The organism is Pedobacter sp. KACC 23697, assembly GCF_045348445.1.
Classification (GTDB): Bacteria; Bacteroidota; Bacteroidia; order Sphingobacteriales; family Sphingobacteriaceae; genus Pedobacter.
In genome coordinates, this window is the sequence record NZ_CP157485.1 from 4,152,347 (window position 1) to 4,210,017 (window position 57,671).

Below are 57,671 nucleotides of genomic sequence, written 5' to 3' on the forward strand. Positions count from 1 at the left end.
TCTCGCCCGCCTTATCGTTACTTATGCCTACATTTGCTTTTCTATAAGCTCCAGCACCCATTACCAGGTACCTTCACTGCCGATAGAATGCTCCCCTACCGATATATTTCAATCCCATAGCTTCGGTGTACAGTTTAATGCCCGTTTATTATCCATGCCCGATCGCTCGACTAGTGAGCTGTTACGCACTCTTTAAATGAATGGCTGCTTCCAAGCCAACATCCTAGCTGTCTGTGCAATCGGACCTCGTTAGTTCAACTTAACTGTAACTTGGGGACCTTAGCTGATGGTCTGGGTTCTTTCCCTCTCGGCGCGTGACCTTAGCACCCCGCGCCTCACTGCCGGTTATATTATATAGCATTCGGAGTTTGTCTGGATTTGGTAGGATTTGACTCCCCCGCACCCAATCAGTAGCTCTACCTCTATATAACTCTACACCGACGCTGTTCCTAAAAACATTTCGGGGAGTACGAGCTATTTCCCAGTTTGATTAGCCTTTCACCCCTACCCACAGATCATCCGGAAACTTTTCAACGTTTATCGGTTCGGTCCTCCAGTACGTGTTACCGCACCTTCAACCTGTCCATGGGTAGATCACAAGGTTTCGCGTCTACCTCCTCTGACTATACGCCCTATTCAGACTCGCTTTCGCTTCGGATCCGTGCCTGAAGCACTTAACCTTGCCAGAGAAGAGTAACTCGTAGGCTCATTATGCAAAAGGCACGCCGTCACTGGACCTGCCAGCTCCGACCGCTTGTAAGTACACGGTTTCAGGTTCTATTTCACTCCCCTGTTCGGGGTTCTTTTCACCTTTCCCTCACGGTACTGGTTCACTATCGGTCTCTCAGGAGTATTTAGCCTTACCGGATGGTGCCGGCTGATTCCCACAAGGCGTCTCCGACCTCGCGGTACTCAGGATACTGCTAGGCTAGCATTCTATACGTGTACCGGGCTATCACCGTGTATCGCTGGGCTTCCCATCCCATTCCACTTCTGGTTGCTAATGCCATGTTGCAGTCCTACAACCCCCACTTTGCCGTAACAAGGTAGGTTTGGGCTCTTTCCCTTTCGCTCGCCACTACTCAGGAAATCATTGTTATTTTCTCTTCCTCTGCTTACTTAGATGTTTCAGTTCGGCAGGTTTGCTCATTATATGTGACATGTCTTCAACATGCCGGGTTGCCCCATTCGGAAATCTTCGGATCAATTCCTATTTGCAAATACCCGAAGCTTATCGCAGCTTATCACGTCCTTCATCGCCTCTGAGAGCCAAGGCATCCCCCGTGTACTCTTTATTACTTTCTTCTACTCATATGCCTTTTGCGCCATATGGTATGCTTTTTTGCTCTTGTTATGATGTCTCATTCCCAACTTTACGTCGGGAGAGCACAAACACAACAGTCGCCTATTGTTGTTTGCTCTTCTTTTTTAACTTCTTCCAATATGTCAAAGAACTTTATTAAGGTTGAAGGGGGAGGGTGTAAAGGTGGAGGGTTTCATTGTCCTGCGCCTAAGCCTCTGCTTAACCTTATTAGTAAAAAACTGCGGTCTCGAACCGTTTCATATTTCGATATCATTATATCTGTATATGTGCCCCATGGCGTTTTCTTCTTTTATTTTTTCTTTATGTCAATGTATATTACCGATCCCGATAATAAGGTGTTTATGCTGTTGTGGTTTGTTTCAGCTATAGGTTTTACCCTACACCTTCTACCTTTTAACCCTCAACCTTAATGGTGGAGAATAACGGAGTCGAACCGTTGACCTCCTGCGTGCAAGGCAGGCGCTCTAGCCAGCTGAGCTAATCCCCCAGAGTATCAGTTTCCATTGTTCAGTTATCAGTTTCCAGTTATGATAACTGTTAACTGCAAACCGCCAATTGTAAACTTCAATGGTAGTCCCGTCCAGATTTGAACTGGAGACCCCTACATTATCAGTGTAGTGCTCTAACCAGGCTGAGCTACGGGACTTCTTGTTTTAAGGTAAAGCATCTGTTCGCAGTATATAGTATCTTACCGCTACTGCTTCCTTTGGCTTCCCCTTCTTGTCTCCGTTAAGCTTACCTTGATAGCAGCCCACCGTTTTCTTCTGGGTGTTTCTTTTTTTCTCTTGTGTTTTTAAAGTAGTCAGTATCAAGTATCAACAACCGCCTTTCAGCTTTAGTCTTTATGCTTTAACATTCTACCTTAATTCGAAATATCATGTTGCGTGGCGAGTAGGCGGTGCTACTCCAGAAAGGAGGTATTCCAGCCGCACCTTCCGGTACGGCTACCTTGTTACGACTTAGCCCCAGTTATCGGTTTTACCCTAGGACGCTCCTTGCGGTTACATACTTTAGGTACCCCCAACTTCCATGGCTTGACGGGCGGTGTGTACAAGGCCCGGGAACGTATTCACCGCGTCATTGCTGATACGCGATTACTAGCGAATCCAACTTCATGGGGTCGAGTTGCAGACCCCAATCCGAACTGTGAACGGCTTTGTGAGATTCGCATCATATTGCTATGTAGCTGCCCTCTGTACCGTCCATTGTAGCACGTGTGTAGCCCCGGACGTAAGGGCCATGATGACTTGACGTCGTCCCCTCCTTCCTCTCTGTTTGCACAGGCAGTCTGTTTAGAGTCCCCACCTTTACATGCTGGCAACTAAACATAGGGGTTGCGCTCGTTGCGGGACTTAACCCAACACCTCACGGCACGAGCTGACGACAGCCATGCAGCACCTAGTTTCGTGTGATTGCTCACTGATCTATCTCTAGATCATTCACTAACTTTCAAGCCCGGGTAAGGTTCCTCGCGTATCATCGAATTAAACCACATGCTCCTCCGCTTGTGCGGGCCCCCGTCAATTCCTTTGAGTTTCACCCTTGCGGGCGTACTCCCCAGGTGGAACACTTAACGCTTTCGCTTAGCCGCTGACTGTGTATCGCCAACAGCGAGTGTTCATCGTTTAGGGCGTGGACTACCAGGGTATCTAATCCTGTTTGATCCCCACGCTTTCGTGCCTCAGCGTCAATAAGACCATAGTAAGCTGCCTTCGCAATCGGTGTTCTGAGACATATCTATGCATTTCACCGCTACTTGTCTCATTCCGCCTACCTCTAGTCCATTCAAGCCCATCAGTATCAAGGGCACTGCGATAGTTGAGCTACCGTCTTTCACCCCTGACTTAACAGGCCGCCTACGCACCCTTTAAACCCAATAAATCCGGATAACGCTTGGATCCTCCGTATTACCGCGGCTGCTGGCACGGAGTTAGCCGATCCTTATTCTTCCGGTACATTCAGCTCTGCTCACGAGCAGAGGTTTATTCCCGGATAAAAGCAGTTTACAACCCATAGGGCAGTCTTCCTGCACGCGGCATGGCTGGTTCAGAGTTGCCTCCATTGACCAATATTCCTTACTGCTGCCTCCCGTAGGAGTCTGGTCCGTGTCTCAGTACCAGTGTGGGGGGTCATCCTCTCAGATCCCCTAGTCATCGTCGCCTTGGTGGGCCGTTACCCCGCCAACTAGCTAATGACACGCATGCCCATCTTTATCCCATAAATGTTTGATCATTAAATAATGCTATTCTGTGATTTTATGCGGTATTAATCCGGATTTCTCCGGGCTATCCCCCTGATAAAGGTAGGTTGCATACGCGTTACGCACCCGTGCGCCACTTTCTCTTCCAGCAAGCTGGAAAATATCGTTCGACTTGCATGTATTAGGCCTGCCGCTAGCGTTCATCCTGAGCCAGGATCAAACTCTCCATTGTAAAATGTGTTGTAAGATGCTGACCAGTTTTAACTATTGTTAAAAATAGTCTTCTTTTTTTTTATGTTGTCTGTTAGACACCACCTTTAAAATAAAGCTACGTAATCATGTACTTTGATCGGTACTCCATTACCTCGCTACGCTACATTGACATCTCTTTTAAGAACTTATTGACTGTTGTTGCCTCACGGCCCGTCTTTATATATCTTCAAACTTCTGTTCGTTCAAGTCTTATTCGTCTTCAACGTGTTTCCGTTTGTTTCAATCTTTTTTGTTGTTTGTGCAACATCCGCTGCTCCAACTTTTTTGCCCTTCGTTTCAGTTGGGAGTGCAAAGGTAAGGAACTTTTCCGAACTTCCAAATAAAATAAATTTTATTTTTTAAGCCTTCTTTTTTTTCCTTGTTTGCTTTTCAATATGCCAGGTTTAACTGGCTTTCCGTTCTTCCGAACCGGGCTGCAAAGGTAGCAATCTTTTACGCTTCCGCAATATTTATTTTAAAATAAATCTCGCTCCCTGTATCTCTATGCCTGCCTTTCAAACTAAAACCCTTCCTCCGAAGCGGGATGCAAAAGTAGGAAAAATATCACAGCATCCAAACGTTTTCTCCGGGAGAATACTGCCTTTTATGTAAGTTCATGATTTTCAGTAAGAAAAAGTTTTGATGCGCTTAAAACTTTTTAAGGAATTGAGTGTTTGCACCTGCCGATAAACGCCGCAGGTTTTGAAAGCCCGTGAGGGTTGATCTAAAAAACTTCCGAAACTTCCCCCTGCACCCAGCCCCTTAAAACTTCCGGATCACCTGCCCACCTAAACCCGATAGCAGCGGAAAACACGAAGGTGAGGAACGAACCGAGGCTTTGAAGCGAATAGCGGGAACATCCTTATATAGTAGCACGAAACCTGCTTTGCTGAAAAAACGAGTAAAGTTTAGTATTTACCGGAACTCAATTATATAATAACCTACCTTAGAATCTACTACGAATTCACCGAGAACACAGATAGTAATGACCGGCCCGCATACTTTGGAAACACACCGCAGAAACAGCACTAATATTGGTTACCTATTTAACTATATATTACCGCAGTCTTAAAACCATAGTATTTCCTCATATATTTTTTATAAATTAGTTTATGCTACAGGTTAAACAATGGTGCAATGATTTAATTGGTTTGCTATTTCCAAACCTCTGCAATGCCTGTGGTGTAGCGTTATACCATAGCGAGCATTTAATTTGTACAAAATGCCTGTACGACCTCCCTTTTACCGATTATCATCAATATGCGGAAAACAGGGTTGCCAAACAATTGTGGGGCCGCTTACCAATTCATGCCGCAATGGCCATGTTATACTTTAGAAAAGGTGCAAAGGTTCAAAACTTAATCCACAACTTAAAATATAATGGTAGAACGGATCTTGGCGTACTATTGGGCAATATGCTGGGAGAAAGGCTGAAAACCGCAACTCTTTACCAAGATATTGACCTGGTTATTCCGGTCCCTTTACACCGTAAGAAATACAAAATCAGGGGATATAACCAAAGTACGTTTATTGCAGAAGGCATTGCTGCGAAGATGGAAACCGGTATTAGTGAGGATTTCCTGATCCGAAATACTTCTACCGAGAGCCAGACCAAAAAAAGCAGGTATAACCGTTATGAAAATATGAAAGATGTGTTTCAGGTGAATTCTCCGGAAGATATAATTGGCAAACATATTTTACTGGTTGATGATGTAATTACTACTGGCGCGACACTTGAAGGCTGTGCCAATGCCATCCTGACCGTTGGAGCAGCAAAAGTGAGCATAGCAGCACTCGCTTTCGCAGAATAATTATTACAATACACTGCAAGTACTATGGTATCAGCCAAACATTTTTTAAGTTTGATTTATGCGTTTAAATATTGGTTCAGTGCTATTCATCTTGTTCATCGCTTCGGCTTGCCGCAAGGGCGAAAACATTACCATTGATCAAAATGCCAGACTAAGCATTTCCAGTAAAGAGATACTATTTGATACTATTTTTACTTCGATAGGCTCAACAACCAGAAGAATAAAGATCGTTAACAAAAATAATGATGCAGTTAAAGTATCCGAAATCAGATTATCAGGCGGAAGCACTTCAGCCTTTAGTATCAATATTAACGGAGAACAAACGCTGCACAAAAATGATCTTATTATAAATGGTCAGGATTCAATAAATATTTTTGTCAAGGTTTCGATCAATCCGAATGCAAACAACCTACCCTTCCTGGTGCAAGATTCAATCATCTTAAATACAAACGGGAATAAACAAGTGATTCGGCTTTTGGCTTACGGGCAAAACGCTGTATTTGTTAATGAATCTTCAATTCATACAAATACCATCTGGACAAAAACTTTGCCCTATGTTATTAATGGATCATTAACCGTAAAAAGTAGCGCTGCATTAACCATCCAACCTGGAACTAAAATCTATTTCCATAAGGATGCCAGTTTAAACATTGAAGGAAACCTGATCGTTACTGGCAGCCTTACCGAGCCGGTACTATTTTGTAGCGATAGGCTTGAAACGATATATAGTGATGAGCCCGGGCAATGGAAAGGAATCTTCTTAAAACAAACCGGATACGGACGGATTAAAAATGCGATCATAAAAAATGCATCTGTTGGCATTACCTCCGATTCATTATCTGTTAACAGCAGTGCCAAATTAATTTTAAGCAATAGCATTCTCAAAAATATGCAGGTGGCTGCCTATATTGGTTATCACTCGGAGCTTTTGGCCTTTAATAATTTAATGTATAACTGTGGCAATTATTTAATATATGCAGTTGGGGGAGGAAATTATAACCTGAAACAGAACACCTTTGCAGGCTACAACTCAAACTTTCCGCGTAAAACTGCCTCATTAAGCTTTTCAGATTATTCATCCGTAAATGCTTACAATAAACTTGAGATCGATTTAACAAATAATATTATTTGGGGGAGCTTAACTAATGAATTGGATATCCAAAAGAAAACTTCTGCAACAGTACAACTCAATTTATGGCATAATTTAATCCGGTCTACCAACAATGCTTATCATGGTAATGGCAATATTTTGAACACTGACCCATCCTTTACCAATAAGGAAATGGAAAATTTTGAGCTCCAGGCGAATAGTTCAGCCAGAAAAAAAGGTGCCGATTTAAGTGCCGATCCTTATTTCACCGGTTATCTTGATCAGGACATAAAGGGTAACAAAAGAATTTCTCCCTCAACCTTAGGTAGTTACGAGAAATAGTTTGTTTTTTTATACTTTCTCAAAACCAAACCGTATAAAGTTGCGTTTATATATTCGAGAGCGTTAATTTAGATGGTAAGGGTCGATATTTCTTCTAAAGAATATCGGCCCTTTACTTTTTAGCTCTTTTTACCATTTAATTATACTTTTTATTTTTTTTTGCAAGTGATCATCGTACAAGTGGCGGCCATCTGCCCTGCTTTTTTTCCTGCCATCTTAATTTGTCGATATGAGAAACCTTTGGTTAAAAACGGCATCCGTGCATCCGATAGTTATAGGATCGGGCTTATTTAACAAATTCAGTATTTAAATACCCTCGTAACCAAAAAAGCAGCTACAAATTAATGCAGCTGCTTGATCTATTGTTGTACCATAAATTATTCTACCGTTACCGATTTGGCCAGATTTCTTGGCTGATCTACATTACAGCCACGCATTACCGCAATATGATAAGATAATAACTGAAGTGGTATGGTTGCTAAAAGCGGTAAGAAAGCCTCATTCGCATCTGGAATTTCGATGCAGTAATCGGCCATTTTTTTCACCTCGGTATCCCCCTCGGTTACAATGGCAATTACTTTTCCTTTTCTGGCTTTTACCTCCTGAATGTTACTGATTACTTTTTCGTAAGATGAGTTTTGTGTGGCAATAAAAACCACCGGCATCTCTTCGTCAATTAAGGCAATAGGCCCGTGTTTCATCTCTGCAGCCGGGTAGCCTTCTGCATGGATGTAGGAGATTTCTTTCAGTTTTAAAGCACCCTCTAACGCTACAGGGAAACCACTTCCTCTTCCTAGAAATAAACAATTGGTCGAATCTTTGATTTTTTCTGCTACTTCTTTAATCAGGTCGTTAGATTCTAGCGCCACCTGAATCTTTTCAGGAATATGATCAAGCTCCGTTAATAATTCGATCAGCTTAGAAGTAGTAATGGTTCCTTTTTGCTGCGCCATGTAAAAGGCCATCAGCGTTAAAACAGTTACCTGTGCGGTGAATGCTTTTGTAGAAGCCACACCGATCTCTGGTCCGGCGTGGGTATAAACACCCGCATGTGTTAAACGTGGAATGGATGCACCCGCAACGTTACAAATACCAAAGATAGTTGCGCCACGTTCTTTAGCCATTTCAATGGCCGCCATGGTATCAGCCGTTTCTCCCGATTGCGAAATGGCAATCACCACATCTTTTTCGGTAATAATTGGATTTCTATACCTGAATTCTGAGGCGTATTCAACTTCAACAGGAATGCGCGCATATTCTTCAATCAGATATTCGCCAACCAAACCCGCATGCCACGATGTTCCGCAGGCCACAATGATGATACGATCTATATTTTTTAATTTCTCTGCAAATTCCTTAATCCCACCAAGCTGTACCTTACCCTCTTCCGGATAGATGCGACCACGCATACAATCTTTAATCGAACGCGGTTGCTCATAAATTTCTTTCAGCATAAAGTGATCGAAACCACCTTTCTCCAGCATTTCTAACTTTAATTGCAGCTCCTGGATTAAGGGCGTTTGCACTACATTATCCAGTCTTTTAACCAAAAGATCATCTTTGGTAATTAATGCAATTTCATTATCATTGAGATAGATTACATTTTTAGTGTATTCAATGATCGGCGTGGCATCAGAAGCAACAAAGTACTCTCCCTGACCCACACCAATTACCATCGGACTACCCTTTCTGGCCGCAATCAACCGATCAGGATGATCCTGATCCATGATCACGATGGCATAGGCACCAATCACTTCCTTCAAAGCCAGACGAACGGCCTCTAAAAGATCTATATTTTCAATTTTCTGGATTTCTTCAACCAGATGAATTAATACCTCTGTATCGGTATCGCTTTTAAATTCGTGACCACGGTTAATCAACTCTTCTTTTAAAGTAGCATAGTTTTCTATAATGCCATTATGTATAATAGATAATTTACCATTGTTTGAGGTATGCGGATGGGAGTTGCGATCGGAAGGAACACCATGGGTTGCCCAACGGGTATGTCCCATAGCAATCGTACCAGACTTATCCTGATCTTGAGCAAACTCCTCTAAAACGGCTACTTTACCCGCCTTTTTATAAATATGCTCCCCGCTTTCATTCATTACTGCGATACCAGCACTATCATAACCACGGTATTCTAATCTTTTAAGTCCTTTAAGTACAATTGGCCAGGCTTCTCTATAGCCAATATAGCCCACTATTCCACACATAATTTATATTTATTAATTTGGGTTAAATATATAAAACAAACGTTTGTTTTGCTGTATTAAGGAATGAAGAACTTTGTTAAATGAAAAAGCAGTTACAAATTCATGTAACTGCTTTTACTATATTGATTACTAAATCGAATTAGCAAAATGCTATTTATAAAGCGGGAATGCACTTACCAGTTTAATCACTTCAGCTTTAACCGTATTCAGGTTAGTTTCATCTTCAGGGTTGGTTAAAACCCTATCAATTAATTCAACAATCTGTTCCATTTCGGCTTCTTTTAAACCGCGGGTAGTAACCGCAGCTGTACCCACACGGATACCCGAGGTTACAAATGGTGATTTATCATCAAAAGGAACCATGTTTTTGTTTACCGTGATTTCTGCTTTTTCCAACGCATTTTCTGCTACTTTACCGGTGATGTTTTTATTGCGCAGATCGATCAACATCAAGTGGTTATCCGTACCGCCAGAAATAATACCATATCCTTTTGCTACAAATGCTTTAGCCATGGCCTGTGCGTTAGCAGCTACCTGTTTAATGTATGCTCCGTACTCCTCGCTTAACGCTTCGCCAAAAGCAATTGCTTTAGCCGCAATAATATGCTCTAACGGACCGCCCTGCGTACCTGGAAAAACTGCCATATCAAGCAAGTTGCTCATTAAACGGGTTTCGCCCTTTGGTGTTTTCAATCCCCACGGATTTTCGAAATCCTGGCCCATCATAATCATGCCGCCACGTGGTCCACGTAAAGTTTTGTGGGTTGTAGTGGTTACGATATGGCAATGTGGAAGTGGGTTGGCCAACAATCCTTTTGCAATTAAACCTGCAGGGTGAGAAATATCAGCTAAAACCAAGGCACCAATTTTATCGGCTACTGAACGGATAAAAGCATAATCCCACTCACGTGAATAGGCAGATGCACCGCAGATAATCAATTTTGGTTTTTCTGCTAAAGCAACTTCTTCTAATTTTTTGTAATCAATTAGCCCGGTTTCTTTTTCTACACCATAAAATAACGGCTGATATAATTTACCCGAGAAGTTTACAGGCGAACCATGTGTTAAATGTCCACCGTGAGAAAGATCAAATCCCAATATTTTATCGCCAGGTTGCAAAACAGCGAGCATTACCGCTGCATTGGCCTGTGCGCCAGAATGTGGCTGAACATTTACCCAGGCCGCACCAAATAATTCTTTTGCCCTATCGATAGCAATCTGCTCTACCACATCAACCACCTGGCAACCGCCATAGTAACGTTTTCCCGGTAAACCTTCTGCATATTTGTTGGTCAATACCGATCCGGCAGCTTCCATCACTTGTTTGCTTACAAAGTTTTCTGATGCAATAAGCTCTAAACCATGCTCCTGGCGGTTTAATTCTTTATCGATAAGTTCAAAAATTTGGTTGTCGCGTGTCATTGTATATTTAGGTTTGTATTTTTTTGGCAAAAGTAAGGATTTCAAATTTAATTCACGCCAGTTTAAGACAATGCTTTCACATTAAAGTTGTTAAAGCCGCTTCCAATGGTTATCTCTACGATTTGTTGCTGCAACATTTCCAGAATAGCCAGGAAATTATAAACAAAATGTACTTTATTCTCCGAATTTTTAAGCACCAGGGCAAAATCAATCTGTTTATTAATATCCAGTAAGTTGGCAATAAAGTGTTTTTGCTGTTCGATGGTATAGGGATATTGGACAACAGTATGTTTAACCTCTTCACTGCGCAGTTCATACTTCTGCATCGTGCGATGATAAACGGTTAAAAGTTTATACAGATCCAGGGATAAAAGTTCATCCTGATGTGTTGAAGAGGCGGCAGCTAGTGTAAGATCGAATGCAATGTTACCCCTGTGATTTTGCTTTAACCGCTCCTCTTCATAAACCTTCATTTCTTCGGCTGCAGATTTAAACTGTTTATAGGCAATTAGCCTGGCAATAAGGTCCTGCTCAGCGTTGATTTCGTTACCGGTTTCATCTATCCCGATCCTTGGCAACAACATTTTAGATTTAATCCGCATCAGGGTGGCCGCAACCAGGATAAATTCACTTGCCACTTCTACATTTAAAGCCAGGAGCTGGTGGATATAGGCTAAAAAGTCGTTGGTAATTTTAGCAATCTCTACATCCTGGATATTCAGTTCATCACGCTCAATAAAGAACAGCAACAAATCGAAGGGACCTTCAAATACCGGAAGCTTTATTTCAAAATTCTCTGCCTGCATGTGTAGCAACAAACATAATGAAAATTTTCAGTCTACCATTAACCGCTCAACGCTAACGGCTAAACTTTAGCACCCATTATTACGCTAAACGCCAGCTACTTAGCTTGCTGTAATAAACCGTCATTTTTCTTTTCTATATTAAAACAAATTTCCCTTACTTTGTATCTTGTTTTTTACCACAAATTTCGAATGCAAGTAAAAGCTGGCCCCCTATTATCTAAAATCAACTATCCTGCTGATTTAAAGCAATATAGCGAATCCGACTTAGAACAAATAAGCCAGGAATTACGACAGTATATTATTGATGTAGTAAGTGTAAATGGCGGCCATTTTGGTGCCAGTTTAGGTGTTGTTGAATTAACAGTAGCCTTACACTATGCCTTAAATACGCCCTATGATAAATTGGTATGGGACGTAGGTCATCAGGCATACGGTCATAAAATATTAACCGGCCGCAGGGATTTATTCCACACCAACCGGGTATATGGTGGCATTAGCGGTTTCCCGAAGATTTCGGAAAGTGAATACGATACCTTCGGTGTAGGCCATTCCTCTACTTCCATTTCGGCCGCTTTGGGTATGGCAGTGGCTTCGCAGTTAAAAGGCGAAACCAACAGGCAGCATGTTGCCGTTATCGGCGATGGTGCCATGACAGCCGGTTTAGCTTTTGAAGGATTAAATCATGCCGGGATCGAAAACAGCAATGTATTGGTGATCCTGAATGATAACTGCATGTCTATTGATCCGAATGTAGGTGCACTGAAAGAATATCTAACCAGCATCACCATTTCAAAATCGTACAACCGTTTCCGAGATGATATCTCTCATGTACTTACCGGGCTATCTAAACTCGGCCCTAATGCACATAAATACGTAAAGAAAATTGAGAAAAGCATTAAAGGCACTTTACTGAAACAAAGTAATTTATTCGAAGCGCTAAACTTTAGATACTTCGGTCCGGTTGACGGTCACGATGTAAAACGTTTAGCGCAAACCATAAAAGATTTATCGGCTATTCCTGGTCCTAAGCTTTTACATTGCATTACCGTAAAAGGGAAAGGCTTTGCATTGGCAGAAAAAGATCAAACCAAATGGCATGCACCTGGTCTCTTTGATAAGATTACAGGCGAAATTAAAAAAAGCATTCCAGACAAGCCACAACCTCCGAAATACCAGGATGTTTTCGGTCATACCATGGTAGAACTGGCAGAGGCTAACGATAAAATTGTCGGTATTACACCAGCCATGCCATCGGGATCATCATTAAACATCATGATGAAAGCGATGCCAAAACGTGCATTTGATGTGGGCATTGCAGAACAACATGCGGTAACTTTCTCTGCTGGCCTGGCCACACAAGGATTGGTTCCTTTTTGTAATATCTATTCGAGCTTTATGCAAAGGGCTTACGATCAGGTGATCCACGATGTGGCTATTCAAAAACTCAATGTAGTATTTTGTTTGGATAGGGCAGGACTTGCAGGTGCTGATGGTGCGACACATCATGGGGCTTATGATATTGCCTACATGCGTTGTATACCCAATCTGGTAGTTTCTTCTCCGATGAATGAAGAAGAGCTTCGTAATCTGATGTTTACAGGTCAACAAGAAAACGCAGGGCCATTTGTAATCCGTTATCCGCGCGGTAATGGTGTAATGCCCGATTGGAAAAGACCTTTCAAAGCACTGGAAATTGGTAAAGGACGTAAAATTTGCGATGGGGAAGATGTAGCCTTATTAACCATTGGCCACGTAGGTAATTTTGCGGTTGAAGCGTGCATAGAATTAAATAGCGAAGGATTTTACCCGGCACATTACGATTTACGCTTTGTGAAACCATTAGATGAAGCTTTATTACATGAGGTATTTACCAAATACAAGCATATCATCACGGTTGAAGATGGTTCTTTACCAGGTGGAGTAGGATCAGCCGTGTTAGAATTTATGGCCGATCATGGGTATAATGCCAATGTGACACGTTTAGGCATACCAGATCAGTTTATAGAACATGGCGAACAGGCTGAGCTTTGGGCAGAATGTGGCTATGATAAAAATGCGATTATTGAAGCGGTAAGGAAGGTTGGCGTAAAAAGAACGACTGATAGTTTGGCGGGGTAAAAGTATTGTCATTCTGAGCGCAGCGAAGAATCTTATTAATGAAAAGCCCGTTCTGTTGCCGGGAAAGATAAATCAATTAAAAAAGCCTCAGTTAAATAAAAAAACTGAGGCTTTACAATTTAATAAGGTTTTCGTTAAAAATCTGTATACAAATTTCTAAACGAGCTACGTAAACCGAAAGTGATTAAACCCGTATTGTTTTTACCAAGACTATTGCTTTCACGTCTTAATATACCACCTAACTCCAAGCGTAAGTTATATTTCGGATTAATCACATAAGCAACCCTTCCTTCAGCATAAAAAAGATCTGTACGGATACCTTGAGTAGTATAATTTCCGGTTGGTTGTACGGCATCAGTATAAGGTTCGAAAATATTCTTGCCGTAATTTTGTCCGGCAATGTCCAATCCGTATTTAGCATACATCAATTCTCCGCTAAAATCGAAACGCTTGTAAGAATAGTTTAATAAACCTACAACTTCTCTAAAATTTGCACCCATGGGATGCGCTAATGGCTCGTTATAATTTGCGTAATTGCCAATACGTGTTCTTGATGAAAATGTGTAGGGCTTTGCTGTGTTGTATTCTAACAGGTAATTTAAACCTTCAACTTTAAAAACATCAGCTCCTCTTACACCTAACTGCCAGCCATATTTATTTCTGGAGCTACCAGAGCGGGAAAAGAAATTTTTAGCTTCGAATTCATCCAGCGAGAACTGCCCATAAGCAACCAGTTCTTTCGCAAATTTATACTTACTGGTAAAACCGATTAAAGCATTATCAGGAGAGCCACTTGATGCCTCAACTGGCCTTAAGAAAATAATTGGGTTAGCATAACCCCAGTCAAATCCCCGCCTGTTTCCAGCCTCATCGGTTTGTGCCCATATAATTGAATCAAAAAAGCCTATGGATAATCTGTTATTTACATTCCAATCTAAATAGTGAAAAACACCACCTTTTTTACGGTTACCGGCATCATACGACAATTTAGTTGCCCCCGGATCCTGCATGGACGTCCACATGGCCATATATTGCACGTTACCTAAATTTCCTGTAAGTTTTAAAAAGGGGGCTGGAGAAGAAAAATCAGATAATAATAATGACCGGTATCCATCACCGATAAAGGTTTTATCATAACCAGCGGTAATATTTAAATATTTTATAGGGGTATAAGATACCGTTGCTGTTACATAAGACCAATCTTTGGTAAGCTTACCAAAACTTCTGTCATAAGATTGACCGGGTACCACTTTATTCTGGTTTATATAATCATCATAATATTTAGCAAATCGACCTTGGTTTTCAAATCCACTCGTATAAAAAGAAAATTTCTTGCCTATAGTACCGCCAACCTGATAACCACGGGTATTTAGATAGGTAGTTTTTTTACCTGAAGCATCACGACCAATCTGGAAATCAGGTAAAAAATCGGCATATATTGTATAGTCTTCCTTTTGTATGTCCAATAAGTGCTCTTGAAACAATTTTCGGGACACCCACGATTTTCTAGTCGAATCTGCTCCCATACTTAAGAGTAAAGCACTTTTTTCACGCAGCAAGCTGTCGTCAATAAAAAAAGGTTTTAAAGAACTATGGATTCTGGTATTGGGGTTATAGACCTCACCACTTAATTTCTGATAGAATTGATAAGAGTAGGGTTGATACACAGCTTGAGCTTTAAGCTCATGAATAGATACGACTAAAAATAAAAGGAATAAGATTTTCTTCATCTGTTAAATTTTAATTCAAAGGGCAAAGAACGCAATTAATTATGAATTAAACGATCCCGTTATAAAAGCTAAAAAGAGCAAAGCCCTTTCGGGCTCCAAAATATTAGAATAACTTTAGTGAAGTTTAACATCCCAAAGATCTGCAGGGTAAGTTTGCTCGTTTGAAAGTTTTAAAAGTTCTTCCTTCACTAAAGCAGCATCTTCCTTAAAGGTGACTCCAAACCATTTGGCATCTGTAGCAATAACTTTTATCCTAGCTGCACCAGCATTAATTAACTGATCAGCAACTTCTGGTATTAAAAACTCTGCTTTAAGTTCATCCTTGTTTTCTGTTAAGAATTGATAATACTTATCTTCCATCCAGTCAATAAAGGCAGGTGTAAAACAGAAAAAGTTCATACTCACTTTTGTGTCAGGTGCCAAAATCTCCTGTTTGCCTTTTTCCAAACTGATAACTTCTCCTCCTTTTAAAATTATTTCTCTCCGCTCATTGATAGAGATAATTTCATCGGCTGCATTTGTTTTAATTTCCCCCCTTGTAACGGCGCCGAATTCACTTACTGTATTTTTCAATTCATACCCCAGGCAGGCAAATAAATCATCCTGAATCTCCTGTGTTAAAAATGTGCATGCTTTATTAAAAGCGTCAGAACCGTAAAAGTCATCGGCATTAATTACGGCAAAAGGCTCATTCACCTTACATTTACAACAAAGCAACGCATGTGCGGTACCAAAAGGTTTTGTTCTTTCTTTAGAAAATTGTATATCATTGCTAAAACTTTTCAGCGATTGATAAGCATAGTCAATTTTAATCTTATCACTTAATTTAGGTTCAATTTGTGCAGCAAAGGCTTCAGCAAACTCTTTACGGATAATAAAAATCACCTTACCAAAGCCCGCCTTGATGGCGTCATAAATGGAATATTCCATAATGGTTTCACCATTAGGGCCAAAAGATTCTGTCTGTTTGTTTCCGCCATACCGGCTGGCCATTCCGGCAGCCAAGATAATTAATGTTGGTTTTTTATTCATCAAATAATACGCTTAAAAAGCATTTTCCTCACCTTTAACCATATTAATCACAGTCATAAAAATAATCTTGACATCAAGCATAGCACTCCAGTTTTCCAGATACCAGATATCATGTTCTACCCGCTTTACCATTTTGTAATCTTCCTTGGTTTCCCCACGAAAGCCATTTACTTGTGCCCAACCCGTAATACCCGGCTTTAAAAAATGACGCACCATAAACTGATCAACAATCCCTTTATATTGCTCCGTATGGCTTAACATATGCGGACGAGGGCCCACTACGCTCATATGCCCCATAAATACATTAAAAAACTGCGGCAATTCGTCTAAACTCGATTTTCTCAAAAATTTACCAATGGGCGTAATACGGTCATCATTTTTACTCGCCTGGCGCTTATCACTATCCGCATTCATGCGCATGCTCCTGAATTTAAAACACCAGAAAGGTTCATCATCACGCCCGCTTCTCAATTGTTTGAATAATACCGGACCTTTGCTCTGGATTTTGATCAACAAGGCAATGATCGGATACAACCAACTCAACACAAACAAAATGACCAGGCCACTAAATACCACGTCAATTACACGTTTCTTGAATCTGTTATGAATTTTTTCCAAAGGTTCAGAGCGTAAAGAAATCACTGGAAATTCATTACCCAGGTAGCTTACTGTGTAAGGAGATAATAACGCACCGCTAATATCTGGTATAAATTTTAAGCGCACACATTGACGTTCTGCTTCCTCAGTTAATAAAGTCATATCCGCCATACGCTCTGGCGCAATGGTAACATAAATATCTTTAATTCCTTTATCAACAGCCATTTTGAATTGACGACCGACCATATCTGAAATCTGACCGTTCCGGTCCAGATAATCATCCGGCACGTCATTAATAAAGCCATGAAACTCAATATAACGTTGTTTTTCAAAATAACTGGCTAATTGTAAACCGGTTGCATTATTACCCATAATCGCAACTGATTTAACACCTCTTAAGTGGTTAAATAATAAAAACTGAAAAGAAGTACCGATGAAACGGTTCACCAGAAACAAAATAGCCAGCATGCCATAAAAAATCACCAGAAAAGATCTGGAGAAATCATTTTGTTTTGAGAAAAATAAGTATATCGAAAAAAGTACTGCATGTAAAACTACACTTTTCCAGGTACCACGATAAATCCGCTCTATCCGTCGTGATCCATACTCGCTGTACAGACCGAAGCTGGTCGTGCTCACAATCCAGATTAGGTTACACACTACAATATAATGCCATTGCAATTCAGAACTTACCGCCTTGCCCATATAAGCTGTAAACTGGTAGGCAAAAAAGTACACAATATTGACCATAATCAGGTCAGTTATTGGCAAAATATATTTAAGGATGAATAAGTAACGTGTTTGCATAGGCTTAAAGGGAAAACGTAAACATTTATTTATTGTTTTTGTTTTAAATGAATCATAATGAACAAAATTAATGCCTAAATTCAGATTCAAAGTTAAAAAATCGTTATCAATGTAAAAACCGATAATAATTATGCAATATACAGGTAATATATGTGCGCATTAAACAGAGTATCTATATACCGATGAATAGTCGAGCAACAGACAAATTCAGTAGAAACAAAAAAAGCTTACAGTAACTGTAAACTTTTTTATTTTGATAGTAGTTTAGGCATATTTGCTTCCATGCTCGGTAACTACATCTTTAGCTACTTGCTTAATTTCCTGTTCGTCCGATTTAGGATAGATTAAAAGCACTTCACCATCATCCACTACGATATAATTATCTAGTCCTCTAATAACTGCAGCTTTATCTTTAGGCAGATGAATAATGCAATTTGAGGTTTCTTTTAAATGAATCTTATCCACATTAACCATATTGCTGGCCCCGTCCTTTTCTCCAACTGCGTGTAATGAGGCCCAGGTTCCCAAATCAGACCAACCAATATCAGCAGGGATGGTATACACATTATCTGCTTTTTCTAAAATTGCGTAGTCGATTGAAATGTTCGGACTAGTTGGATATTTTGTATTGATGAAGTCAGTTTCCTGATTTGTATTATAGTAAGATAAACCACTTTCAAATAAGGTTGCTATTGCTGGCGAATATTTTTCAAAGGCTTTTTTTAATGATTCGGCCGACCAGATAAAGATTCCGGCATTCCATACATAATCCCCGCTTTTAATATATTCCTCTGCCTTAGCCAAAACAGGCTTCTCCATAAAAGCATTTACCTTTTTAATTTCAACGGGCAAATTTTGTTCTTTGATATCTGATTCCTGATACTGTATATATCCATATCCTGTATCAGGTCTTGTCGGACTAATACCCAAAGTAAGCAATGCATCATTTTTTGCACTAAAATCTAGCGCACGCTGTATTTTCTCGAGAAAAACATCCTCTTTTAAAATTAAATGATCAGATGGTGCTACAACAATATTTGCATCAGGGTTAGTTTTACCAATTTTATAAGCTGCATAGGCAATGCAGGGCGCCGTATTGTTACGACTTGGCTCCAATAAAATATTATTTTTCCATATACCTGGTAATTGTTCGGCAACTAAATCGGCGTAAGCTTCATTGGTCAGCACATAAATTTGATCATTCGGACAAATCTTTAGAAAGCGTTCGTAAGTAAGTTGCAATAATGATTTTCCAATCCCTAAAATATCTATAAATTGTTTAGGAAAGTTGTTTCTGCTCTTAGGCCAAAAACGAGAGCCAACACCGCCAGCCATAATTAGCACAAAGTTATTTTTGTTCATTATTTAATTGTTTTAAAAGAATAGAATTAATTCTTGTACGCTCTTTATCTACAAGCCACCCCCATTTTTTAAAATAGTAAAAAGCACTTTGGATATGATATTGCAGAAGTTTTTTCGATTTATAAGAACCTTGCTCAAGAGCATGTACGACTGTTATATGTGGATAAAAGATGGTCTTAAATCTAGAATGTATCCTCCTAGTTAAATCAACGTCTTCTAAATACATAAAAAACTTTTCGTCAAATCCTCCCACCTCAGAAATAGCACTATTTCTTAAAAACATAAAACTCCCGGGCAAATTAGGAATGTTATGTTTTTTTGTATAGTCTAATTTTTTTAAAATATAGTTATTAAGTAATTTGTTAAATAGCGGCTTAATAAGCGATGGTAAAAACCTTCTGACAATTAGATCAAAAGGGGTTGGTAAAAGCCTACACATATATTGTGGCGTTCCATCAGGATAAACAATTTTTGGGCTCAGCATTCCAACGTCATTATTTGAAACCATATAATTATGCGCCTCAATTAAGATCCGTGACTCAAACGAAATGTCAGGGTTTAAAACAACGTGATAGTCTGCTTCGAACTTTGATTTAAAAATGGCCACATTATGTGCGGCACCATAACCAATATTATTATTTAAGAAGATATACTCTACACCTTTTATATTACCTAGAGTTTTCAATTCATCATTTAAAGAATTGTCAATCAGATATATCTTTCCACTTAAGGTAGACGACAAAAAGCATTCTATTACGTGTTTTATCTCCTCTTCATCACTATGGAATAAAACGATAGAGGCTGTTAAATCATACTCTTTTTTTCCGACCCTGTTCATCATATTAATTCTTTCCTAATAAAAACGATACCAGACCATCCCAATTAATAAAGAAAGGGGCTTTTGGTGTATCAATACTATTTCCTTCGAACTCTAATTTCCCATCTATCAATTTATCCATAAGCACAGATAGCGAATCGGCATCATCAGGGTTAAAAAAGCTTACTTTTTCATATCTCCCAACAGTTTCGTGTGCATAAGGGAGATCTGCTAATAATATAGGTTTGTTGTACGGCTTGAATTCAGATATTGGAAGTCCCCATGTTTCTAATTTAGAAGGGAAAATCAAACAATCTGCATTATCATAATTTACAAAAACTTCATTTCGATCAAGCTTCCCAATAAAATCAATAGATTCATATTTAGAGTATTTTGCATAGAGCATCTTACTATACTTATTCTCTTTACCATCCAAAGTTATGATAACTTTAAAGTCTTGTCGATTTTTTTGCAAAAGAGCTGCAGCCTCGAGAATAACCTCAAAATTTTTAAATACTCGCGGAAAAGAGGGAAAAAAGAAAACAAAGGTGCCGTTTTTTACGATTTCTTTCTTGTAACTAAACTCACCTACTTCTTGAAGATTCGGATAAGCAACAATTGTTTTTACATTATAAATTTTCTCGAACCGAGCCCTCAACCACTCTTGCTGAACAATTATAAATTTATTTTGCTTTATATTAATACCGTATAAATATTTATAAAATTGATTGAATAAGAAAAACTTAAAGTCAAGTGAGATTTCTTTAGCAGTTACAGAATAAAATGGTGCTGGATTATGACAATAAACATATTGCACTTCCGCAGTAACATTGGGGGTCATATCATGTAGAGATATCCATATCTTCGGATTTATTTCTTCGGAAAGAACTTTCGATTTGCGATATTCAAAATTCAAGCGCTTTAACCATGAACTTTTGACTTCTGGGTACTCAACAATATGAAAATGTTTTATAAATTGAGAAACGAGTTCTTTCCTGTGTACCAAAACAGTGACCTCAAACTGATCAAGATGATCATATTTTAGTAGCGCCGTTAAACAATCAATTAAGACGCTTAAAGGACCTCCTGATGTAAAATTTACTGCCGAAATGACAACTTTTGTTCTTAAACTCTCTCCCATTTTTCACTTGTAAAATTATATTTTTTGACCACTTTTGCTGGTGATCCAACTGCAATGCTATACGGAGGTATATCCTTGTTAACTACGGACATAGCACCAATAATACTCCCCTTGCCTACTTTCACTCCTGGGAGTATCGCTACAAACTCACCAATCCAAACATCTTCACCAATAACTACAGGCCGCGCTACAATTTCTCTTTCATTTGGATGGCTCAAAGGTGATGAGCCATTTTCAGAATAAGAACCGTGATTATGATCTGAAATAAAAACTTTACTGGCAATAAGAACGTTATCACCTATGACTACAGAATTGCTTGCGGCAATATGAACCATATCATTTAAAGTAACATTATTACCAAAAACCAGTTTGTTGCCCATTGAATTGTCATTCACAATTGCTTCTAACCTACAATATTTTCCTGTCGTTAGATTTGATCCAAAGTTAATAGTAGATTTACCGCGTAAGTCAATAGGTAACCGAATTAATCTTGCATTTTTAATAAATAAGATGGTGTATGCCTTATTAATCAACATTGAAAACATGCCTAAAAGGCCATATGTCTTAAATAATCTTTTCATATTCAACTGATGATTTTGAAGATTCCTTGTAGTTAAAATAGTACATCATGACGAAGAAGTACATTTCTGGCGAGAAATAGTGTCCCTCTCTCAAAAGTTTGTAGAAAAAATATATCAATATTGCTCTTGATATAATATAGTAATTATCGTCATTAGAATAGTGCTTAACGATTAAAAATATTACAGTCAAGGCACCTACTAAACCAAGATCTGATAAAATCCTAAGCATTAAAGAATTAGCATCTTTTGAGTTTAAATCAGGAATCAGACTAAATTCATCCACCCCTACTAAAGAATCAATGTATCGGCCATGACTTAATTGATGTGAGCCAATACCATTGCCCAGTAGGATATTTTTTTCAAGCACTCGAGATGTAACATACAAATTAGATATTAAAGCATAAGTACTCCAGTTGGCACCAGATACATCAAAATTTGAGGAAGATTTCAATGTGTCATCAACTCTCATTTTAACATTATCGACAGTTAAATACAGAAAAGTCCCGATTGAAATAGCGCCCGCATATATAATGACATTCTTGAATTGAAAAACTTTTTTGTTATATATAAAGAATGCGATCAAAATGCCTAAAAAACCAATAGAGGAGCCCGCTAAGAATAAGGACAAAGTAACAATTATAGTTTCTTTTTTAAAATCAACATAATTTTTGATGTAGTAATAAAAAGCGGGCAATATAGCTCCTGCATAATGAGCTGGTTCTAATAATATGCTATACAACCTAAATTCATGATCTCCCTTTAGAAAAAAAGTATAAATAAAAATTATTAGACCAATGATAGCGAGATAATAGCATGCCTTGGCATAAGATTCAAAAACAAACTTCACGCTTTCTTTAAAGTAAAGAAAAAAGTTATAGAAGTAAAGTAATAAAACATTTATTCCAATAATCTGCTCAGTTGCATGAGGTATATCATTGGTTCCGTTCAGTATACTAAAAGTCCCAGAAAAAAGTAAAAAAATGAAAAGATATATTTGAAATCTCGGAATTAAAATTGACTGCTTCTTAGCCAGAATAACGAAATTAATAAATACTATTAAATACAATAGCTTAAGGTCTACACCAAAATTGATAATCGCAGCTTCTCCAAAGACACCAACTAATGTACTATACAGTAAAAATTTTCTCATTTCAAAAATTTTAATGAAAATTTCACCCATGCAATTATGAGATCGTATACACACAGAATATAACTTCTACTCTTCTGTAAACGTTTGGCCTTAAATGTTTCGATAAAAACTTTCTTGGGATTATTACTAACCCCACCATCTCTCATTAAGGCTAACTCAGAATCAACAAATGCTGCTTGCAAGTTACCACCTGCTCTTAACAATAATTCGTAATCACCGACAATCTTGAAAGATTCATTAAAATAGCCATACTTTTCAAAAAATTTTGATGAATGAAGTGAGGCTACGTGGGCTACATTCATATACTTTCGAAAAATATCCCAGCGCCAAAGTTTGCCGATAGTACGTCTTTTCTTTCCTAAAACGCTTTCAAAAATTACTTTTCCACTAACATAGTCTAATATGCTTTCGTCTTTATGAATTAGAAAATTATGATATTTCGAAAGTGTATTTGGCAACAATTCATCGTCAGCTCCAAGAAACATAATCCATTCTCCTCGAGCTAACTTCAAACCTTTATTCCATGCATTATAAATTCCATTATCAGGTTCTGAAACATATTTATTTATTACATCAAGATTATGCTCTATAATACTTAAAGTTCTGTCTTTAGATCCCCCATCAATCAATATATATTCAAAATTAGTATAACCTTGCATCTTCACTGAATTAATACAATTTTGAAGATAGTTTTCTGCATTGAAAGTGCAAGTTATTATCGAGAATTTTATATTCATAATTGAATCACACTATTGTAGACATTAAGATAAGAATCTGCAACATACTGAGAACTGCATTCTCGTACCTTATCAAAAGAAGGAATATTTGCTTCACCTTTAAAGTAAGTTATCAATTTTAAACCATTTAAAATAGAATTGTAATCACTTGGATTGACCAACATACTATTATGATAATAAATTTGCCTTCCAAAAGCTAGATCGCTCGTTAGTATTGGCTTACCTAGTACGGAGGCCTCTAAAATTGAGATAGGTTGCTGTTCCGCATGACTAGGTAATGCAAACATTTTACAATTTAAAAAATAGTCAACTAGCTCATCAGAATTTTCCTTCAATCCATTAATCCAGTTAATAAGCCCACCAGAATTAGTAACCATCTTCTCTAATTCTTCTCCATATTTTTCTTCCCCACTCATCATTTTACCAATAATTACTAATGGTAGGTTCAGAGCTTGGCAAGCTTTTGCCAATAATATCTGATTTTTTCTTGCGCAAACATTTCCCACAGTTAAGACATATCCATTATCGCTAGACTGAAGTCGCTTTTCAAAAAAAATCTCACCGACAATGTTTGGGATTATAAATATTTTAGAATCTGGTAAATTGTAATTTTTTTTTAACACCTCTGCCTGAAGATCATTTAAGACTACAATTGCATCAATATTTTCCAACATTTCGATTATAATTCGTTGCTTATACATAATTGATGATATCAAAAATCTAGCTTTTTCTTTAAGCGTCTCATAATACCCCAATAAAGCTGTTACAACAACTTTCTTTCCACTTTTTTTTGCCCACTTAATGTTCTCATAGTTACCAATGTCCAATCCCCAACAATGTAATATTTCAAAATCCTGATCGCGCGACCATACATCCATCTTCGATACAGATGCGCCTAAAGCATCTAAAGCGTCAAAGGTAGCGAGCATTTGAATTTCAAAGCCCCCAAATGCGAAACAATGAGATTGAAATGGTAAAAATTTAATTTTCATTATTTAAAAGATAAAATCTTAAACTTTGTTTTAACAAGAATAATAACTCTATGAATTATAGACATCATACTACCGTATACACTATTTTTATAAATTTTTCCACTAGAAAATATTTGATACCGTTCAGAAGAATATATATTACGATTGAGAGGAATAATTTCAGGTACACGGTTTTTAAATATTTGTAAATTTTTAATTTCAACTTTACTGATATCTAGCACTTGCTTTTTTTTACGTGTTGTACCCCATTCGACATCAGACTGAAAATCAATGGAATATACACCATTATAGAAACCCGCGCAAAGAACACTGTAGCAATAGGCTAAATCATCCCAGGGTTCATAAATCTCATCGGGAATCCCAACCTTGTTTACCACTTCAGAAGATATACAAATTGGGCTTTTGATTGCCACCTCCTTGTATGTAAAAAAACCTGTTTTGAGTTTATAAAGTGGATCAGGATTATGACCTGATTCGTTTTCCACGTATGCTATTAATGGTTTGACAGAGGTTTTCTTTACTATTAATTCCCTTGAAATATTAGCTCCGTGTCTGAAAGAGACAACGCCAAGATTATGGAATTTGTTATACAAGAGTAAGCAATGTTTTTCAAAGTCAGCGTCTGTTAGTAATACATCGTCTTGTAAAATGATATTAAATCCGAACCCGTTTTGGTTAGCTGCCTTAAGACCGACATTAATCGATTTTAACTCATGAACATCATTTGCATAAAGTTTAACAATTTTATTATCTGGATATCGAAAAACTAATTCATCTATTATACTTTCGGATCGATCTGTACAACCATCCAATACTGGATATATTATGCTATTATCTCCCATTATAGTTATAATCGAGAGAATAACATTTTCAATTAATGATTCTTTATTATGTACAGTTATAATATAATTAAAGAAGGTATTTTCACTAGAATATTTACTCATCGCTTATTCAGTAGGTATTTAATAATATGTACTATATTCCTAGGAAACCAATAGATCCATTGATCATTAAAAGCTTTATTCTCGGTTCCTGATGACCCTCTAAATCTAGGAGTATGTTTCATTAGGTCTAATTTGAAGCCTAATTGTAAACCTTTATAAACAGATTTTGCAAGGGCGTCTTCGAAATTATAACCTTTTGAATCATCAACCTCTTCCCAAAAGTTGATAAAAACATTTGAGATAAAATCTTTAGAAGCGCCCCAGCATCGAGAATCTGCGTAAGCGAACATATTCCACATATCCACAATCATATCAACAGTTAAATCTGAATTAGCTTGATTTAAAATTGAGGCAAAATTCAGTACTTTATGCCTCCCGGTAATTTTAAAAATAAACTCTGCGTTTCTATAAAATACAGAATTTTTTATCGCATGGTCAATAATTGCCATTTCACCGTAGCCTTTACCACGCGATTTACTGAATGAGTTACCATCGAAGGTCAAAATCTCTAACCTGCGTACATCTATATTTTTAGGCAAATATTGTCTGATATCCGTATTTGAATTCTCTACAAACAATACTGGGAGATCATAGTTTTCCAAATAAAATATAATTGAACTAAGATACTGATTTCTCCTGATTACTGGATTTTGAAGCTTAGTGAGAGACATCCCATCAGGATTAATACAGCCGGTCAAAAAAATTATTTTTTCAGTCCCAGTAGAATGTAATTTACCTATCCCAGATTCCAGATGCATGATTATTTATTAATTTTTTATACTGAATTATTTCAATGATACCACAAATAGTACATAATATCGCAGTGGATAAAATTACCCCAGATGCACCCAATAAATGACCCAACCAAAAACCTAATGGAATATTTAAAAATCCAGAGCCTACTACTATCAATACTTGAATTGATAATTTATTTGTCGCATTCAGATAATAAACAAAAATTGTTCTGAAAGTATTAAACGCAACATAGTAGCTTAATATCGCGGAAAGCATAAATGGAATTGCTATATCCTTACCAACCCAAAACTTATATGCAAATTTAGATACTAGTAGCATAAAAAAACTTAAAATGAAAATTAGAATACAGGCTCTTTGTAATTTATTAATCGTCTTAATGATCCAAGCCTTATCGTTCTTTATATGTGCTTCAGTAAAGGCAGGCCAAAATGGAGTCATGACAATCCCTGAAATCATTGTTATTACACTAAAATATTTAAACGCAATTCCATAAGATGTGACTGCAAGTGGGCCAGCTACTTGTGATATAATTACATTATCAATATTATAAAAAAATAGCAGCCCTATCTGTATTATAAAAAACTTTGAACTAAGGCCAATAATTTCCTTACCCTTCAATTTATCAATTTTGTTAATACTAGGAGACATCTGCCTGTACCTAGTATTAAATAATATGATAGTAAAAAGTAATAGTACAATAAGTGGTGCAATACCGATCGACAAACTTAAAGCTAGCAATGAACCTTTCACAACTTTTAATAAAACCAATACTATGCCTAGTCCTAATAAATTTCCTAAGAAGCTTATTAAACCTGATAATCGCACGTCATGGCATGCAATGCATATTGTATTTAATAGCTGCAGAACAAACTGTATTGAAAAAATGGCAAAAACAATCGTTGTAACTAATCGTAATTCATCGAAAAAACTCTTGTCAGTATTTAGAATCTCAGTCCAGTCTAAAAACTGATTAGCAACGAAAAATATAACAAAAAGTATTATACTGATAAACGCAATGAAGGCATAGCTCGTACTAATTAATATTTTAGCCTCTGCCATATCTTTTTTGGTTACAGCAGCTGTTAACTTATTCTTTAAGCCATTTGAAAAACCAATATCAAAAAAATTCATCCATCCAATGATAGACCCTAAAGTTAACCAAATGCCATATTGAATTGGACTCACAAAATCAATTGTTAAAGGGACAACTATTAAGCTTGTGGCCACACTTGCCCCTTTAAGAAAGAATGATACTACAATATTTATATTTGCCGTTCCTTGTCTTTCATCTCCTTTTCCAAGAAGTAACTTTATCCTATTAATCATATATCCAAAAATGTTAGGTTCAATATATTAACTGAACAACAAGATTTTACATGTTAACAGTAGCTAATAATTTAAACTGCAAAATTATTCGAATTGATTTTTAATGATATAACCGTGTGCTTTTAATAAAGTTTCTTTTTTGAAGTGGTCAACGTCAGTAGTAACCATTTCTTTCACAAGAGCCGCTAGATCATATTTAGGTTCCCAACCTAATTTTGTTTTTGATTTTGTAGGATCACCTATTAACAAATCTACTTCAGTAGGGCGAAAATATGCTGGATCTACTCCAACCACTTGTGTTCCAGGTGCAATTTGAAATTCTGGATTTGAACACGAAACTACATAAGCTTTTTCATCTACACCTTCGCCTTTAAACTCTAACGCAATACCCACCTCAGCAAACGCCATCCTTACAAATTCACGCACTTTTGTTGTTACTCCGGTTGCAATTACATAATCTTCAGCAACGTCCTGTTGTAAAATCCGCCACATGGCCTCTACATAATCTTTTGCGTGACCCCAGTCACGTTCTGCCTCTAAATTACCCAAGTATAATTTCTCTTGTAAGCCTTGTGCAATTTTTGCAACAGCACGCGTAATTTTCCGAGTAACGAAAGTCTCTCCCCGTAGAGGACTTTCATGATTAAATAAAATCCCATTACAAGCAAACATTCCATACGCCTCACGATAGTTTTTGGTGATCCAGAAACCATATATCTTTGCTACACCGTACGGGGACCTTGGATAAAATGGTGAATTTTCATCATAGAATCCTTTCTCGTTTTTATTCTCAGGCATACCTCCATACAATTCGGAAGTTGACGCCTGATAGACTTTAGTCTTTTTTTCCAGACCTAATATTCTCACCGCTTCCAAGATTCTCAAAGTTCCGATACCATCTACATTAGCTACATATTCTGGTGAATCGAAGGATACTTTCACATGACTCATTGCCCCAAGATTGTATATCTCATCTGGTTGTACTTCTTGGACAAGTCTGATCAAATTTGTGGAGTCCGTTAAGTCTCCATAATGCAGTTTGAATCTCACATTATCATCATGAGGATCTTGGTAAAGGTGATCAATTCTGTCAGTGTTAAAGAGAGAACTCCGTCTTTTAATTCCATGAACTATATAACCTTTTTCAAGAAGGAGTTCAGCCAGGTAAGCACCATCTTGTCCTGTTATTCCAGTGATTAAAGCAACTTTCATTTTATTTTTTTAGTTTTTTTTAAAAATTTTTGTTAACGAGCTTAAAAAGCCATCTCTTTTTTCTTCTCCATAGTTTCCGTAGCCATAGCCATATCCGTAAAACTTATCTACTATATCGTTCACAACTATTCCCATATTTTTCATTTTACCTGATCGGTTCAACTCCTCTACTATTGACAATTGATCCTTTCTAGTAACCTTTTGTCTAACTAAGTATATAATCGCATTTGCATAAGGAGATAAGAGTTGGGCATCAGTGATAACACCAATAGGTGGTGCATCCATAATAATATAATCAAATTCTTTTTTTAAATTTGAAATTAATGCAGATATATGTTCACTCATTAAAGTTTCCGCCGGATTAGGTGGCAATGGACCAGAAGATATAATGAACATATTCTTATTTATTGAAAGCGGTTTAATAATGTCCTTAATACCTATATTAGCGTTAATTGTGTAATTACTAAATCCAATATCATTTCGAACACCCAATTTTGCAGATAACCCTGGCTTTCGAAGGTCCAACTCCATCAAGAGAACTTTTTTCCCTGCCAAAGCTAATATATTTCCCAAATTAATTGCTGTAAATGACTTCCCCTCGCCGCTCATACTGGATGTAAGAAGGATGATCTTTTCATCATCATTTTTTAAATAAAATGACAGATTAGTTCTTAACGCCCTGAATTGTTCTGATATAGCTGATCTGCTTTGATTTGCAACTACTAAATTGTCTTCGCTTAAATTATGACTAATTTCTCCAATTACAGGAACTGAAGTTTTAGTAATGATGTCTTCTTTGGTACCGATTGTTGTATTTAACAAGCTTTGACCGAAAATAATAACAATAGGAAAGATCACCCCAACCATGATACCAATTAAATAAATAACCTTTCTTTTAGGGCTGATTGGAGCAACCTGCGCCTTAGGGGGGTCGATCGTTTTGGCAACTGAAATATTACTCGTCTTAGAAATATTTGTTTCCTCTGCTTTTTGCATTAAAAAGATATATAATTCCTGTTTTATTTGTTGATTGCGCGCTAATTTCAAATAGTTTTTTTCAATCTGGGGAACACCAGATATCTGTCGTTCGGCTCCCCTCAATTGATTTTTCAGTTTTCTAACAGTTAAATCATAGGATTTTTTATTGGTTTGAATATTAGATAGGATGTCCTGTCTGAGCCCAGCAATTTGCATATCCAAATTTTGAACAAAAGGGCTTTCGGGAGTTACACTCAGAAGTTGACGTTCTCTTTCCAATAGTAATGTATTGTATTGCCCCATTAGATTTGCAAAAACCATATCAGAAGGTGTAAGAGATGAAGGAAACACCCTGGAATTTTTATCTCCATTCTTAAGATATTTTTCCAATTCGTTAAGTATATTGACCTGTGTTTCTGCTTTTGCTAATTCAGAGGTAAATTCACCTGTATTTTGAACAAGTAACTTTCCTTGCTCACTCATATCAGCCAACTGGTTATTTTGCTTAAAATTCTCAACTTTGTCTTCAACGTCACCTAATTCGGAAGCAATTACATTAAGCCTTTCCTTGATGAATTTATAGGTACTATCAGCAATTGCATTTTTATCAGCTAAGTTGGATTTAGTGTATTTATTTATAATAGCATTCAAAATATCCTCTCCCTTTCTAGGCAGGGGATATGCAAATCCCAAATCTACAACACTTACTTGTTTGTTAGAAACAGAAACTGTTAACTTATTCATCAAAGTTGCAACTCTATCATCCACACTGGAAATCGTTACAAAATAATTGCCTTTGTCCATTGCCGTTTCAATATTGCGCTGAAGAACCAATTTACCAACGTTAGCGAAACTGAACTCTTCACCAAATGAAACCTCTCTCTCAAAATCTTTAGTGCTAACTTTTAATTTACCATTAGGTAACTCTATTATATTGAACTCAGTTGCCTTAATAGTATCTATTGCACTCAAAATCAATATTTTGAATGGAGCATTATAAAGCTCTCTTCTTACAAAATCAACCTTTTTTGAATAAATAATATTCAATTGCATTTGGCGAACAACCTGTTCCATAAGAAATCGAGTCTTCAAAATCTCCATTTCGTTGTCAACAGAATTTTTTGCGCCCAAAAGCCCACCTAAATCCATTAGACCGCCTGTTTGTTTACTCATCGCACCACCCTTCTCATCATCATTTACCAAAATTTTGGCATTGATTTGATAAACAGGCGCTGTAAAGCGAGTATAGAAAAATGCTATTACTAAAAAAAATAAAATACTAGCTAAAAACCATAGCCATTTATCAATTAATTTACCAAAGACATCTTTCAGGTTTATATTATCATCTTCAGGATGACTGATCCTATTTAAGCTATTCTGTTCGTTCATCGGAAATCTTATTATTTGAAACTGGAGATTGCAAGCACAATAACAGAAATCACTGAAGCGATAACTCCAATAGTTTGGATTTGGGCTGAATTCGATGCAGATACTTTGCGCTTGTTCGGCTCAACGTAAACCACATCATTTTGTCTTAAATAGTAAAAAGGGCTGCTAAAAAGCGAAGTAGAGTTTAAATCCAGTCTAGCAAATTCTTTTTTACCGTTATTATCTCTCACAATTAAAACATTGTCTCTTCTCCCGTAAATAGTTAAATCTCCCGCAAGGCTGAGCGCATCTAAAATACTTACTTTTTCGTTAGGTAACGTATATGCTGAAGGCGCACTTACTTCTCCTAAAACACTAATTTTAAAATTCGCGAATCGCAGCTGAACATTAGGTTCTCTATAAACATCAGACGCTTTATTACGGATTAGTTCTCTTGCCTGATAAGTTGTCAAACCAGAAACTTTAAGTTTACCAATTAGGGATAGTTCGATTTCCCCATTCTTATCCACTAGGAAACCACCGTTTTGAGTTGATAGACTAGTGTTTGTATTACCTCCCAGTGACGGAGCATTAGCAGCTTGATTAATTATAGCCCCACTCTGAGGATTCAATGTAAAAATATTTATAGTTAAGATGTCATCAGGTTGAATTATAGGTTCCGTGAATTCAGCTGTGTTTTCAAGACTTGCTTTATTAACAGATTGAATATCTTGAAAATAAGCTATTTTTTTGTTGCTCACGCAAGAGGGGGAAAGGGTTATAGTAAATAATATAGCTACTAAGCTAAGTCCCTTAATCAAATTATTTAGTTTATTCATATGTACATAATCTGTTCAAAGTAGTAAATGCGCCTTAAACAGCTTGCAAACTTAATCATTTAATTGTAAAATCGAAAAATGATAATTTAGATTGCTTTTAAGTTTGAGCAACAATAATAAAAAAACCCTACCTAACATGCAATCGATTACTTATACTGAAATTGAACCAAAAAGTTCTTGATTTTTAAATTCATAAAAACCAATTAGATCATATAACTTTCCCGAATGAATAGCTTCAGTAAGGGTAGTCAGATGCTTATCGTGGTGTAAATCTGTACCGGTCAGATCATACATTTTTTCTTTCAATAATGCATCTGCTAATTGCTTAACTTCTTTACCGTAATAGCCTAAAACAGATAATAAGTTTAATTGTAGCAAACAGCCTTTTTCTTTAAACCGCTTTAATCTGCTTTTATCTTTAAAATAAAAGGTATAACGCTCCGGATGTGCAAGAATAGGCTGAAATCCTTTAATCTCTAAGTCAAATATAGTTTGACTAATATTAGGGCTTTCATTTAAGTATGACATTTCGATTAATAAATGCTTTTGATCTAGTGTGCACAACGTCCCATCCATTTTAAAATCCTGATCCACCATGTATTCTGCCCCAGCGCCTAATTTCAAAGCAATGTTGGCCGTATCCATTTCTTGTTTTAATAAATCTCTTGCCCTCAAAATTGTTTCCATTGTATTTGGATACAACTCTTGGTAAATATGAGGTGTAGCAATTAGCTGATCAAAACCCAGTTCTTGTAATGATTTAACAAAACGCAAGGATGTAGCCAAATCTGGAGAACCGTCATCTATACCAGGAAGGATATGCGAATGAATATCAACACCTAACCAGGAAATATCAGTAATTTTATTTTTTTTACTAAAAAAGTTAAACATTATTATAGGGAAATATTAAATCAATTGCTTGACTATAAATTAACAAAATCACCTCAATTCATTCGACGACACCCATTAAACGAATTATGCTGCAAAAAAGTCTATTTAGATGGGGTAAATCTAACCTAATTCATCGGATTTATCAATAAGCAGTAGACTAAAATAGACAAAAAGTAGAAATAATGACGGAAAACAATTTACAATTCAAAGGATGAGAACTTATCAACTTAATAGTCGCCAAAACTTCCTAATTATTTTTGATTTTCACTATCATCCTACCGATGAACCTCATACCTTCCGGGCACTTCGTTACTTTATTCACTAATTTTTATTTGTCGTTTGTTTACTGTTTCTTTACCTTTTAGGTAATAAAAAGGTAAAGAATAGGTAAGCGAGAGGTAACCATGGGGTTAACTTGGTGCCTGGAAAGAGTAAACAAAGGGTAAAGGATGGGTAAGCAAATATTAATATTAAATCGCTATATTATAACCTTGCATCAGCCAGATGCCTGTTGATAAATGACTTTGTATCGAAAATAATAGTACCCTGTTCCCTGAATCTTTGGTAATCGATTTCTAAGAATTGTTGGTGAGCCACAGCTAAAATAACCACATCATAATTTTTAAAATTGTCATTTTCCAGCATTTGAATATGATATTCCGCTTTCACTTCAGTTGGGTTAGCCCAGGGATCATATACATCTACCTGCATACTGAAAGATTTAAGTTCTTTATAAATGTCTATTACCCTCGTATTTCTGGTATCCGGACAGTTTTCTTTAAAGGCAAAACCCAGTATGAGGGCTCTGGCTCCATTAATTACTTTATCTTTAGCCACCAGCATCTTAATCACCTTATTGGCCACAAACATACCCATATTATCATTTACACGCCTTCCTGATAGAATCACTTCAGGTTTATAACCTAACGCTTCCGATTTATGCGCTAAATAATAGGGATCTACGCCTATGCAATGCCCGCCTACTAAACCTGGTTTATAATTCAGGAAATTCCATTTGGTGGCAGCAGCAGCCAAAACATCGGTAGTATCAATCTCCATTCGGTCAAAAATTAAGGCCAGTTCATTTACAAAAGAAATATTCACATCACGTTGAGCATTTTCTATGGCCTTTGAGGCTTCTGCTACTTTAATGCTGGGCGCCAGATGGGTACCCGCGGTAATAATGGAAGCATAAAGCGCGTCAATCTCTACAGCAACCGCAGGATTAGAACCTGATGTGACCTTTTTTATTTTGGTAAGGGTATTAATCTTATCTCCCGGATTGATCCGCTCTGGGGAATAACCACAAAAGAAATCGACATTAAATTTCAGCCCAGACACTTTCTCTAATACAGGCACACAATCTTCTTCAGTACAACCAGGATAGACTGTCGATTCATAAACCACTATATCCCCCTTTTTAAGCACTACCCCGATCATTTTACTAGCTTCGAGCAAGGGTTTTAAGTCAGGGCGTTTCTGTTGATCGATAGGGGTAGGTACGGTGACAATATAGATAGAACAAATGGCAATATCGGCGAGCTCGGCAGTCAGCTTCAGTCCCGTTTTTGCTGCATTTGGCTGCATCACCAAGGCAAGCGTATGCAGATCAGCTTCATGGGTGGTATCTTCCAAATGAATTAATTCGGCTACGCGCCTAACATTTATATCGAAGCCGCAAACAGCGTATTGTTTAGCGAATTCAATAGCCAATGGTAAACCAACATAACCTAAACCTATAACTGCGATTTGCTTTTCCTTATTCATAGATGCGCAAATATAGGGAAAAGCCTTAGGCTTTAATATTGAACTTTAATCAGAGGATCGGAGAGCAAACATCAAACTAAAAATAATGACTTAGGCCAAACGCGATTTAATAAACTACTTTAAGGTCTTACGGATAATTTCAAGAGATTTTATTACACATTTTCAATAAATAGGTTGTATTTTCGCGTGCATTTAAAAATTGAACATTGGAAAAAAGCGCTAAAATTTACATCGCAGGCCACAGGGGGATGGTGGGATCTGCCATTTATCGTAAACTACAGAAAGAGGGTTATACCAATCTTATTACCAAAAGCTCAGCAGAGCTGGATCTTCGCAATCAACAGGCTGTTGCAGATTTTTTCGCAACAGAAAAACCTGATTACGTATTCTTAGCCGCGGCAAAAGTTGGTGGTATTGTAGCAAACAACACTTACAGAGCTGATTTTCTTTACGAGAACCTGGCTATCCAAAACAACGTTATTCATAGCGCATACGTAAACGAGGTTAAAAAATTAATGTTTTTGGGCTCGAGTTGCATTTATCCAAAAATGGCTCCACAACCGCTTAAGGAAGATTATTTATTAACCGGAACTTTAGAGTATACCAACGAACCTTATGCAATTGCCAAGATTGCTGGGATTAAAATGTGTGATGCTTATCGTGATCAATATGGATGCAATTTTATTTCAGTAATGCCAACCAATTTATACGGTTACAACGATAATTATCATCCTCAAAATTCGCATGTATTGCCTGCCTTAATTCGCAAAGTGCACGAAGCGAAGGTAAACAATGAAAAGGAGGTTATAGTATGGGGTTCAGGATCACCAATGCGGGAATTTCTGTTTGCAGATGATTTAGCGGAAGCTTGTTATTTTTTGATGGAAAACTATAACGAGTCTCACTTAATCAATATTGGTACCGGGGAAGACCTTACCATTAAAGATCTTGCTTTATTAATCAAAGATGTGTTAGGCTTCGAAGGCGAGCTGGTATTTGATGCCACCAAACCTGATGGAACACCAAGAAAGCTGATGGATGTGAGCAAACTACATGCACTGGGCTGGAAACATAAAGTGGAATTGCGAGAGGGCATTAAGTTAGCTTATCAAGATTTCGATAGCAGATACTAGAAAAGTAATAGTCTGTAATCCGACAGGCAAAGACTAAGAGCATTGAGCCCGTAGAAAACTTAAACTTCAAAACTTAATAAATAATAGAAATAAAAAATCCCGAATTGTTCGGGATTTTTTATTTCTATTTAATTTGTTTTAGGAGGTACGAACCATATCCACTTTTAACCAGTGGCGTAGCAATAACTTTTAATTGTTCTGCATTGATAAAACCCATGCGATAGGCGATCTCTTCGATACAGCCTATTTTTAAGCCCTGGCGCTCTTCTATGATGCGCACGAATTCACCAGCCTGCATTAAAGAAGCAAAGGTTCCGGTATCCAGCCAGGCCGTACCGCGGCTCAGTACACCTACCTTTAGTTTTCCACGCTCTAAATACACCCGATTTACATCGGTAATCTCATATTCGCCACGGGGAGATGGCTTCACATTTTTAGCGATTTCGACAACCTCATTGTCGTAAAAGTATAAACCCGGAACAGCATAATCTGATTTAGGTTGTTCAGGTTTCTCTTCGATGGAGATCGCTTTTTTGTTTTCGTCAAATTCCACTACACCATAACGCTCAGGATCTGCCACCTGATAGGCAAATACGACTCCACCTTCCGGATCAGCGCTTTCTTGTAATAATCTGGACATCCCATCTCCATAGAAAATATTATCGCCCAATACTAAGGCTACTTTATCTTTTCCGATGAAATCTGCACCAATGACAAAGGCTTGTGCCAGTCCGTTAGGTTCTGCCTGTACGGCATAGCTAAATTTACAGCCCAGTGAAGCACCATCGCCTAATAATTTTTCAAAATTAGGAAGATCATGCGGGGTAGAGATAATTAAAATTTCCTTTATCCCGGCTAACATTAAAGTAGATAGGGGATAATAGATCATCGGTTTATCGTAAACCGGCATCATTTGCTTGCTACAGGCAAGGGTTAATGGATGCAAACGGGTACCGCTGCCACCAGCTAAGATTATACCTTTCATATTTTGGTCATTGGTTCATTGGTCATTGGTTCATTGGTCATTACAGACCTAAAATGAATAATGATGCCTATTTATTTACTTTAATTTGTTTTATGCATTCCACCAAACTATCTCTCCAATAAGGAATTTCAATATTAAATATATCCTTTATTTTAGATTTATCCATTACAGAAAATGACGGGCGGGTAGCTTTGGTGGGATAAGCAGAACCTGGAATAGGATTTACCTTAACTGCAGTTTCACTGATATCGAAAATTGCGGTCGCAAAGTCGAACCATGAAGTTACGCCTTCATTACTGTAATGATATATACCATAAGCATTTGATGAAGATGCAATGATATCAAAAATAGTATTTGCCAGATCTATGGCATAAGTTGGCGTACCCACCTGATCGGCAATGATATTCAGTTCATCGCGTTCCGCACCGAGTTTCAACATTGTTTTCACAAAGTTGTTCGCATACTCAGAATATAACCAGCTGGTACGGATAATGAAATGCTGAGGCAACAAGGCAATTATTGCTTTCTCACCATCGAACTTGGTTTGTCCGTATACACTGATCGGCTGTGCATTATCTTCCTCCTTCAATAACTTCACTTCATTTCCTGCAAATACAAAATCAGTTGAAATGTGGACTAAAGTTACATTTTGCGCTAAACAGGCCGCAGCCAGATAAGCGGCCCCGGTTTCATTAATGGCTTTAGCCAGATCAACCTCATCTTCTGCTTGATCAACAGCCGTATAAGCGGCACAGTTGATTACATAGACAGGTTTTTCTTTCGCTAAAAGATCATTTAAACCACTTTCATTTAAAATATTGGCCTCTTGCTCTGCCGGAAAAACAATTTCCGTAATTCCTCTGCGCGCAGCCACTACCTTTAAACACTGGCCTAATTGTCCACCAGCACCAATTACTAATATTTTAGCCATGTTGTAATTCTGCAAATGGTTTTAAAAGCATGTCTTTTTCTGAGATCGACTCCATTCCGGTTGGAATAAGCCAGTCAATATTCAGGTCGGTATCGTTATAGATCACGCCCGTTTCTGAAGCTTTGTTATAAAAATTGTCGCACTTGTAAAGAAACTCAACGGTATCGCTTAATACCGAAAAGCCATGTACAAATCCACGTGGAATATATAATTGCAATTTATTTTCGGCACTTAAACGTACCGCCACATGCTGACCGTAAGTTGGAGAACCCGGGCGAACATCTACCGCTACGTCCAGCACTTCGCCCTTGGTTACGCGCACCAGTTTCGCCTGTGCAAAAGCACCGGTTTGCGCATGTAAACCACGGATTACGCCATATGATGAATACGATTGATTGTCCTGTACAAATGCACCGGAAAGGCCGGTTTTATCTTCGAATGTCTGCTGATTGAAGCTTTCGAAAAAGTAACCCCGAGCATCATCAAAAACCCTTGGTTTTAAAATCAGACAGTCTTTTATCCCTGTTTCTGTAATTTCCATTATTTAGTACTGTACTGCTGCTCGTAATACGATTGGTAATTGCCTGAAGTAACATTATTTAACCAGTCTTCATTTTGTAAATACCAGTCGACCGTTTTAGCTAAACCTTCCTCAAATTGCAAACTCGGTACCCAATCTAATTGCTTTTGTAGCTTGCTCGAATCGATGGCATAACGTAAATCGTGTCCGGCCCGATCAGTTACATAGGTAATCAATTTGGCTGATTCACCTGCTTCGCGGCCCAATTTTTGATCCATGATGGTACAAAGCAAATTGATCAGATCGATATTTTTCCACTCGTTATGCCCACCAATGTTGTAAGTATCTCCTGTTTTCGAATGGTGGAAAATTACATCGATTGCTCTCGCGTGGTCTTCTACCCATAACCAATCGCGGACATTTTCACCTTTACCATATACGGGTACAGGCTTGTTATTTTTGATATTATTGATAGCCAAAGGAATTAGCTTTTCCGGAAAATGATGTGAACCATAATTGTTTGAGCAATTAGAAATGACACAATCCATACCATACGTATCATGATAAGCACGCACAAAATGATCTGAACTTGCTTTTGATGCAGAGTAAGGGCTATGTGGATCGTAGGCTGTAGTTTCAGTAAACATACCTTCTTCTCCTAACGCACCATAAACCTCATCGGTACTTACATGGTAAAAACGTTTTTTGTCGTAATCACCTTTCCAAAATTCGCGGGCGGCATTTAATAAGTTTACCGTACCAATCACATTGGTCATTACAAAAGCGGTAGGATCTGCAATAGAACGGTCTACATGGCTCTCTGCTGCAAGATGAATCACAGCGTCGAAATTTTCTGCTTTAAACAGATCAAACATCGCCTCGGCATCAGTAATATCTTCTTTTACAAATCTATAATTCGGTTTATTTTCGATATCGGTTAAGTTAGCTAAATTGCCTGCATAGGTCAGTTTATCTAAATTGACAACCTCATATTGAGGATAGTTATTAACAAAACGACGAACTACATGGGAGCCGATAAAGCCCGCGCCACCAGTGATTAAGATTTTTTTCACAGTTATTAAATGAATTTCAGTCGGCTAAAATAAGTTAGATTTAGGCAAAAAACAACTTAATTCTGACATAAACAAAAAACTAAAAGAATCACACAACCTTATTCGGCCTATTTTTCCGGCTTCCGGAGAGAAATGTATAGATTATCTTGCGCAAGAAATAGATGAGCGCAGTCTAATTATAGATGAAGTCTACAAAAAGTTATGGCCAGGTAAACCTACATCGCCGCCAACGAACTTTCTAATTCCTTATACCAAGCTTCTCCGTATTTTCGGATTAGTGGTCCCTTTAAAAAGCTATATACCGGAACTTTGAGCTCGCGGCCAAAAGTACAGGCATCATGGCAGATATGCCATCGATCATAGTTAAGCACCTCAAATTCCGGATATTTGGTGATCCGGATAGGGTAAAGGTGACAGGAAATCGGCTTTTGCCAATCTACGATACCCTGCTCATAAGCTTTTTCAATAGCACATTTAGTAATGCCACCTTCGAACAACACATAAGCGCATTCTTTATTTTTATCCACACAAGGGGTAGTCAAATCGCCATCTTCATCCACTACGTAAACGCCTTGCTCTTCAATGGCTTTAATACCCTTTTCGTTTAACAGGCGTTTTATTTTCGGATAAATCTTCTCCAGAACGACTTTTTCATCATGATCCAAAGGTGCACCGGAATCGCCTTCCACACAGCAGATTCCTTTACATTTGCTTAAATTACAAACAAAATTTTCCTTCAATACATCTTCGTGCACCAGCACCTGTTCAACTTCTATCATCATTATTCTTTTGCTAAAGCATATTTCAGCCCATTGGCTGATTTTAATTCCATTGTAACCGCACCAACCAATATTTCAACCTGTGCCTTTACCGGCACCCGGTTTCCATCATCGGTTACCCAAAGGTACAAACGGCTATCTTTTTTAAAGATACGTCCGGGTTTAATGGAAGGGCTAAATTTTAAACAGCGGATATTGCCCAATTTATTTTTAACCGTTTCTTTGCCTACATATTCTACCTCAAGCGCTGAAATTTCATCACCTAAAAAATAGTTCAGTTTAAACTTATCGCCAACTTTGATTTTACTCATATCCAGGCTCCGTGCGAAATAATAAGCCGAAACCAGATCAAAAGTTTGATTAGTCGGTGTAGTAAAGGTACCTCTATTGGAAACTACTTTCTTTCCATCCTGGTTAAAACGCGCCTTATCTTGCCTTTTATAACTGGCCTCACGGATATTCTCCTGGTAGAAATAAGGTAAAAGATCAGTTTTATCAATGTAGGAATCGTAATGATCCCTTATTTTATAAAAAATATCAAAAGTACCGGAAGTCTGCGCGTCAACCGTAAGTTTGTATGTAGGCTTGTTATCAAACTTTAAATCAGAATTGGTTACTTTAATCGTGGCTTCTGCCGCCGTGATAAACCCATATCTTAATTTATATTGCAGAACTTCACCTTCCTGGAATACGGCCTCCTTCTTCAGGGGAAGTTGCTGAGCCATGGTGAAGAGACTACATAGGCCAGCCGTAACTGTTATTAATAATTTTTTCATTGCTTTTGTACTCATTTGTGTGTTGAAGGAAAAAACCATTCTTAAAGAAGATGGTTAAATTTTCCTTTTATGAAGATATACAAAAAGCAAACCAAAATTTAATCTTTTCTTTTGTAAACAGGAACAGTAGAGCAAGGCTCGCCAAACATAATGCTCTTCACTACCGGGGTAAGCAAATTGGTAACTTCTACGTACGCAGCAACCGGCACCTCGATATCGCCGCATCCTTTTACCACCACACGTTCGTTCGCATAATCCTGGGGATTGATTTTAGCCAATGCCTTGGTAAATAAAACCGCTTCTAATGTATTTAAGTCGCCAAATACAACCTCATTGGCATATGGCTTTAGCTTATTGGCCAAAAGCATATAAGCCCATGTAGGTACAATGGCATCTGCAGAGCAGGTGATGGCCACATTCTTATCCTGATACTGTGCCCAATCGTGATCTTTTATAAATGCCCGAAAATCTTTTTCCCTTAGCATTAAACCGTGGAACAGATTATCTACAATATCATATACGACCCTTTCACCCTTATGATAAAAATCTTCAAGGTTCAAGGTAATTAAACCACTGTTGGCTACTTTATTGATGATGTTTTCCTGAATTTCCATGACTTTAAATAAAAAAACCGTCCCGACTGATCGTTGGAACGGTTACAAAATTACATATTTTCTAGTTAATAGAATTTCACACGATTGTCTTTTATCTTGGCATTATCCTGTAAAGCCTGGAAAGCTGATCCTAATGAACGCTGACCTATACTTAATAACATGCTTTCTTTTTGTTTAAACATGTTTGCAATTGGCGCAGGGTTTGTAAATCCATCAACCGTAAATACATATACACCACGCTCGCCCTGAACAGGAGCAGACAATTTGCCCGGCTGTGAACCAAATACACTACCTACCAATGCATTTTCCTGTGCAACGCCCGGAATGACAGGATTAGCAAATACGACGTTCTGAACCGGATTAACCGGACGGGCAACTTTCGCCGCCACCTGATCAATAGTTCCTTTACCAGCATTCACTAATTTCTCTTTCAATTGTTTGGCCTTAACCGCATTAAGTACCATTGGTTCGATTTCTTTCTTCACATCAGCCAATGATAAAGTACCTTTTGGACTGATGTTGGTTAATCGTGCCACCACGTAAGCATTGCTCATGGTATAAATTTCAGGTAAAACATCGCCTTTATCGGCTGCGTAGGCATCCTGTATCAGTTTGCGCGGATTATCTAAACCTGCCGCAAATCCTTGTGTTGCGGCCACCTTATCAGCAACAGCTACCTTCAATCCTTTTTGGGCCGCAAATTTATTAAAATCATTACCTTTTACATCGGTTAAGAAACTGCTCGCCGCTTTATAGGCAGCTGCCTGAGTTTTGCTGCTCGCTGCCAATACTTTTTCTACATATGCCAATTTAGCTACTTTAGAAGAGCCGATCTGTTTTTCGATTTTAAGAACATGGTAACCAAACTGAGATTTTACCACTTTAATATCACCGGTTTTACCATCAAAAGCAGCATTTTCAAATTCAGGAACCATTGCACCACGTGCGAAAGTACCCAACTCTCCACCTTTATCTTTAGAACCATCTACACTATAGTTTTTAGCCAGTTCCGCAAAATTGCCACCTTTTAAAATTAAGCTTTTTAATGAATCCGCTAATTTAACTGCTTTATCTTCGCCACCAACTTTAGCCGGATCAATTAAAATATGGCTAGCCTTTACCGAATCGGGAGAGATACGGGTTGAAACTACCTTTACAATTTTGTATGAATTACCGCTTAATTTCGGACCATAAAAACTACCTGCAGGTAAAGAAAACACTGCCGAATCAACAGCTGGATCTAATTTACCTTTTGTAATATAAGTAAAAGGAACTTTTACGTCTGAATTGATCGCTGCAAAAAGTGAATCATTTTTAGCTACCTGGAAATCAGCCGCTATTTTATCTACCTGAGCTTTAATGGCCAGTGAATCTGCTTGATTAGGGCTGATACTGAAAGTAACATACTCAAAAGCACGTGTTTCTTGTGGATTGTTAAAACGCGCTTTGTTCTGATCATAATATTCCGAATAATCAGCATCAGTTAACTTAACTGATTTATCAGGAACTGAAGCATAATCTAAACTTACATATTTAAAGTTGGCCAGTTTGTTACGGTTGTTATACTCATCTGTAGCCTCTAATGAAGTTACATAAACCGAGTTACGGATTAAGTTAGAATATTTGGTTTGTAATGCCTGGTTTTTAATTTCCTCCTGTAACATGTTAGATTGTTGCAAAGCCTGAGGTTCTTTCGACTTTAAAAAGTTCATCAGTGTAGCACGGTCTAACTGTCCGGTTTGTGGATTAGAAAAATATTGCTTGATCAATGGACTAGGGTTCTGCCCCTGTAACAAATCCAGCAATTCGTCTTCTGATATGGTTAAACCCAAACGATCATATTCTTTAGTTAACAAAACTTTTGCCAACTCTGCATTCCATGCCTGATCAACAGCCATAGCAGTCATCTGTGCATTGGCACTACCACCATATTGTTGTTTCATCTGGTTTACACCCTGATCAACCTTTGGTCCGAACTCATCGATATTGATGTCGTTACCATCTATAGATCCTACCACTTTTTGATTTGCCGACCAAAAAGGTTTACCCACGTTAATTGCATCACCTACTAAAAATGCAACAATTGCAAAACCGATTGCAAAGACCAGAATATAGCCTGCACGGTTACGCAAAAATGTCATTAATCCCATATTGTATTTATAATTTATTTAGTTCTTTTTTAAGAGGGCGCAAGATACAAATTTGCCTTAAAAAAGAAAACACAAAATTTTATTTATCAAGCGCTTAATTATTAAGGGAATGGAAGAGGTAAAATGGATGAAATAAGATGGAAAATGTAAGATGGAGATTGAAAAATTAGCTTTAAATCTATAGATATTTCAATGCCTTTTCGAATACGGCATTCGTCTTACATCACACATTTTACATCAATTAAGGCGCAACGCCTTCTTTCATATTCAATTCGCCATTGCCGCTATCCATTTCGTATGTACTAAAATCCTGTGGCGCTTTGAAATTTATTCCTTCACCCACGCTTCCGTCAATTCCTCTTACATAAACACGCTGGTTAGAATAGAAAATCTTCTTAGATTCATCCCAGATCAGTTCCTGAGAAGAAAAGGTATCACCTTTACTGTTCTTCACCACCACATTTTTCCTGAATTCGGTTTTAAGTTCATTATCCCTCCTGATGGCATAATCGCAAACCAGGTTTCCGTCAATAGTTCCATTGGGGTTATAAAAATCGATGCTGACTCCTTTGATCATCTCCTGATAAGCGCTCCCATTAGCGGGCGTAACCTTATCAAGTATCGGGGCTACACCTTTTGCTTTGATCCTTGCAGAATCGCTGTAAATAATATCTACACCTAAAGTACGGTCGCGGGAGAGGATTATCTTATTTATAGAAACAGCATTTGCTTTTTTTAGATCGTCGTCTCCACAGGAAGCCATAAATAAAGGCAATACCAGGAAGAGACCATATAAAAATACTTTCAGTTTCATTAATCTACACGGTACTTACGGAACCAGGTATCGTTTAAGGTAAAACCTAAGTGGAAATTAATATACTGCTCTTTAACCAGATTATTGTTTAAAGTTCCTCTTTGCCCAAGTTCTGTTGTAAAATTAATTTTATAAAATGCAGTCCCCCCATTAGCAGTTGGTAACGGGAAACCAAAGCCTAAAGATGCACCCATTTGTTTAATATCCTGATTACCGATCTTGATATAAGTTTTGTCGTAGTTAAAACCAATACGGTAATCTATCCGTTTCATATAACTATTATAAGAAAATGCATCTGGTGTCCATTGTCCACCCAGGGATGCTCCCCAGCTATCCTGCAAACCCTGGTTGATATCATTGATGCTGGTTTTAGACCATTTACCCATTCTAAAATCGGCACCGATTAACCATTTATCATTCTGTTGGATAGCAATCCCAAAATTGTGTGTTAAGGGTAAAGTAAGATTAGATTTCCCTCCATTTACCGAATTTAATGTATCTACCGCAGTACTTTCATTACCATCCTGGTCTCTTGTATAAAGCGTACCATAAGAAGTTAGTGTGGAGTTTACTTTTCCGGAAGTACTTCCAGAGTAGCCCAAGGTAACAATTGTTTTCTTGCCCAATGTAAAATCGTATTGAATACCGTACGAGTAGCTTAACCCGGCAACACTATTTTTGGTCTGAAGTTTTGCATTATAAGAACCTACACTATTAAACTCTGTAGCGCGGCTGTTTTGAAGATTTCCGAAAATATATTCCAGGTTACCACCTATCCTTAAATGATCACCAAAACGGTAACCATAGCCCAAATAAGCTTTTGATAAACCACCTTCCCCTTCATAAAGCTGATTCAGCGTGGTGGTATCAACTTTTACGGTATTCCTGTAATTATAACCCAGATCTGAGTAAGGTAAAATGCCAAAACTCAATGCCGATCTCCTGGTAACCGGCGCTGCAAAGGCCAGGTGACTAAAAGTAGAATTAAAACTTGATTCGCTTAAGTTATTACGTGTCAGGTTGGTTACACTTGCACTCATACCAATATCGATCGTGGTTAACGAAATGCCAGCATATGATGCCGGATTCTGCATATTGATGTTATTAAAACCGGTAACTTTGCTCACTGCAGTGGAGATTCCACCCATGGCCCTAAACTGGGGCAATAAAGATCCTTTTATATTTCCAAGCCCATATCTTGAATATGGAGATGAAGTGGTAACCTGTGCCTGAGCACTTAAACCACAAACTAGAATGATTATGGCTGCAATATAATTTATTCTTTTGTACATTTTAATCTGCAATAGCTTCATTTAATCCTTTTAATACTAAGTAAGGATCTTTTATAATTTGAGGCGCAAAGATGCTGTTTTGTAATTGTTTATACAAAAAATTAGCATCTCCTCCCGTTATAATTACCTTCAGAGCACTTTCTTTTTTATTATTTAGGGCAATAAAGCCTTCAATTTCATTTATTATCCCTTGTAAAATGCCATTTTTAATGGCTGATGGGGTATCAATACCTTCCACAATATCTTCATTTGCATCCCACTCTACCAAAGGTAAACGGCCGGTAAATTCGTGTACTGCCCTAAACCGCATTTTAATCCCCGGACTTATACTACCGCCAAAATATTCTTTCGAGCTGGTTAAAACATCGTAAGTAATACAGGTACCCGCATCAACCACCAAACTCGCATTTGTTGGATGCAGGCCATTTGCGCCCAAAATAGCAGCCCACCTATCTAAACCCAAAGTAACAGGCGTTTTATATTTGTTTTGCACGCCATTTGTTAATAAAGTAGAAAAACGGATATACTCGGTATGTTTTTTTAAAAATACTTCTAACGGCCCTATTTCCTGATTAACACTACTGATGATAGATTTTGCTGGTGAAAACTTCTCGATCAATTGAGCCAGATCAAGTATTCCAATCTTATTGAAACGCTGATGGTGAACAATTTCTTTATTTGCAAAGACACCAATCTTAACCGCAGAATTTCCAATATCAATGCTTAAGCTGCGCATTTAATCTCCCGATGCAAATAAAATATTATTAGAAATTCCAATGACCGCATTTTTTATCCATCTAATTAAAACTCAAAAAGCTTTAATTCTAAAATCATCCACAAAGCTATTAATCTTTGTTAAGTTTCGCTCTAGTTATTTGTTAAAAAAGGTTAAACAAAGAGAAAATACTGTATAGAAAGCACAAATAAAACGAACAATGTTTCATAAAACCAGCGTTTTTTGGCATTGCTAAAATAGTAGGCCAACAGTACCGCCCCCGGGGGCACGCAAAGCAAAAAATGCCAGGTCCTGAAATCGGGTTTCAGGTAAAAACTAGCTGCAGAAATAATAAACATGAAAAACAACAGCTGAAAACTTTTCCTTGTACTGATAAAACTCCTGAAGAAATTTTCGCGGAGCTGTAGCGATGCCAGTATAATAATTACCGTTACCGGGATGAGCACCAGGTAATCATTATAGTTGATTTTAAATACTGAAGGAAACTTGTTACTCAATGGCCTCCAGATTTGATAAAATGAGCTTAAGTTATCATTCCAGTAATAAAATACTGCCAAAAAAAAGAAAACCGTAATAAAACCAATTAAGCCCGCTACCCACTCGCGCCAATTAAATGATCTGAAAAGCAACAGCGCTAAAAAGATCATAATCAACATGGCCATAAACGGAAAATAGATCAATGTCCCAACCCCGATAATCATCCCGATATCAAAAATGGTGGTAATAGAATTCGCACTTTTGCCCAATTTTAAAAACTTATCAATGATCCAGATCAGCAGAAAGTTACATAACAAGGCCGGACTTAAGATCATAAAAGGCATAAATAAACTTGTTCCCGTGATAAACATTAATCCTGGCAGGAAACTGGGTTTGGCTAATAAATTATGGTTATTTACCACCCGGTTGAATATTAAAGCCTGTATATAAACCAAAAGTGCCGCAATAAAAATGTTGGTATATGGGGTAAAAGCATGATCTAAATCAATGTTGATCAGCAATCGGGCAAAGGGTTCCAAGAAATCAAAGTTCAGCTGATCATGCGTTTCATGAAAAATGGCAATACGTAAAAAGAACGTGTACGCCAGTAAGAATACGAGGTTAATTGGATTTAGTTTTCTAAACTGATTAATCATGCCTTTTTAAAGAGTAGGCAAAGTAAAGAAAATATTTTAAGAGTAGCGGGAAGAAAGATGAAAGTGGAAAGACTAAAGCGGAAAGCTGAAAGACCAAAGCGCAAAGCGGAAAGCACTAAAGGCAGAATTTATAGTCAGATAATTATAGAAATGTCAGTCTGAGCGGAATCGAAGACCATTTGATAGGAAAAAAGAGAAAAGACTAAAGAAAGAAGTTTATTTTTTTTGAAAAGCAGGTTCCTGTGCCTTTCGGTTCTGATAGCCCTGCCATCCGCTTTACCTCACTGCGTTCGTTGCCCGCTCCTGTCAGGTTTAGATTACACAGGATTGTGCAGGAAATGTTTGAGCAAATACTCACTATATGTCTTACATGATTCAAAGATGTATCGATTAAGATTCTTCACTGCGTTCAGAATGACAACTAATTTAAACTCCAACGCCGAGATTCTTAGACTAAGCTACCATTCACAAACTCCACTAGAAAGGTCGTCTCGACTATAGCGCAGCGGAGTGGAGAGATCTATCAAGGCAGATTTTGCTTCGCTGAGCACTACGTGGTTCTCAACTGGGTTGCGCTCCGCTTGAAATGACGGTTTAATTTGGCTATTCGAGTAATCAACTCCAGACTAAAACCTATATGCTTCGACTACGCTCAGGACGATAAACGAAAAAGTCGACTCTGGACTACCGACTTATGACTAAAGACTCCAAACTAAACCCTCGCGTATTTTTTCACCATATCATCAATAATCTGAGCGGTTTCGTCCGGAAAATCAAACTCATGTTTTTGAGGATTTTCTACCCATTTTTTAACAATTGGCAACCAGTTGCGGGTACTTCCCCAAATTACCGGCAAGCCAAACTGTTTTAAAGCATAAGCATTACACTGCTGTTCGAACTGGAAACGCATGGGTGCAACCAGCAACTTTTTCTTTAGATAAAGTGCCTCTGCTGGCCCCTCAAAACCACCACCCGTAAATAAACCTTCGCAGGTAGCCAGGCTTTTATTAAATTTTTCGTTGTTAACCGGCTCTACAAAAACATTGCCTTCCTGATAGGCAACCCTGCTGTGTTTGGAAAAAACCTGCCAGTTAATATTGGGTAATTTTGTAAAGAGCTTTACCAAAAGTTTATCGTCAATAGCCGGGAGATAAACGGTATAATGTCCTAAATTTTCACTTTTCAGGTTTCTGATTTCTGCCCTGATTACCGGGGTATGAATAAAGCTATCATAACGGTCGAAATGGAAACCAATGTGGTATCTGGTAGGCGCATAGCGGCTCAAGATAAGTTTGCCCCAATCTAAAGTTCTGGGACGGGGTACTTTTTTTGATTTAAATGCTGCCTGATGACTTAATGATACACATTCTATACCCTGCAATTTGCAGGCCCATGCACTCACTGGTTCAAAATCGTTAACGATTAAATTATATTCTTTAAGCGGCAGTTGCTTCATATCTTTCCTAAAACGGAAAAGATTCATGTTCAGCCATGTTTTATAATGGTCTACCCCACCTTTTTTACCAAAGATAAAACTGAAACCATGTAATTGATATTTTACAGGCTGACTCAATTTTACATCGGCCTGTGTACCGCTCACTAAAATATCCAGTTCACCATATTTTTGAAGCAAAGGAATAATTTCCCTCGCTCTGCTGATATGACCGTTACCTGTTCCCTGTATTGCGTAAAGTATCTTCATTTATGCCCGAATATCTAAAATTATTGGGCAATTTCATATTTTATATTCTGTAAAAGAATATTGATGTCCAGTTTGCTTTTTAAATCTTCCGCATCAGAAAGCATTCCTTCATCCAACTGATCCTTTGTAAAATGCTGATGTTCATACTTAAACACGGTCCAGGTTTTATCCTGATATTCTAAGGCCGTTAAACTTTCCACCCAATCGCCGCTGTTCAAATAAGTTACTTTTCCATCTTCTGTGGTAATTTCGCGTTGCTCGGCCTGGTGAATATGACCACACACCACATATTCATAACCTTTCTCTATAGCCAACTCTGCTGCAGTTTGTTCAAAGCTGTTGATGAACTTAACGGCATCTTTAAACTTGGCTTTGATTTTTTTTGAAAAACTCATTTTTTCCCTTCCAAATGCGGTAAGCACCCAGTTTACGAAACTATTAATCAGGATTAGCGTATCATAACCAACCGCACCCAATTTAGCCAGCCACTTGGAATGCTGCATGGTTACATCAAAAACATCGCCATGAAAAAACCATGCTTTTTTTCCGTCCAGTTCTAAAATCAGCTTATTCTGCAAATGAAAACTTCCCATTTCCATGCCGTCAAATTTGCGGAGCATCTCATCATGGTTTCCTGTGAGATAATGAACCTGCACCCCTTCTGAAACGAATTTCATCAGTTTACGAATCACCTTCATATGCGCTTCAGGCCAGTAACTTTTGCTGAACTGCCAGATATCGATAATATCGCCATTTAAGATTAAAATTTTGGGTTTAATGCTTTTAAGATACTTTAAAAGTTCTTTAGCATGGCAGCCATAAGTACCCAGGTGTACATCAGAGATTACGACTACATCGAGATTTCTTTTATCCATAAAAAGGGAAGTTCAGGGGAAAGGATATTAATACCGCCCGGTTTAAGCAGTTTAGAGTTAAATTTAAACGTGTTACCAATCTTCTTCCTCATCGAGTTTTACCTCAAAAGGGCTAAAGAAATAAATTACAACAATTAATAAGCATACGGCAAAGAATGACTCTAACATATTACCTGATTTTCAATACAAAGATAAGACGCTGTATATCAAACAAATGTTACGACATTGTTAAATTATTATTCCTTTTGATAAAGTATGTTAAAAGACTTGCTGAAGGTTAATTGTAGAAAACTGAGCTTAGAAATAAATTCAATTGGATTAATTATTAAACGGGTAAAGATCCTTCGACTACGCTACCATTAACAGACACCCAAAAAAGTCGTCATTGCGAGGAGGGACGACGAAGCAATCTTTTCACGCTAATGATCCTTGCTATAAAGATTGCTTCGTCGGCTGAAAAAGCCTCCTTGCAATGACGGGGCCTTACAGCTTAAAATACGATAAAAGCCCTTATGTCATTTATATTGACTTTTATACAATGAATTATCCCTCAGCATAACACTGGCATGAGGTAGGCTTTGGTTTGATTTCGATTTATAGATCCTGAAACAAGTTCAGGAGGACGAATCGTAGGGAAGACAAGCTAAATGATATTTCCGTGCCTTCCGTGTTTCCGTGGCAAGAAATCACTACAAAAAATCTGGTAACAAAAAAGCCCGCAAGATTGAATCCTGCGGGCCGTAAATCTATTTAAATAATATTAAGCTTTAACCGCTTTCTTTTTCTTCTTTTCTTCTGAGTAAAAACCAAAACCTAATCCGGCCAGTAACAAGATCGATCCTGCCAAAGAGATTTTCTCTCCGGTGTAATATGATGTTGGATGGAAAATAAACTCAAGTTTATGGTTACCCGCCTCTAATTGTGCTGCACGTAAAACATAATCAGCCCTGAAGTATGGCTTCTCAACCCCATCAACATACATTTTCCAGCCCTTATCGTAATAGATTTCTGAAAAAACTGCAATTGCGTCCTTGGCAGTTGAGTATTCGTAAGTTAAGTGATCTGGATTATAGTTGGTTAATTTAATAAAACCTTCCTGACCGGTTCCTAAGCGCTTCGTATCAATCAGACTTTTGAAGCTTTCGTCAACAATAGCCTCTTTTTTAGCATCAAAACTGCTGATCGCCTTCATTTCTTCATCAGCATTTTTAGCAAACTGTACACTTTGTACAAACCAGGCATTACCCGCAGCTGTTGGGTTACGCTGCATTTTATACGATCCGTTTTGCTGATCTTGTGTAATGATGTACTTGGTATTTAACATATCAAGAACGTCCTGGTTTACGCTTTTAGTAAACTGGTGCTGAATGAGTTCATCAAAACGTTTCAGTTTAGCGGCATGATAGCCACCAACTGTTTTATGAAAGTTAGAGGTACTCGCATCGCTAAAAGTATTTATAGAAGCATCATATACCCTAAAATCAGGGTCTTTATCAGCCATAATAAAATTATCAACGTCTCTTGGCTTAAAGAAATCTGAAGCCGTTTTTTTGTACTCAAAGTTTTGGTTATTCAAGTACCTACGGTCTACTTGCCACATATCTACCAAAACAGCCATTACTAACAAACCTAAAGCCAGTTGTACATTTAATTTTTTGGTAATAAAGGCCCAAACTATTCCGAAACCGATAAGCACGAAAAAGAATGAACGCAAGGCATCCGCGCGACCTATTGCTATTCTATCTTCTACCAATCCATTTGCTATCTTTTGCGCAACGCCCGCATTATTTTGCAAAGTCTGCGTTAAAGCCTGTACAATCTGCATATGGTTTGATGCTTTAAAACTGAAAAAGAGTGTAGGCACGATGGCCACAATCAAAGCAAACCCACCAGTAATGGCAGCAGACCAGGTTAATTTTTTAATTAATATTTTTTGCTCAATATTTCCATCCTGAATTTCCTTGATTGCTAAAATGGCCAACATTGGAACCATTAGACCAACTACGGCTAAAATTGATTCAACCGCTCTAAACTTATTGTATAGTGGAAAATAATCGAAAAATAAATCGCTTACCAGCGGGAAGTGGCGGCCAAAAGAAAGCAATATAAATAAAACTGTTGTTGCCAATATCCACCATTTTAACCGGCTGCGAACAACGAATAATCCAAAAACAAATAAAAAGCAGATAATTGCACCGAAGTAATAACCTCCTTGTGTAAATGGTTTCTCGCCCCAATACTGTTGCATGTTTAATTGCCCGCCCAACTGCTGAATAGCTTGCGTTGTTTGCGTGGGATCACCACCCGTAATTTCGGCCACTGCCTTATACATATTACCTTCCGGGTTCACCAATTTATCAATGCCAGAGGCTCCTCCATATAAATCAGGAATTAAAAAAGTAAAGCTTTCGCCAACGCCCTGGCTCCACTGATAAGCATACTCTTTTGACATGCCTGAACCTTTTTCTGCAGCTGTTTCTGTAGCTGTTAAATTAGATTTTCCACGGTTTGTTTCTTTTGCATATTCTGCTGTAGACCATAACAAACTTGCATTGATCATGATCGCAATAGCTACAGAAAAAGCAAGAAAAGCGAATGATTTTAACAGGGTTGGTATGGTTTTATTCTTAAATGCCTGGTAAAACTCTACAATTACGAATATAAAAATAGCCAACATCAGATAATATGTCATCTGAACGTGGTTAGTTCTGATTTCCAGGGCTAAAAATAATGCGGTTAAACTTGCTCCATACCAATATCTGCCCCTTAGGGTTAACAATATGCTCGCTATTATTGGCGCAAAAAAACCAATGGCCAATGCCTTACTACTATGCCCGCTTGCAATTAAAACAAAATTGTACATCGTAAATGTAAAGGCAATTGCACCTGCCGCAGCCAACCAGGGATTAACTTTTAATACAATAAACAGGAAATAAGCACCTAACAGCAATAAAAGAACTGTACCTGTTGGATTAGGAAGGGCTTTTGTAATCAATGCAATGCCATAAGTAGCACCGTTATAGGCATAGGGGACCCAGATTTGATAAGCTGGCATACCACCAAACATCTGGTTGGTCCAAAGTGGCGCCTTACCATCTTTTTCTTTAAAGTCCATAATTTCCTTTTGCATCGCCTGTGATTGGATCACATCACTTTGCGCCGGAGCTTTACCTACCAAAACAGGACTGAAGTAGGCAAAAGTTATGACTACAAAAAACGCAATAATGGCCAAGTGAATGCCATTTTTATTAAACCAGTTATTCATTAAGGTTTGTTTAAGTTTAAACGAACGTCAAAAATAAAAAATTGGGCGGTATAAAAAAGCAATAAATGAAATGCGTGCTGAATAAAAAATTAAATTTGTGGCAGATCATAAAAATTCAACCTATTTATTATGAGAAAGTTTGTCGTTACACTTGCGCTTGTTATCCTATCTTTTTCTTCGTTTGCGCAGCTGGTAAGTTTAAATAATAATGAAATCGAAAAGCTGAAAACGCGGATCAAAAATGATGAGCAAACCAAAAAACTATATCAGGGCTTTCAAAAATCGGCGTTAAACTATCTAAATGAACAACCCAACCCAATTGATACCATCCGAACGGAAGGATTATTAAAGGGAAATCCTAAAAAAGAGAAAACCAGATTAGCCCTGGCAGATATGAACAAAATGTTTGTACTGGCTTTACAATACCGGATTACCGTTGATCAAAAATATTTAAACAAATGTGCAGAATTTCTTGGTGTATGGGCCAGAATCAATAAACCAAACGGAGATCCTATTGACGATACCAATCTGGATAAAGCCATTGAAGCTTACGATCTGATTAAAAACGATGTTCCGGGTACAGACAAAAAACGGATTGAACAATGGCTAACTGAAACGGCCTGGGCAGAAATTAACAGTAAGCGGATGAAAACAGGAAGAGCCACCGCCATTAACAACTGGAACGCGCACCGCGTAAAAGAAGTTGGTGAAATCGGTTACACGTTAAACAATCAGGATTTTATCACATGGGCCGTAGACCATTTAAAAAGCCACATCAATATTAATTTATATCCCGACGGCACCAGTCTGGATTTTAAAGAGCGTGATGCCATGCATTACCATGTTTATGACCTGGAACCTTTGCTCAAACTGGCCATTATGATTGATAGGGCAAACGGTCCCAATTTTTACAGGTATGAGTCGCCAAAAGGATCTTCAATCAAAAAATCTGTAGAATGGTTGATTCCATACATTAATGGCCAAAAACAACATGAAGAATATGTAAATACAACCGTTAAATTCGACCGCGACCGGGCCAAAAACAATGAGCCTGGGTTTGCTTCCGGGACAATGTTTAAACCAAGTTTGGCATTGCCCGTATTAAAGCTAGCGGTTTATTTCGATAGTACACAGGCTGGTCTGTTAAAAAAAGTAAATAACAACGATACCAATTGGCAGACGGTGCTGGATGAGATTCAACGAGAAGCAAACAACTTACAAAAGAAATAAACTTTCAATAATTTTTGAAAGTTTAATAATAATTTTTATTTTTGTGTATGGAATTAGCAGCGGGAAAATTAAAATTTATAGAAGCTTGGGGCAAATTAGGCTCCGAATGGGGAATTAACCGTACCATGGCTCAGGTACATGCATTATTGTTAATTTCTCCTGAAGCGCTTACCACCGAAGAAATTATGGAGCAGCTCAGTATCTCCAGGGGAAATGCAAACATGACACTCCGCGATTTAATTGGATGGGGCTTAATTGAAAAACAACATAAAGCGGGTGAGCGCAAAGAGTATTTTTTTGCCGATAAAGATGTTTGGAATATTGCGCGCCAGGTAGCTAAAGAACGCAAAAAAAGAGAGTTAGAACCTGTTTTAAAAGTTTTAAATGAGCTATCAACAGTAGTGGGCGATGAAAAAGATCCTGAGTATAAGACCTTTAAAAAATCAGTAAACGATATCAACAAACTTGCTGTAAATGTAGATAAAACTTTAGAAACAATGCTTAAGGCTGAAGAAAATTGGTTTTGGGGATCTATATTGAAAGTTTTTAAATAGATTGGAAAGGGGAGATGTAGAAATTAAGTAGCAAGATAAAAAGTAGCAAGTATCGAGATGAAAGTAGCAAGACAGATTTTACTTTATAAGTTAAACCCTTAGCATTAGCCTTACCCTATACCTTAAACCCTAAAACTCACCTAAAAGGCCTAACCCATTGTTCGGCTTTATTTTTCAACTCAAACTTTCATTATTTACTGAAAGTATTAAAATTTAAGTAAGATGAAAACACTTAAAAACCATGTGATTTTATTTGATAATGAGTGCCCAATGTGTTATGCCTATACCAAAGCCTTTGTAAAAACAGGTATGTTGGCTCATGATGGCCGTGAGGCTTACCAGGAAATGCCACCAAACATCTGTCCGCTGGTAGACCGGCAAAGGGCTGCCAATGAAATTGCACTCGTTAATACCGAAACCGGCGAAGTTACTTATGGCATCCAGAGTTTGTTCAAGATTATTGCACACGCTATGCCGTTTTTTAGGCCTTTATTCGTGTTTAGTCCTTTTGTTGATCTGATGCGTAAATTTTATGCATTTATTTCTTACAACCGTAAAGTAATTATCCCAGCTGCAGTTAAAGAGAATACCATACAGCCTACATTTAAGCTCCATTATCGCATCGCATACCTCGTTTTAACCTGGCTTATTACTGCTTATATATTAACAGATTATGCACATCTGCTTACTGGTTTTGTGCTACCGGGCAATAAATACCGCGAATACTTCATCTGTGGTGGACAGGTATTTTTCCAGGGTGTAATCATCAGCTTTTACCGTAAAGAAAAGCTTTGGGATTATTTAGGGAATATGATGACGATTTCTTTCGCGGGCTCATTGTTACTCTTGCCTGTTCTGGTATTGTCAAAATATCTGGATATCCAATCCGTATTTTTTGTTCTATACTTTTTAATGGTTGCTGGATTGATGTTTTTAGAACATCTCCGTAGAAGTTCCATATTAAAGATAGGATGGTTGATGAGTATGACGTGGGCACTTTACCGCTTAATTGTTTTGGGTTTAATCTTAATTTTATAACGATTATGGAATACGGAAAAATTGTGCTGGCCGGAGGAAATGGTTATCTGGGCGGCGTACTGGCAAATTACTTTAGCCACATGGCTGATGAAGTAATCATTCTGGCCAGAAAGGCAAAAGCCGAAACGGGCAATATTAAAACATGGTTATGGGATGGCAAAAATATGGATGAGTGGGCGTACAGCTTACAAGGGGCTGACCTCCTGGTCAACCTTTGCGGTAAAAATGTTAACTGCCGCTATACGGTGAAAAACAAAAAAGAAATTTTTGATTCAAGATTGATCCCCACCCGTTTACTGGGTGAGGCAATCGAGGAAATGGAAAATCCGCCAAAACTTTGGATCAATATTACTTCTGCCACCATTTACCGCCATGCCGAAGACCATCCACAAGATGAGTTTACAGGCGAAATTGGTAGAGGTTTCTCTATTGAAGTTTGCAAATCCTGGGAAAACTGCTTTTTTGAAACCAACACGCCCAATACCCGAAAAATAGCACTTAGAATGGGGATTGTTTTAGGTCTGAAAGATGGAGCATTTCCTCGTTTACTTAACCTGGTAAAACTGGGAATGGGCGGAAAACAAGGCAACGGGCAACAATATGTGAGCTGGATCCACGAAGAGGACGCCGCAAGAAGTATCGAATGGTTGCTAAATCATCCGGAAATTGAAGGAATTGTAAACTGCACGGCACCAGAGGCAATTAAAAACCATGTTTTTATGCGCAGCATCAGAAAGGCTTTTAGCCGCAATTTCGGTTTGCCAGCCCCAGCCTGGTTATTGGGCATTGGCGCAACAATTATTAGAACAGAAACTGAACTGATTTTAAAAAGCAGGTGGGTTAAACCAATGGTGCTGCTAAATAACGGATTTGATTTTCAGTATGGCCATATTGATGAGGCTATGGCAGCCTTAAGCCGGGCACGCTAAAAAGTTACTCTAATTAAAACGGAACTATATGCCTACCATTATCTTAAAAACATTAATTAATGCGCCGATTGGACATTGTTTTGACCTATCCAGAAATATTGATCTCCATTTACAATCCATGAAGTCTTCTAATGAAAAAGCGATAGCTGGAAAAATTAGTGGCCTGATTGGTCTGGGTGAATCTGTTACCTGGAGAGCAATACACTTTGGCATGTTGTTTAAAATGACCACTAGAATTAGCAAATTGGAATACCCAACCTTTTTTATAGACGAGATGATTACGGGACCTTTTAAAAAACTTCACCACCAGCACCGGTTTAAAATAACAGGGCTTCAAACAGAAATGACGGACATTTTTGAATTTCAGGCTCCATTTTGGATATTTGGCCAGCTGGCGGAAAAAATATTTCTTAAAAATTATATGCTGAAACTCATCGAGAAAAGGAATAAAGCGATCAAATGCCAGGCTGAATCGTAATGTAACCGATGAACGATCGCTCGAATTTTTAACAAAAAACCCCGAAACAAATCGGG

At 37.8% G+C, this 57,671-nt stretch carries 45 protein-coding genes, 2 tRNA genes and 2 rRNA genes (1 of these 49 cut by a window edge); 9 read left to right on the forward strand and 40 right to left on the reverse strand.

The annotated features are described in order from the left end of the window. The 4 genes from ABEG20_RS16705 to ABEG20_RS16720 form a co-directional block, all read right to left on the reverse strand. A 23S ribosomal RNA gene (locus ABEG20_RS16705) occupies positions 1 to 1,305 on the reverse strand; it reaches 1,570 nt to the left of the window's first position. Positions 1,306 to 1,734: 429 nt separating this feature from the next. Further along, positions 1,735 to 1,811: transfer RNA gene (locus ABEG20_RS16710), tRNA-Ala, on the reverse strand. 81 nt (positions 1,812 to 1,892) lie between these two features. Continuing rightward, a tRNA-Ile gene (locus tag ABEG20_RS16715) sits at positions 1,893 to 1,970 on the reverse strand. A 264-nt stretch (positions 1,971 to 2,234) separates the two neighbouring features. Then, a 16S ribosomal RNA gene (locus ABEG20_RS16720) occupies positions 2,235 to 3,756 on the reverse strand. Together the 16S and 23S rRNA genes with 2 tRNA genes alongside form the textbook arrangement of a ribosomal RNA operon. Before the next feature lie 1,132 nt (positions 3,757 to 4,888). On the opposite strand from ABEG20_RS16720, the gene ABEG20_RS16725 reads away from it, so the two are divergent. Together ABEG20_RS16725 and ABEG20_RS16730 are read left to right on the forward strand one after the other, a co-directional pair. Continuing rightward, a complete protein-coding gene (locus tag ABEG20_RS16725) occupies positions 4,889 to 5,587 on the forward strand; it encodes a ComF family protein (protein ID WP_406824397.1) in 699 nt (232 codons plus the stop codon). Between the two features lie 58 nt (positions 5,588 to 5,645). Next, on the forward strand, positions 5,646 to 7,019 hold the full coding sequence (locus ABEG20_RS16730) for a hypothetical protein (RefSeq protein ID WP_406824398.1): 1,374 nt from the start codon (positions 5,646 to 5,648) through the stop codon (positions 7,017 to 7,019). A gap of 377 nt (positions 7,020 to 7,396) precedes the next feature. On the opposite strand, the gene glmS is transcribed toward ABEG20_RS16730, so the two are convergent. The 3 genes from glmS to ABEG20_RS16745 all read right to left on the reverse strand — a co-directional run bounded on the left by glmS (position 7,397) and on the right by ABEG20_RS16745 (position 11,463). Further along, positions 7,397 to 9,235, reverse strand: coding sequence for a glutamine--fructose-6-phosphate transaminase (isomerizing) (gene glmS / locus ABEG20_RS16735; protein WP_406824399.1), 1,839 nt, complete (start codon positions 9,233 to 9,235; stop codon positions 7,397 to 7,399). A gap of 150 nt (positions 9,236 to 9,385) precedes the next feature. Next, complete coding sequence (gene glyA, locus ABEG20_RS16740) at positions 9,386 to 10,657, reverse strand: serine hydroxymethyltransferase (protein ID WP_406824400.1); 1,272 nt, start codon at positions 10,655 to 10,657, stop codon at positions 9,386 to 9,388. 62 nt (positions 10,658 to 10,719) lie between these two features. Then, positions 10,720 to 11,463: a segregation and condensation protein A gene (locus tag ABEG20_RS16745; protein ID WP_406824401.1), complete on the reverse strand. Its 744-nt coding sequence runs from the start codon at positions 11,461 to 11,463 to the stop codon at positions 10,720 to 10,722. Between the two features lie 189 nt (positions 11,464 to 11,652). Between ABEG20_RS16745 and dxs the strand changes: the two genes are divergently transcribed. Beyond that, entirely contained in the window at positions 11,653 to 13,581 is a 1,929-nt protein-coding gene (dxs, locus tag ABEG20_RS16750; protein WP_406824402.1) for a 1-deoxy-D-xylulose-5-phosphate synthase, read from the forward strand. Positions 13,582 to 13,715: 134 nt separating this feature from the next. Here the strand turns inward: dxs and ABEG20_RS16755 are convergent, their stop codons facing one another. The 18 genes from ABEG20_RS16755 to ABEG20_RS16840 all read right to left on the reverse strand — a co-directional run bounded on the left by ABEG20_RS16755 (position 13,716) and on the right by ABEG20_RS16840 (position 34,608). Further along, a complete protein-coding gene (locus tag ABEG20_RS16755) occupies positions 13,716 to 15,311 on the reverse strand; it encodes a gliding motility protein RemB (protein ID WP_406824403.1) in 1,596 nt (531 codons plus the stop codon). A 114-nt stretch (positions 15,312 to 15,425) separates the two neighbouring features. Next, positions 15,426 to 16,343 carry an NDP-sugar synthase gene (locus ABEG20_RS16760; protein WP_406824404.1) on the reverse strand — a complete coding sequence of 306 codons (918 nt, stop codon included), beginning with the start codon at positions 16,341 to 16,343 and terminating at the stop codon, positions 15,426 to 15,428. 12 nt (positions 16,344 to 16,355) lie between these two features. Further along, positions 16,356 to 17,747: an undecaprenyl-phosphate glucose phosphotransferase gene (locus ABEG20_RS16765; RefSeq protein WP_406824405.1), complete on the reverse strand. Its 1,392-nt coding sequence runs from the start codon at positions 17,745 to 17,747 to the stop codon at positions 16,356 to 16,358. 264 nt (positions 17,748 to 18,011) lie between these two features. Continuing rightward, a complete protein-coding gene (locus tag ABEG20_RS16770; RefSeq protein WP_406824406.1) occupies positions 18,012 to 19,109 on the reverse strand; it encodes a mannose-1-phosphate guanylyltransferase in 1,098 nt (365 codons plus the stop codon). Then, positions 19,096 to 19,950 (reverse strand): glycosyltransferase family 2 protein, encoded by an 855-nt coding sequence (locus tag ABEG20_RS16775; RefSeq protein ID WP_406824407.1) that lies wholly within the window; start codon positions 19,948 to 19,950, stop codon positions 19,096 to 19,098. Before ABEG20_RS16775 ends, ABEG20_RS16770 begins: the two co-directional genes overlap by 14 nt. A gap of 1 nt (position 19,951) precedes the next feature. Then, a complete protein-coding gene (locus ABEG20_RS16780; protein WP_406824408.1) occupies positions 19,952 to 21,067 on the reverse strand; it encodes a glycosyltransferase in 1,116 nt (371 codons plus the stop codon). Further along, positions 21,052 to 21,648 (reverse strand): acetyltransferase, encoded by a 597-nt coding sequence (locus tag ABEG20_RS16785; protein WP_406824409.1) that lies wholly within the window; start codon positions 21,646 to 21,648, stop codon positions 21,052 to 21,054. The genes ABEG20_RS16780 and ABEG20_RS16785 overlap by 16 nt, the downstream gene beginning before the upstream one ends. Then, positions 21,632 to 22,798, reverse strand: coding sequence for a hypothetical protein (locus ABEG20_RS16790; RefSeq protein WP_406824410.1), 1,167 nt, complete (start codon positions 22,796 to 22,798; stop codon positions 21,632 to 21,634). Before ABEG20_RS16790 ends, ABEG20_RS16785 begins: the two co-directional genes overlap by 17 nt. Then, positions 22,795 to 23,535 carry a glycosyltransferase family 2 protein gene (locus ABEG20_RS16795; protein ID WP_406824411.1) on the reverse strand — a complete coding sequence of 247 codons (741 nt, stop codon included), beginning with the start codon at positions 23,533 to 23,535 and terminating at the stop codon, positions 22,795 to 22,797. The genes ABEG20_RS16790 and ABEG20_RS16795 overlap by 4 nt, the downstream gene beginning before the upstream one ends. Further along, the gene (locus ABEG20_RS16800) at positions 23,532 to 24,527 is read right to left on the reverse strand and encodes a glycosyltransferase family 4 protein (protein ID WP_406824412.1); all 996 of its coding nucleotides are present in this window, start codon (positions 24,525 to 24,527) and stop codon (positions 23,532 to 23,534) included. The genes ABEG20_RS16795 and ABEG20_RS16800 overlap by 4 nt, the downstream gene beginning before the upstream one ends. Beyond that, the gene (locus tag ABEG20_RS16805) at positions 24,527 to 25,471 is read right to left on the reverse strand and encodes a glycosyltransferase (RefSeq protein ID WP_406824413.1); all 945 of its coding nucleotides are present in this window, start codon (positions 25,469 to 25,471) and stop codon (positions 24,527 to 24,529) included. The genes ABEG20_RS16800 and ABEG20_RS16805 overlap by 1 nt, the downstream gene beginning before the upstream one ends. Further along, positions 25,468 to 26,229: a hypothetical protein gene (locus ABEG20_RS16810; RefSeq protein WP_406824414.1), complete on the reverse strand. Its 762-nt coding sequence runs from the start codon at positions 26,227 to 26,229 to the stop codon at positions 25,468 to 25,470. Before ABEG20_RS16810 ends, ABEG20_RS16805 begins: the two co-directional genes overlap by 4 nt. Then, positions 26,204 to 27,553, reverse strand: coding sequence for a lipopolysaccharide biosynthesis protein (locus ABEG20_RS16815; protein WP_406824415.1), 1,350 nt, complete (start codon positions 27,551 to 27,553; stop codon positions 26,204 to 26,206). The genes ABEG20_RS16810 and ABEG20_RS16815 overlap by 26 nt, the downstream gene beginning before the upstream one ends. 84 nt (positions 27,554 to 27,637) lie before the next feature. Continuing rightward, positions 27,638 to 28,765, reverse strand: coding sequence for a GDP-mannose 4,6-dehydratase (gene gmd / locus ABEG20_RS16820; protein WP_406824416.1), 1,128 nt, complete (start codon positions 28,763 to 28,765; stop codon positions 27,638 to 27,640). 9 nt (positions 28,766 to 28,774) lie between these two features. Further along, positions 28,775 to 31,132, reverse strand: coding sequence for a GumC family protein (locus ABEG20_RS16825; RefSeq protein WP_406824417.1), 2,358 nt, complete (start codon positions 31,130 to 31,132; stop codon positions 28,775 to 28,777). Positions 31,133 to 31,143: 11 nt separating this feature from the next. After that, positions 31,144 to 31,950, reverse strand: a complete 807-nt coding sequence (locus ABEG20_RS16830) for a polysaccharide biosynthesis/export family protein (RefSeq protein WP_406824418.1) — start codon at positions 31,948 to 31,950, stop codon at positions 31,144 to 31,146. A gap of 150 nt (positions 31,951 to 32,100) precedes the next feature. Beyond that, positions 32,101 to 32,841 carry a tyrosine-protein phosphatase gene (locus tag ABEG20_RS16835; protein WP_406824419.1) on the reverse strand — a complete coding sequence of 247 codons (741 nt, stop codon included), beginning with the start codon at positions 32,839 to 32,841 and terminating at the stop codon, positions 32,101 to 32,103. A gap of 483 nt (positions 32,842 to 33,324) precedes the next feature. Further along, complete coding sequence (locus ABEG20_RS16840; RefSeq protein ID WP_406824420.1) at positions 33,325 to 34,608, reverse strand: nucleotide sugar dehydrogenase; 1,284 nt, start codon at positions 34,606 to 34,608, stop codon at positions 33,325 to 33,327. Positions 34,609 to 34,814: 206 nt separating this feature from the next. Here ABEG20_RS16840 and ABEG20_RS16845 point away from each other — a divergent pair, with 206 nt between their 5' ends. Next, complete coding sequence (locus ABEG20_RS16845) at positions 34,815 to 35,741, forward strand: GDP-L-fucose synthase family protein (protein WP_406824421.1); 927 nt, start codon at positions 34,815 to 34,817, stop codon at positions 35,739 to 35,741. A 124-nt stretch (positions 35,742 to 35,865) separates the two neighbouring features. Here the strand turns inward: ABEG20_RS16845 and rfbA are convergent, their stop codons facing one another. The 15 genes from rfbA to ABEG20_RS16920 form a co-directional block, all read right to left on the reverse strand. After that, entirely contained in the window at positions 35,866 to 36,726 is an 861-nt protein-coding gene (gene rfbA, locus ABEG20_RS16850) for a glucose-1-phosphate thymidylyltransferase RfbA (RefSeq protein WP_406824422.1), read from the reverse strand. A gap of 67 nt (positions 36,727 to 36,793) precedes the next feature. Further along, positions 36,794 to 37,657: a dTDP-4-dehydrorhamnose reductase gene (gene rfbD / locus ABEG20_RS16855; protein ID WP_406824423.1), complete on the reverse strand. Its 864-nt coding sequence runs from the start codon at positions 37,655 to 37,657 to the stop codon at positions 36,794 to 36,796. Continuing rightward, a complete protein-coding gene (rfbC, locus tag ABEG20_RS16860) occupies positions 37,650 to 38,198 on the reverse strand; it encodes a dTDP-4-dehydrorhamnose 3,5-epimerase (RefSeq protein ID WP_406824424.1) in 549 nt (182 codons plus the stop codon). Before rfbC ends, rfbD begins: the two co-directional genes overlap by 8 nt. Then, complete coding sequence (gene rfbB, locus ABEG20_RS16865) at positions 38,198 to 39,250, reverse strand: dTDP-glucose 4,6-dehydratase (RefSeq protein WP_406824425.1); 1,053 nt, start codon at positions 39,248 to 39,250, stop codon at positions 38,198 to 38,200. Before rfbB ends, rfbC begins: the two co-directional genes overlap by 1 nt. A gap of 215 nt (positions 39,251 to 39,465) precedes the next feature. Further along, a complete protein-coding gene (locus ABEG20_RS16870; RefSeq protein ID WP_406827401.1) occupies positions 39,466 to 40,029 on the reverse strand; it encodes a DUF3109 family protein in 564 nt (187 codons plus the stop codon). Positions 40,030 to 40,031: 2 nt separating this feature from the next. After that, positions 40,032 to 40,805, reverse strand: a complete 774-nt coding sequence (locus ABEG20_RS16875; RefSeq protein WP_406824426.1) for a DUF3108 domain-containing protein — start codon at positions 40,803 to 40,805, stop codon at positions 40,032 to 40,034. 98 nt (positions 40,806 to 40,903) lie between these two features. After that, positions 40,904 to 41,419 (reverse strand): DUF2480 family protein, encoded by a 516-nt coding sequence (locus tag ABEG20_RS16880; RefSeq protein WP_335319276.1) that lies wholly within the window; start codon positions 41,417 to 41,419, stop codon positions 40,904 to 40,906. A 65-nt stretch (positions 41,420 to 41,484) separates the two neighbouring features. Beyond that, positions 41,485 to 43,560: a SurA N-terminal domain-containing protein gene (locus ABEG20_RS16885; RefSeq protein ID WP_406824427.1), complete on the reverse strand. Its 2,076-nt coding sequence runs from the start codon at positions 43,558 to 43,560 to the stop codon at positions 41,485 to 41,487. A 250-nt stretch (positions 43,561 to 43,810) separates the two neighbouring features. Continuing rightward, a complete protein-coding gene (locus ABEG20_RS16890) occupies positions 43,811 to 44,383 on the reverse strand; it encodes a hypothetical protein (protein WP_406824428.1) in 573 nt (190 codons plus the stop codon). Continuing rightward, entirely contained in the window at positions 44,383 to 45,675 is a 1,293-nt protein-coding gene (locus ABEG20_RS16895; RefSeq protein ID WP_406824429.1) for an OmpP1/FadL family transporter, read from the reverse strand. The genes ABEG20_RS16890 and ABEG20_RS16895 overlap by 1 nt, the downstream gene beginning before the upstream one ends. Position 45,676: 1 nt before the next feature. Continuing rightward, positions 45,677 to 46,411: a type III pantothenate kinase gene (locus tag ABEG20_RS16900; RefSeq protein ID WP_406824430.1), complete on the reverse strand. Its 735-nt coding sequence runs from the start codon at positions 46,409 to 46,411 to the stop codon at positions 45,677 to 45,679. Positions 46,412 to 46,563: 152 nt separating this feature from the next. Beyond that, positions 46,564 to 47,544 carry a DUF6427 family protein gene (locus tag ABEG20_RS16905; RefSeq protein WP_406824431.1) on the reverse strand — a complete coding sequence of 327 codons (981 nt, stop codon included), beginning with the start codon at positions 47,542 to 47,544 and terminating at the stop codon, positions 46,564 to 46,566. A 712-nt stretch (positions 47,545 to 48,256) separates the two neighbouring features. Next, entirely contained in the window at positions 48,257 to 49,246 is a 990-nt protein-coding gene (locus ABEG20_RS16910; RefSeq protein WP_406824432.1) for a glycosyltransferase family protein, read from the reverse strand. Positions 49,247 to 49,266: 20 nt separating this feature from the next. Next, positions 49,267 to 50,121, reverse strand: coding sequence for a UDP-2,3-diacylglucosamine diphosphatase (locus tag ABEG20_RS16915; RefSeq protein WP_406824433.1), 855 nt, complete (start codon positions 50,119 to 50,121; stop codon positions 49,267 to 49,269). 760 nt (positions 50,122 to 50,881) lie between these two features. After that, positions 50,882 to 53,386 (reverse strand): YfhO family protein, encoded by a 2,505-nt coding sequence (locus ABEG20_RS16920; RefSeq protein ID WP_406824434.1) that lies wholly within the window; start codon positions 53,384 to 53,386, stop codon positions 50,882 to 50,884. 129 nt (positions 53,387 to 53,515) lie between these two features. On the opposite strand from ABEG20_RS16920, the gene ABEG20_RS16925 reads away from it, so the two are divergent. The 5 genes from ABEG20_RS16925 (at position 53,516) to ABEG20_RS16945 (ending at position 57,615) form a co-directional block, all read left to right on the forward strand. After that, entirely contained in the window at positions 53,516 to 54,616 is a 1,101-nt protein-coding gene (locus tag ABEG20_RS16925) for an alginate lyase family protein (protein WP_406824435.1), read from the forward strand. A 47-nt stretch (positions 54,617 to 54,663) separates the two neighbouring features. Beyond that, on the forward strand, positions 54,664 to 55,170 hold the full coding sequence (locus ABEG20_RS16930) for a GbsR/MarR family transcriptional regulator (RefSeq protein WP_406824436.1): 507 nt from the start codon (positions 54,664 to 54,666) through the stop codon (positions 55,168 to 55,170). A gap of 222 nt (positions 55,171 to 55,392) precedes the next feature. Next, positions 55,393 to 56,208, forward strand: coding sequence for a DUF393 domain-containing protein (locus ABEG20_RS16935; protein ID WP_406824437.1), 816 nt, complete (start codon positions 55,393 to 55,395; stop codon positions 56,206 to 56,208). Between the two features lie 5 nt (positions 56,209 to 56,213). Then, entirely contained in the window at positions 56,214 to 57,137 is a 924-nt protein-coding gene (locus tag ABEG20_RS16940; RefSeq protein WP_406824438.1) for a TIGR01777 family oxidoreductase, read from the forward strand. A gap of 28 nt (positions 57,138 to 57,165) precedes the next feature. Continuing rightward, positions 57,166 to 57,615, forward strand: coding sequence for a cell division protein (locus ABEG20_RS16945; RefSeq protein ID WP_406824439.1), 450 nt, complete (start codon positions 57,166 to 57,168; stop codon positions 57,613 to 57,615). Positions 57,616 to 57,671 lie beyond the last annotated feature (56 nt).

Coding starts and splice junctions, on each gene's coding strand:
- ABEG20_RS16935 (WP_406824437.1), top strand. CDS start 55,393: ATGAAAACACTTAAAAACCATGTGATTTTATTTGATAATGAGTGCCCA.
- ABEG20_RS16945 (WP_406824439.1), top strand. CDS start 57,166: ATGCCTACCATTATCTTAAAAACATTAATTAATGCGCCGATTGGACAT.
- ABEG20_RS16760 (WP_406824404.1), bottom strand. CDS start 16,343: ATGAATAAAAAACCAACATTAATTATCTTGGCTGCCGGAATGGCCAGC.
- ABEG20_RS16790 (WP_406824410.1), bottom strand. CDS start 22,798: ATGAGAAAATTTTTACTGTATAGTACATTAGTTGGTGTCTTTGGAGAA.
- ABEG20_RS16930 (WP_406824436.1), top strand. CDS start 54,664: ATGGAATTAGCAGCGGGAAAATTAAAATTTATAGAAGCTTGGGGCAAA.
- ABEG20_RS16770 (WP_406824406.1), bottom strand. CDS start 19,109: ATGAACAAAAATAACTTTGTGCTAATTATGGCTGGCGGTGTTGGCTCT.
- ABEG20_RS16915 (WP_406824433.1), bottom strand. CDS start 50,121: ATGGATAAAAGAAATCTCGATGTAGTCGTAATCTCTGATGTACACCTG.
- ABEG20_RS16745 (WP_406824401.1), bottom strand. CDS start 11,463: ATGCAGGCAGAGAATTTTGAAATAAAGCTTCCGGTATTTGAAGGTCCC.
- ABEG20_RS16800 (WP_406824412.1), bottom strand. CDS start 24,527: ATGAAAATTAAATTTTTACCATTTCAATCTCATTGTTTCGCATTTGGG.
- ABEG20_RS16775 (WP_406824407.1), bottom strand. CDS start 19,950: ATGATGAACAGGGTCGGAAAAAAAGAGTATGATTTAACAGCCTCTATC.
- ABEG20_RS16815 (WP_406824415.1), bottom strand. CDS start 27,553: ATGATTAATAGGATAAAGTTACTTCTTGGAAAAGGAGATGAAAGACAA.
- ABEG20_RS16925 (WP_406824435.1), top strand. CDS start 53,516: ATGAGAAAGTTTGTCGTTACACTTGCGCTTGTTATCCTATCTTTTTCT.
- rfbA (WP_406824422.1), bottom strand. CDS start 36,726: ATGAAAGGTATAATCTTAGCTGGTGGCAGCGGTACCCGTTTGCATCCA.
- ABEG20_RS16730 (WP_406824398.1), top strand. CDS start 5,646: ATGCGTTTAAATATTGGTTCAGTGCTATTCATCTTGTTCATCGCTTCG.
- glyA (WP_406824400.1), bottom strand. CDS start 10,657: ATGACACGCGACAACCAAATTTTTGAACTTATCGATAAAGAATTAAAC.
- glmS (WP_406824399.1), bottom strand. CDS start 9,235: ATGTGTGGAATAGTGGGCTATATTGGCTATAGAGAAGCCTGGCCAATT.
- ABEG20_RS16900 (WP_406824430.1), bottom strand. CDS start 46,411: ATGCGCAGCTTAAGCATTGATATTGGAAATTCTGCGGTTAAGATTGGT.
- ABEG20_RS16905 (WP_406824431.1), bottom strand. CDS start 47,544: ATGATTAATCAGTTTAGAAAACTAAATCCAATTAACCTCGTATTCTTA.
- dxs (WP_406824402.1), top strand. CDS start 11,653: ATGCAAGTAAAAGCTGGCCCCCTATTATCTAAAATCAACTATCCTGCT.
- ABEG20_RS16870 (WP_406827401.1), bottom strand. CDS start 40,029: ATGATAGAAGTTGAACAGGTGCTGGTGCACGAAGATGTATTGAAGGAA.
- ABEG20_RS16785 (WP_406824409.1), bottom strand. CDS start 21,648: ATGAAAAGATTATTTAAGACATATGGCCTTTTAGGCATGTTTTCAATG.
- rfbD (WP_406824423.1), bottom strand. CDS start 37,657: ATGGCTAAAATATTAGTAATTGGTGCTGGTGGACAATTAGGCCAGTGT.
- gmd (WP_406824416.1), bottom strand. CDS start 28,765: ATGAAAGTTGCTTTAATCACTGGAATAACAGGACAAGATGGTGCTTAC.
- ABEG20_RS16765 (WP_406824405.1), bottom strand. CDS start 17,747: ATGCAAACACGTTACTTATTCATCCTTAAATATATTTTGCCAATAACT.
- ABEG20_RS16875 (WP_406824426.1), bottom strand. CDS start 40,805: ATGAAAAAATTATTAATAACAGTTACGGCTGGCCTATGTAGTCTCTTC.
- ABEG20_RS16810 (WP_406824414.1), bottom strand. CDS start 26,229: ATGCATCTGGAATCTGGGATAGGTAAATTACATTCTACTGGGACTGAA.
- ABEG20_RS16940 (WP_406824438.1), top strand. CDS start 56,214: ATGGAATACGGAAAAATTGTGCTGGCCGGAGGAAATGGTTATCTGGGC.
- ABEG20_RS16885 (WP_406824427.1), bottom strand. CDS start 43,560: ATGACATTTTTGCGTAACCGTGCAGGCTATATTCTGGTCTTTGCAATC.
- ABEG20_RS16755 (WP_406824403.1), bottom strand. CDS start 15,311: ATGAAGAAAATCTTATTCCTTTTATTTTTAGTCGTATCTATTCATGAG.
- ABEG20_RS16830 (WP_406824418.1), bottom strand. CDS start 31,950: ATGAATAAACTAAATAATTTGATTAAGGGACTTAGCTTAGTAGCTATA.
- ABEG20_RS16880 (WP_335319276.1), bottom strand. CDS start 41,419: ATGGAAATTCAGGAAAACATCATCAATAAAGTAGCCAACAGTGGTTTA.
- ABEG20_RS16805 (WP_406824413.1), bottom strand. CDS start 25,471: ATGAGTAAATATTCTAGTGAAAATACCTTCTTTAATTATATTATAACT.
- ABEG20_RS16910 (WP_406824432.1), bottom strand. CDS start 49,246: ATGAAGATACTTTACGCAATACAGGGAACAGGTAACGGTCATATCAGC.
- ABEG20_RS16795 (WP_406824411.1), bottom strand. CDS start 23,535: ATGAATATAAAATTCTCGATAATAACTTGCACTTTCAATGCAGAAAAC.
- ABEG20_RS16780 (WP_406824408.1), bottom strand. CDS start 21,067: ATGGGAGAGAGTTTAAGAACAAAAGTTGTCATTTCGGCAGTAAATTTT.
- ABEG20_RS16725 (WP_406824397.1), top strand. CDS start 4,889: ATGCTACAGGTTAAACAATGGTGCAATGATTTAATTGGTTTGCTATTT.
- ABEG20_RS16835 (WP_406824419.1), bottom strand. CDS start 32,841: ATGTTTAACTTTTTTAGTAAAAAAAATAAAATTACTGATATTTCCTGG.
- ABEG20_RS16890 (WP_406824428.1), bottom strand. CDS start 44,383: ATGAAACTGAAAGTATTTTTATATGGTCTCTTCCTGGTATTGCCTTTA.
- ABEG20_RS16840 (WP_406824420.1), bottom strand. CDS start 34,608: ATGAATAAGGAAAAGCAAATCGCAGTTATAGGTTTAGGTTATGTTGGT.
- ABEG20_RS16825 (WP_406824417.1), bottom strand. CDS start 31,132: ATGAACGAACAGAATAGCTTAAATAGGATCAGTCATCCTGAAGATGAT.
- ABEG20_RS16895 (WP_406824429.1), bottom strand. CDS start 45,675: ATGTACAAAAGAATAAATTATATTGCAGCCATAATCATTCTAGTTTGT.
- rfbC (WP_406824424.1), bottom strand. CDS start 38,198: ATGGAAATTACAGAAACAGGGATAAAAGACTGTCTGATTTTAAAACCA.
- ABEG20_RS16920 (WP_406824434.1), bottom strand. CDS start 53,386: ATGAATAACTGGTTTAATAAAAATGGCATTCACTTGGCCATTATTGCG.